This is a genomic window from Haliscomenobacter sp. (assembly GCF_041740695.1).
In the GTDB taxonomy this organism is placed as follows: Bacteria; Bacteroidota; Bacteroidia; order Chitinophagales; family Saprospiraceae; genus Haliscomenobacter.
Map to the genome: position 1 here is coordinate 57,672 of NZ_JBGSLK010000020.1, position 57,671 is coordinate 115,342.

The 57,671-nt window shown below is 47.6% G+C and carries 42 protein-coding genes (1 of these 42 only partly in view); 23 read left to right on the forward strand and 19 right to left on the reverse strand.

The annotated features are described in order from the left end of the window. Positions 1–1,418 carry the 3' portion of a SusC/RagA family TonB-linked outer membrane protein gene (locus ACEW9O_RS03775; RefSeq protein WP_373548792.1) on the forward strand. 1,723 nt of this gene lie to the left of the window's left edge, so 1,418 of the gene's 3,141 nt are visible here — the last part of the coding sequence; its start codon lies beyond the left edge, outside the window; the stop codon is at positions 1,416–1,418. 5 nt (positions 1,419–1,423) lie between these two features. Continuing rightward, the gene (locus tag ACEW9O_RS03780; RefSeq protein WP_373548793.1) at positions 1,424–2,989 is read left to right on the forward strand and encodes a SusD/RagB family nutrient-binding outer membrane lipoprotein; all 1,566 of its coding nucleotides are present in this window, start codon (positions 1,424–1,426) and stop codon (positions 2,987–2,989) included. A gap of 89 nt (positions 2,990–3,078) precedes the next feature. On the opposite strand, the gene ACEW9O_RS03785 is transcribed toward ACEW9O_RS03780, so the two are convergent. Beyond that, positions 3,079–4,368, reverse strand: coding sequence for a mandelate racemase/muconate lactonizing enzyme family protein (locus tag ACEW9O_RS03785; RefSeq protein WP_373548794.1), 1,290 nt, complete (start codon positions 4,366–4,368; stop codon positions 3,079–3,081). A 34-nt stretch (positions 4,369–4,402) separates the two neighbouring features. Further along, a complete protein-coding gene (locus ACEW9O_RS03790; RefSeq protein ID WP_373548795.1) occupies positions 4,403–5,359 on the reverse strand; it encodes an RraA family protein in 957 nt (318 codons plus the stop codon). A 164-nt stretch (positions 5,360–5,523) separates the two neighbouring features. Here ACEW9O_RS03790 and ACEW9O_RS03795 point away from each other — a divergent pair, with 164 nt between their 5' ends. Then, positions 5,524–7,464, forward strand: coding sequence for an SMP-30/gluconolactonase/LRE family protein (locus tag ACEW9O_RS03795; RefSeq protein ID WP_373548796.1), 1,941 nt, complete (start codon positions 5,524–5,526; stop codon positions 7,462–7,464). 20 nt (positions 7,465–7,484) lie between these two features. Then, positions 7,485–8,486: an SMP-30/gluconolactonase/LRE family protein gene (locus ACEW9O_RS03800; protein WP_373548797.1), complete on the forward strand. Its 1,002-nt coding sequence runs from the start codon at positions 7,485–7,487 to the stop codon at positions 8,484–8,486. Positions 8,487–8,704: 218 nt separating this feature from the next. Here ACEW9O_RS03800 and ACEW9O_RS03805 read toward each other — a convergent pair whose 3' ends face one another. The 6 genes from ACEW9O_RS03805 to ACEW9O_RS03830 form a co-directional block, all read right to left on the reverse strand. Then, positions 8,705–9,049 (reverse strand): hypothetical protein, encoded by a 345-nt coding sequence (locus ACEW9O_RS03805; protein WP_373548798.1) that lies wholly within the window; start codon positions 9,047–9,049, stop codon positions 8,705–8,707. Between the two features lie 85 nt (positions 9,050–9,134). Beyond that, the gene (locus tag ACEW9O_RS03810) at positions 9,135–10,061 is read right to left on the reverse strand and encodes an RraA family protein (RefSeq protein WP_373548799.1); all 927 of its coding nucleotides are present in this window, start codon (positions 10,059–10,061) and stop codon (positions 9,135–9,137) included. Next, positions 10,058–11,695: a hypothetical protein gene (locus ACEW9O_RS03815; protein WP_373548800.1), complete on the reverse strand. Its 1,638-nt coding sequence runs from the start codon at positions 11,693–11,695 to the stop codon at positions 10,058–10,060. The genes ACEW9O_RS03810 and ACEW9O_RS03815 overlap by 4 nt, the downstream gene beginning before the upstream one ends. A gap of 36 nt (positions 11,696–11,731) precedes the next feature. Further along, positions 11,732–12,853, reverse strand: a complete 1,122-nt coding sequence (locus ACEW9O_RS03820; protein ID WP_373548801.1) for an alpha/beta hydrolase-fold protein — start codon at positions 12,851–12,853, stop codon at positions 11,732–11,734. A gap of 32 nt (positions 12,854–12,885) precedes the next feature. Beyond that, on the reverse strand, positions 12,886–14,100 hold the full coding sequence (locus ACEW9O_RS03825) for a cupin domain-containing protein (protein WP_373548802.1): 1,215 nt from the start codon (positions 14,098–14,100) through the stop codon (positions 12,886–12,888). Positions 14,101–14,152: 52 nt separating this feature from the next. Then, on the reverse strand, positions 14,153–16,429 hold the full coding sequence (locus tag ACEW9O_RS03830) for a PQQ-binding-like beta-propeller repeat protein (RefSeq protein WP_373548803.1): 2,277 nt from the start codon (positions 16,427–16,429) through the stop codon (positions 14,153–14,155). Positions 16,430–16,686: 257 nt separating this feature from the next. Between ACEW9O_RS03830 and ACEW9O_RS03835 the strand changes: the two genes are divergently transcribed. Next, positions 16,687–16,923 carry a hypothetical protein gene (locus ACEW9O_RS03835; protein WP_373548804.1) on the forward strand — a complete coding sequence of 79 codons (237 nt, stop codon included), beginning with the start codon at positions 16,687–16,689 and terminating at the stop codon, positions 16,921–16,923. Between the two features lie 416 nt (positions 16,924–17,339). Then, positions 17,340–17,489 (forward strand): hypothetical protein, encoded by a 150-nt coding sequence (locus tag ACEW9O_RS03840; protein WP_373548805.1) that lies wholly within the window; start codon positions 17,340–17,342, stop codon positions 17,487–17,489. A gap of 203 nt (positions 17,490–17,692) precedes the next feature. On the opposite strand, the gene ACEW9O_RS03845 is transcribed toward ACEW9O_RS03840, so the two are convergent. The 5 genes from ACEW9O_RS03845 to ACEW9O_RS03865 all read right to left on the reverse strand — a co-directional run bounded on the left by ACEW9O_RS03845 (position 17,693) and on the right by ACEW9O_RS03865 (position 32,978). Continuing rightward, the gene (locus tag ACEW9O_RS03845) at positions 17,693–20,449 is read right to left on the reverse strand and encodes a hypothetical protein (RefSeq protein ID WP_373548806.1); all 2,757 of its coding nucleotides are present in this window, start codon (positions 20,447–20,449) and stop codon (positions 17,693–17,695) included. Between the two features lie 185 nt (positions 20,450–20,634). Further along, on the reverse strand, positions 20,635–24,591 hold the full coding sequence (locus ACEW9O_RS03850) for an ATP-binding protein (RefSeq protein ID WP_373548807.1): 3,957 nt from the start codon (positions 24,589–24,591) through the stop codon (positions 20,635–20,637). 211 nt (positions 24,592–24,802) lie between these two features. Next, positions 24,803–26,365 carry a RagB/SusD family nutrient uptake outer membrane protein gene (locus ACEW9O_RS03855; protein WP_373548808.1) on the reverse strand — a complete coding sequence of 521 codons (1,563 nt, stop codon included), beginning with the start codon at positions 26,363–26,365 and terminating at the stop codon, positions 24,803–24,805. A gap of 68 nt (positions 26,366–26,433) precedes the next feature. Further along, a complete protein-coding gene (locus tag ACEW9O_RS03860) occupies positions 26,434–29,640 on the reverse strand; it encodes a SusC/RagA family TonB-linked outer membrane protein (protein ID WP_373548809.1) in 3,207 nt (1,068 codons plus the stop codon). 242 nt (positions 29,641–29,882) lie between these two features. After that, a complete protein-coding gene (locus tag ACEW9O_RS03865) occupies positions 29,883–32,978 on the reverse strand; it encodes a glycosyl hydrolase (RefSeq protein WP_373548810.1) in 3,096 nt (1,031 codons plus the stop codon). A gap of 412 nt (positions 32,979–33,390) precedes the next feature. Here ACEW9O_RS03865 and ACEW9O_RS03870 point away from each other — a divergent pair, with 412 nt between their 5' ends. Together ACEW9O_RS03870 and ACEW9O_RS03875 are read left to right on the forward strand one after the other, a co-directional pair. After that, positions 33,391–34,062 carry a GldM family protein gene (locus ACEW9O_RS03870; RefSeq protein ID WP_373548811.1) on the forward strand — a complete coding sequence of 224 codons (672 nt, stop codon included), beginning with the start codon at positions 33,391–33,393 and terminating at the stop codon, positions 34,060–34,062. Between the two features lie 104 nt (positions 34,063–34,166). Beyond that, positions 34,167–35,150, forward strand: coding sequence for a bestrophin family protein (locus ACEW9O_RS03875; RefSeq protein WP_373548812.1), 984 nt, complete (start codon positions 34,167–34,169; stop codon positions 35,148–35,150). Between the two features lie 5 nt (positions 35,151–35,155). Here ACEW9O_RS03875 and ACEW9O_RS03880 read toward each other — a convergent pair whose 3' ends face one another. Then, positions 35,156–35,521: a hypothetical protein gene (locus tag ACEW9O_RS03880; RefSeq protein ID WP_373548813.1), complete on the reverse strand. Its 366-nt coding sequence runs from the start codon at positions 35,519–35,521 to the stop codon at positions 35,156–35,158. Between the two features lie 139 nt (positions 35,522–35,660). Between ACEW9O_RS03880 and ACEW9O_RS03885 the strand changes: the two genes are divergently transcribed. Next, positions 35,661–36,923, forward strand: a complete 1,263-nt coding sequence (locus tag ACEW9O_RS03885) for a hypothetical protein (protein WP_373548814.1) — start codon at positions 35,661–35,663, stop codon at positions 36,921–36,923. Positions 36,924–36,939: 16 nt separating this feature from the next. Here ACEW9O_RS03885 and ACEW9O_RS03890 read toward each other — a convergent pair whose 3' ends face one another. Then, entirely contained in the window at positions 36,940–37,881 is a 942-nt protein-coding gene (locus tag ACEW9O_RS03890; protein ID WP_373548815.1) for an alpha/beta hydrolase family protein, read from the reverse strand. A 445-nt stretch (positions 37,882–38,326) separates the two neighbouring features. On the opposite strand from ACEW9O_RS03890, the gene ACEW9O_RS03895 reads away from it, so the two are divergent. The 12 genes from ACEW9O_RS03895 to ACEW9O_RS03950 all read left to right on the forward strand — a co-directional run bounded on the left by ACEW9O_RS03895 (position 38,327) and on the right by ACEW9O_RS03950 (position 49,247). Continuing rightward, positions 38,327–39,742 carry an anthranilate synthase component I family protein gene (locus tag ACEW9O_RS03895; protein ID WP_373548816.1) on the forward strand — a complete coding sequence of 472 codons (1,416 nt, stop codon included), beginning with the start codon at positions 38,327–38,329 and terminating at the stop codon, positions 39,740–39,742. A gap of 46 nt (positions 39,743–39,788) precedes the next feature. Then, the gene (locus ACEW9O_RS03900) at positions 39,789–40,394 is read left to right on the forward strand and encodes an aminodeoxychorismate/anthranilate synthase component II (RefSeq protein ID WP_373548817.1); all 606 of its coding nucleotides are present in this window, start codon (positions 39,789–39,791) and stop codon (positions 40,392–40,394) included. 102 nt (positions 40,395–40,496) lie between these two features. Then, positions 40,497–41,483 carry an anthranilate phosphoribosyltransferase gene (trpD, locus tag ACEW9O_RS03905; protein WP_373548818.1) on the forward strand — a complete coding sequence of 329 codons (987 nt, stop codon included), beginning with the start codon at positions 40,497–40,499 and terminating at the stop codon, positions 41,481–41,483. A gap of 39 nt (positions 41,484–41,522) precedes the next feature. Then, positions 41,523–42,326, forward strand: coding sequence for an indole-3-glycerol phosphate synthase TrpC (gene trpC / locus ACEW9O_RS03910; protein ID WP_373548819.1), 804 nt, complete (start codon positions 41,523–41,525; stop codon positions 42,324–42,326). Then, entirely contained in the window at positions 42,323–42,982 is a 660-nt protein-coding gene (locus tag ACEW9O_RS03915) for a phosphoribosylanthranilate isomerase (RefSeq protein WP_373548820.1), read from the forward strand. Before trpC ends, ACEW9O_RS03915 begins: the two co-directional genes overlap by 4 nt. A 5-nt stretch (positions 42,983–42,987) precedes the next feature. Next, entirely contained in the window at positions 42,988–44,160 is a 1,173-nt protein-coding gene (gene trpB, locus ACEW9O_RS03920; RefSeq protein ID WP_373548821.1) for a tryptophan synthase subunit beta, read from the forward strand. Positions 44,161–44,303: 143 nt separating this feature from the next. Beyond that, a complete protein-coding gene (gene trpA / locus ACEW9O_RS03925; protein ID WP_373548822.1) occupies positions 44,304–45,077 on the forward strand; it encodes a tryptophan synthase subunit alpha in 774 nt (257 codons plus the stop codon). 47 nt (positions 45,078–45,124) lie between these two features. Next, positions 45,125–45,589 carry a hypothetical protein gene (locus ACEW9O_RS03930; RefSeq protein ID WP_373548823.1) on the forward strand — a complete coding sequence of 155 codons (465 nt, stop codon included), beginning with the start codon at positions 45,125–45,127 and terminating at the stop codon, positions 45,587–45,589. A 139-nt stretch (positions 45,590–45,728) separates the two neighbouring features. Then, entirely contained in the window at positions 45,729–46,598 is an 870-nt protein-coding gene (locus tag ACEW9O_RS03935) for a cell division protein FtsX (protein ID WP_373548824.1), read from the forward strand. Between the two features lie 127 nt (positions 46,599–46,725). After that, positions 46,726–47,913, forward strand: a complete 1,188-nt coding sequence (locus tag ACEW9O_RS03940; protein ID WP_373548825.1) for an AAA family ATPase — start codon at positions 46,726–46,728, stop codon at positions 47,911–47,913. A gap of 1 nt (position 47,914) precedes the next feature. Continuing rightward, complete coding sequence (locus ACEW9O_RS03945; protein WP_373548826.1) at positions 47,915–48,493, forward strand: DUF4276 family protein; 579 nt, start codon at positions 47,915–47,917, stop codon at positions 48,491–48,493. 49 nt (positions 48,494–48,542) lie between these two features. Beyond that, positions 48,543–49,247 carry a hypothetical protein gene (locus ACEW9O_RS03950; protein WP_373548827.1) on the forward strand — a complete coding sequence of 235 codons (705 nt, stop codon included), beginning with the start codon at positions 48,543–48,545 and terminating at the stop codon, positions 49,245–49,247. A 3-nt stretch (positions 49,248–49,250) separates the two neighbouring features. On the opposite strand, the gene smc is transcribed toward ACEW9O_RS03950, so the two are convergent. Beyond that, entirely contained in the window at positions 49,251–52,808 is a 3,558-nt protein-coding gene (gene smc, locus ACEW9O_RS03955; protein WP_373548828.1) for a chromosome segregation protein SMC, read from the reverse strand. 624 nt (positions 52,809–53,432) lie between these two features. On the opposite strand from smc, the gene ACEW9O_RS03960 reads away from it, so the two are divergent. Then, positions 53,433–53,678 carry a DNA-binding protein gene (locus tag ACEW9O_RS03960; protein ID WP_373548829.1) on the forward strand — a complete coding sequence of 82 codons (246 nt, stop codon included), beginning with the start codon at positions 53,433–53,435 and terminating at the stop codon, positions 53,676–53,678. Between the two features lie 130 nt (positions 53,679–53,808). On the opposite strand, the gene ACEW9O_RS03965 is transcribed toward ACEW9O_RS03960, so the two are convergent. Beyond that, entirely contained in the window at positions 53,809–54,567 is a 759-nt protein-coding gene (locus ACEW9O_RS03965; protein WP_373548830.1) for a tRNA1(Val) (adenine(37)-N6)-methyltransferase, read from the reverse strand. A gap of 354 nt (positions 54,568–54,921) precedes the next feature. Between ACEW9O_RS03965 and ACEW9O_RS03970 the strand changes: the two genes are divergently transcribed. After that, positions 54,922–55,461 (forward strand): ExbD/TolR family protein, encoded by a 540-nt coding sequence (locus ACEW9O_RS03970; RefSeq protein ID WP_373548831.1) that lies wholly within the window; start codon positions 54,922–54,924, stop codon positions 55,459–55,461. Positions 55,462–55,550: 89 nt separating this feature from the next. Here the strand turns inward: ACEW9O_RS03970 and ACEW9O_RS03975 are convergent, their stop codons facing one another. Together ACEW9O_RS03975 and ACEW9O_RS03980 are read right to left on the reverse strand one after the other, a co-directional pair. After that, positions 55,551–56,426 carry a carbon-nitrogen hydrolase gene (locus ACEW9O_RS03975; RefSeq protein WP_373548832.1) on the reverse strand — a complete coding sequence of 292 codons (876 nt, stop codon included), beginning with the start codon at positions 56,424–56,426 and terminating at the stop codon, positions 55,551–55,553. A gap of 180 nt (positions 56,427–56,606) precedes the next feature. Beyond that, positions 56,607–57,620, reverse strand: a complete 1,014-nt coding sequence (locus ACEW9O_RS03980; protein ID WP_373548833.1) for an acyl transferase — start codon at positions 57,618–57,620, stop codon at positions 56,607–56,609. Positions 57,621–57,671 lie beyond the last annotated feature (51 nt).

The window sequence follows — 57,671 nt, forward strand, 5'->3', positions numbered from 1 at the left end:
ATCTTTATTCAATTGGAAACGGTAGCATTCGCAACCAAGGTTATGGTTTTTCCCAATACAGGGTTAATTCACTGTATGGCTGGGCAGAACTCGGGTACAATAATTTGCTCTATCTAAACTTTACGGGCAGACAAGATTGGTTCTCCGTCTTAAATCCAGAGGACAACAGCGAGCTTTACCAATCTGTTTCGGGTAGTTTTATTTTCTCTGAGTTGATAAAAAACCAGAAATGGTTGTCTTACGGAAAGCTGAGGGCTTCCTGGGCTGAAGTGGGAAGCTCAAACGGGGTAAATCCTTACGATGGGGTGCTTGTATATGGAATCAGTCAAAACCAATTTCAAGGTCAAACGACTGCCAGTATTTCAGGGGGCACTGCACCCAACCGGTTTTTACGGCCTTTTAGTGTAGAAGAAAAAGAAATTGGCATTGAAATGAGGATGTTTGGCAATCGGGTAACGCTAGATGTTTCGGCTTTTGAAAAAATAACCACCGATCAGGTATTGGATGTTCAATTGTCGAATTCCTCTGGATACAACAGCTCGAAGGAGAATCTTGGTTCCTTGAAAAACAGTGGTTTGGAATTTTTGCTTGAAGTTAAACCAATCCAAACCCAGAATTTTAGTTGGTCAAGTTCCTGGAATCATGCTTTCCTGGCTACAAAAGTACTTTCAGTTGGGGCACCGAGTGACATCATTGTAGTCAACTGGGGGGCTACCGGGAATGAGTTCATTGGACAACTTCGCTATGTAGAAGGACTCCCCATGAACCAAGTTTATGCCAGAACCTATTTAAAAAATGAAGAAGGCCAGATTCTCCTTACTGACCAGGGGCGTCTGATTCCCTCATCGGACTACGTTAGTTTTGGTAGCTCGATTCCGAAGCATACAGGTGGTTGGAATAATACATTTACCTACAAAAATCTGAGTCTTGCCGTTCATTTTGATTACAAGCTGGGAGGCGTTGTAATTTCTTCGACTGCGTTGAACGCAACCCGGCAAGGGCATTCCAAACAGTCCTTAGTTGGTCGTGGGCCCGGAGAAACGGGTGTTGTGTTTCCTGGTGTCTACCGATCAAACGAACAGCCAAATACTAAGGCTGTAGATCCTGCCCAATTCTACGCAGATTATCGGAACAATCAAATGGGGGATATCTTTACCTTCAAGTCAGATTTTGTTAAGCTGAGAAACATCTCATTATCCTATAATCTCACGGATATGCTACACAAATCAAATGCCTTGAGGTTCATTAAAGGCTTATCCCTGACGGCCTCCTGCCGCAATTTGGCATTGCTGTACAAGGATATTCCTGACCTTGATCCAGAGGCCATTCAATCTTCGGGAGACTTCCGGTCTGGTTATGAGAATACCTCGCTGCCAACCACCCGCAATTTCAATTTTAGTCTTAATGCCAAATTCTAATGACTATGAAAAAGTTTAAAGGACTTTTGCTGATAAGTGCCATCTTCTTCTTGTTGGGAGGATGCGACAAGGATTTTATCGAATTAAACACAAATCCTTACGCGGTAACCGATCTTGATCCAGCCCTTTTGTTTGCTGGTGCTCAACGTACACACCTGGGTGGTTGGGAAACAGAACATACAATTGTTCAACACTTTGTGAACCCCTTCAACTCAGGAGCTACCCAGGGCCCCAATTTTAATGCCGACATAGATGGGTTCAACAATGGGAAGTGGGACGGAAGCTATCCTGGCTCAATTAAAAACATGGTCCAAGCACTTTCACTTTTAGAAGGGAGCGATCGGGTAAACTTACGGAGCATGTTGCGCATCTGGAAAGCCCAGGTCTTTATGGGTTTGGTAGACACCCATGCGGATATTCCCTACTTCAACGCAGGACAAGCTTTTCTCAAAGGAAGTGAGTACTTCTACCCAGCTTATGACGATGATACCGCCATTTACGCTGATCTGGAAAAAGAACTCAAGGAGGCGATTGCTGCGTTGAATCCGGGTGGCGACTTTGTTTCCTCAGATCTCTTTTTTGGGGCGAATGGATCAGCTAAAACCACTACAGCCACAGCACAGGTGGACAAGTGGAAAAAATTGGGTAATTCTCTGTTGTTGAGATTGGGCATGCGGTATTCAAAGTTGGATGCAGCCAAAGCCAAAACAATTGTTACAGAGGCATTTAATGGCGGAGTCATGAAATCCAACGATGACAATGCCTGGGTTAAGTACGATGGTACCCTCTTTACAAATGGGGCTAACGGTGGCCTGGTCAACAACAACCCTTATTTTTACTACGCTGCCGAGCCTTTAGTAGAACAATTGAAAACAACAGCTGATCCCCGGGGGCAATTTATAGTGGCTACTTATGCCAACCCTTCCAATCCATTGGCTGATCCTGCTCCCAACACCAAATTGGCTGATCAGTTTGGCGTGCCTGTAGGCGTGATCAATACCGATCTGACCAAGCCAGCCTACCGTGGTGCCAAAGGTGGCGGTTACAACTATTCACAAATGAACGTGAATGTGGTAGCTTCCTTAACAGCTCCCGATTTCTGGGTGACTTTTTCGGAAGTTTCCTTACTCCTAGCCGAAGCGGCACAAAGAGGTTGGATTGCTGGAGGCGAAGCAGCAGCCAAACAATATTACGAAGATGGCATCAAAGCAGACATCAAGCGTTATGCGCTGTATCCCAAATCTTCAACCATTTCTGACGCAGATATCGCTACTTTTCTGGCCAGTCCGGGGGTAGCTTACAATGCGGCGGATGCGCTCAAGTTGATCAACACCCAACTTTGGATTGCCTACATTAGGAATGGAACTCAGGCATGGGCCAATTTCAGAAGAAGTGGCTTTCCGGCTTTGAGTCCTAATAAGTTCAACAATCTGCTCAACGGTGGGTTTATCCGACGATTGTCATATCCAGATTATGAATTGGCTCAAAACCGGACGAATTACCAGAGTGCCGTAACAGCCATTGGTGGAACGGATAATTTGACAACAAGGGTATTCTGGGATAAAGAATAGGTTTTTATTTAAGTGTGTAAAAATTTAGGGGGGCAACTGCGTAGTTGCCCCCCTTTCTTTTAACATTACACTAAAATCAAGCTCATTTTTTATTCAAAAAACGGTATTCCCTGAGCGGCATATTTTTTCAAACCTTCTTCGTTGATGCTCACTCCAATACCTGGCTTGTCCGACACTTTGATAAAGCCTTTATCTACAAATTCCGGACCATCAAAATTGACAATTTCTTTCCACATTGGCTCTTTGTGGAAATAAATCTGCCATTCCAAAATCATAAAATTGGGCACAGAGGCACACACATGGGCAGCGGCCATGGCGCCTAGGTAAGAAGCAACCATGTGGGGGGCAAAAGGAACATAGTACAAGTTAGCCAGGTTCGCAATGCGTTGACCTTCACCTAGTCCACCAGCTTTTTGTAGATCCGGCATGACGATGTCTACTGCGCCTTTTTCCAACAAAGGGCGAAATCCATAAGCCAAATAATGATTCTCCCCTGCACAAATAGGCGTGCTGGTTGATTTGGCGATTTCCGCGTAAGCATCTACGTTTTCGGCAGGAATGGGCTCCTCCAACCACATCAGGTTCAATGGCTCCAATATTTTAGCCACGCGTTGGCCAGTTGGGAAGTCATAACGGCCGTGCATGTCGGCACAAATGTCAATATTTGGCCCCACCGCTTGCCGGGCAGCAGCCATTTGGTCATACATTCTCTGGATTTCAGCGGGACCGGCAGTCCAGTTGTAGCGGTCGTATTTGTTGGGGTCATTGCCTTGATCGAGGTCAAACTTTACAGCAGTGAACCCCATTGCAACGGCCTCTTTTGCAGCGGTGGCAAAGTCCTCTGGCTTGGGCAATTGGTTCTGATACAGTGCAGTATCCATGTAAACCCGCACCCTGTCGCGAAACTTACCACCCAATAGCTGATAGACTGGAACGTTCAGCGCTTTCCCTGCCAAGTCCCATAAGGCTGTTTCAATTGCGGATAAAACTGCGATGTACATCCCTGCCTGAGCGCCTCCAAAAACTCCACCTTTTCTAATCTGATCGAATATTCGGTGGACGTTAAGTGGGCTCTGGTCTCTCAACATCATCCCAAAGCGTTTGGCCAAATGATAGGCGCCTGATACCGCATCTACACCTTCACCATAGCCGACGATATCCTGATTGGTGGTTATTTTGATGAACATTCTTCCCCCGCCTCTCAGGTACGCAACTTTTACATCCTTGATTTTTAAATCAGTAGGAGCAGATAACTTAGGATTAACGTCTACTGCATTGGTAAATCCCTTGCCAAAAGTTTGGGTGAGCCCCGTAAACCCCATGGCACCAACCAAGGCGCTTTTGCTCAAAAACGAACGTCTTGAAGCTGTTTTTTTCATGTTTATAGTTTAATAAATGATGATGAACTTGAACTTACCAAGTTCTAGTTTTAAGCAGTTCCTCCACCCGCTCGGGGGATACCGGAAGTTTCATTTTGTTGTCTTTCAGCCACAGAGAAAAATCTTTCTCAATCTCATCGGTCCAACGGCTGTCGATTTGGCCAGCGGTGTATTTTTTCTCCCGCAATCTTGCGTGGCCAAACATGTCTCTTAGCCGAACGATTTCTGAAGATTCAACCACTTGTTGGGCCAGGTGTGCCGGAATAAAAATGATGCCTCCATCTCTGGCCAGTACCACGTCGCCTGGTATTACGGTAGCTGCCCCAATCCGAGTGGGTGTGTTGATGCCAATCAAAGTGGTATTCAATCGGGGCACCCGGTCATTGGGGCCGATGCTGCCAAAGTGATGCGAGGGATGGTAAGTTTTGAAATAGGCGGTAAAGCCTTCTATTTCTTTCATTCCGTTTACATCTCTAACCGGGCCGTCATAGACCATTCCATTTCCAGATCTGGCAAAAATGGAGTTGGCCAGGTTGTCACCCACGGTTGGGCCATCAATTTCAGCACCGTGGTGGTCTACCACATACACGTCACCGGGTTGGAGCATGTCGATAGGCCAGGCATTGGGGGAGAGTATCCGTCCATCCTTTTTACCTTTTTCCTGAATGGCCTTGTGGATGTCAGGTCTGCCAGGAATAAAGGTGGCCGTTAAAGCTCTGCCGACCAATACTCCTTCGGGGTGGACTTGCAACCAGTTTCCTTCGTATTGGTAGTTGAAACCAGCGCCTCGACAGGTCGCCCAGGCTTCCTCAAGGGTGACCGATTTCATTCTTTTTAAAATGTCGTCGGAAACTTTGGGCCTCCCGTCAGCCAATCGTTCTCCTTTCCATTCCGGGGTGAGAAAGGCCATTTCTTCTTTGGAGCTTTGCTGCGCCTGAAGCATCAGCGGGAGCATTGCTAAAAGGCCCCAAAACTTGATCAAGGTTTTCATGTTGAAAAATATTTTAATGTTTGTTTGTTTGTTCAAAATAGGTTAAAGCAAGGTTAAGGAATTGAACTCAATTAAGCAAAATAATAACTGTTTTTTTTACAATTATTGAATTTAGAATGAAATAAAATTGCTAGATTCATCCCATAAACAAAACATTATAAATCATGAGTGGCCAAAGATTCAACAAAATTTTTTTTCAGCCCATTTTGTTAGCTGTGATTGTCACAGCAATGACGGGGTGTACCTCTTCTCCTGAACCAGCGTGGCAGAAGCTTAACCAGGAGCTAATCAGTGAACACAATTTGAAAGTGCGCAATCTTACTGGATTGCCAGCAAACGATATTGAGTCAAACCTGAAACACGGACAAGTTACCAATCTTAATCAGGTAGATAGTATTGATTTAGCCCCAGGGGTTAAGGCAAAAATCTTCTGGGGAACAGGCACAATGGTGAGCGTCATTGAACTGGCACCTAACGCAAAAATCCCCGAAGAGAACTTGTCAGCTGAAAGGTTTGCCTTTGTGCTTGAAGGTTCCATCGACCAATTGATCAATGGAAAATCCCTTACCCTTGTTTCCAAAGAAAGAGAAGCTCCTGATGGCACTCATAGCGGTACGCCCCGTGTCGATTTTGTCTATTTGGAAAAAGGAAGCAAAAGCGCTGTGACCGCGGGTAGTGCAGGAGCCAAATTATTGGAGATTTACAGCCCCTTCCGGCTGGATTATCTTGAAAAAGCGGGCGTTACGAATCTACCGACAAAAATGGCAGAGCTTACCAATACGGCGAAACCAAATGTAAAACCGAATCAGGTTTACGATTTGTACGATTTTCAACTTACCGAACTTGCTCCTGGCGCTTATTCCAGACTCATTGCGGGCAAGAACACCCAGTTTAGTTTTGTTTCGATGGAACCGGGATCAGTTTTTGGACATCACATCCACCCTGAGGAACAAATGATGATGGCATTAAGAGGGGAATGTGATGAAATTTTGCTGGATACCGAACAACGCATGACACCTGGTGACGTGGTGGTCATCCCGGGCAATATGGTCCATGGGGCAAAAATGAGCGCAGTAGGTTGTGATGCGCTGGACATTTTCTGGCCAGTCCGCCCAGACTATATGGAAAAGGAGCAAGCCAGAATGGCAGCTTACCGGGCAATTATTCCGGAGAATTCAAAACCTCAATTATTGGTGGACGGAACGAAAACCAAGCCAAGTCTGACTTTCAGCGAAGGGCCAAAATGGATGAACGGCAAAATCTATTTCTCCAACATGTATTTTGATCAAAGCTGGACCGCCGATCCTTCAAAAAGTTCAACAGTCGAATTAAGCCCTGATGGCACTTATAAAAATATTACTCAAGGCAAAATGCAAACGAACGGGCTCTATCCATATAAAAATGGCAACCTGCTGGTCTGTGATATGATCGGGCACCAGGTGGTGGAGATGACCCCAGCCGGTAAAGTTGTAAAAGTGATTGTAGATCAATATGATGGCAAACCCATCGACGGCCCGAATGACATCATTACCGATGCCAAAGGCGGGATTTACTTCACCGATCCTCAGTTTACGATGGAGCCAAAGAAGTCCCAACCTGGGCGGGCGGTGTATTACGTTTCACCTGAAGGTAAAATTACCAGACTTACCGAGCCCAACGAATTCGCGATGCCCAATGGGATTGTGTTGTCACCGGATGGTAAAACATTGTACATCAACAATTGCTACGATGACGAATCCTGGTTTCCAGTAAACAGTGAGAAAGACAATTACATCTGGGCTTACGATGTGAAGGAAGATGGGACCATCAGCAATGGCAGGCAATTCGCCAAATTATTCCTAACCGGTAATGTGCTGGACAGAAAAGGCAAGTCATCAAGTGCCGATGGAATGGCCATTGACAAAAAGGGCAATCTTTATGTAGCGACCTACTATGGTGTGCAAATTTTCAATGCCGAAGGAAAATACGTTGGAATGATCAATTTACCGAGCTTCCCGGTGAGCCTTTGCTTTGGAGACAAGGACATGAAAACCTTGTACATCGTCAGCTACAGCAAGGTGTATACCATTCGCACCAACATGGAGGGCTTTATTAATTATTTATAAATCGTCACAACTACCAAATAATGAATAAAATTAAGCTAAGGGTGTGCTTGCTTGCACTTTCGATCTGCTTTTGTGGGTTTACACCGGTATCCGGTCAAGAAATCGGCACCATTGAGTTCATTTCGCCAGAGCTTTCCAGCCTCATCAAAAAGGAAGCGAAGGTAGAAGTGATTGCCGAGGGTTTTCAATTTACGGAAGGACCTTTATGGCTGGAAAAGGAGAAAATGCTTTTGTTTTCCGACATTCCTGCCAATACCATTTACAAATGGACTGAAGCCAAGGGCAAAGAAGTGTATGTGAAGCCAGGTGGGTACACGGGCAGCGAACCCAGGGGTGGATTTATGGGCCCCAATGGATTGTACAAAACCAAAGACGGTAAGTTGTGGGTTTGCCAACACGGTGACCGCAGAATTGCCGCTATGGATGCTCCCCTCAATGCGCCAAAGTCCAATTTTGTCACCGTCGCAGGAGCCTATGATGGCAAAAAATTAAATAGTCCGAACGACTTTTTTATGTCTTCCAAAGGTGAGCTTTACTTCACCGACCCAGCCTATGGTTTTGAAGGCGGAATGAGAGATCCCAAAAAAGAGCTCCCATTTCAAGGGGTGTACAAAATGGACAAAGCCGGGAAAATCAGCCTTTTGATTGATTCCATGCAAGCACCCAATGGTATCGGCATTCTTCCAGATGGAAAAACCCTATTGGTATCGAATACCCAGGGAAGGGGTAGAGGCTGGTATGCTTACGATATTGCCTCGAGTGGTGCCTTGGAAAATGCACGTGTGTTTTACAATCCAGGAACGACCCGGGAACCGGGAGGCTGCGATGGATTTAAAATCGATAAAAAAGGCAATGTGTTTGCGGCGGGGCCGGGTGGCATTTGGATTTTCACAAAAGAGGGCAAATTGATTGGAAAAATCAAAATGAACAACCTGACTGCGGCCAATTGTGCGTTGACAGCGAATGGCAAAACGCTTTACATTACGGCTACGCAGTATTTGTTAAGGGTTAAAATGCGTTGATCCTAAGCAGACCTTTCTTAGGTGATGCTAAGGTTTCTCAGGTTTCTTAGGTGGTAAAAAGAAAAAACTGCGTAGCAGGGTATTCTTTCACCACCTAAGAAACCTAAGACACTCAAGAACCACCTAAGGAAATTTGCTCCTAGGTGCCTGCAAGCACCACAATGATATTTTGGTCAAAAATTACCAAAATTCGGGATGATTCATAATTAAAAGTGACCCTAGTTTTCTTTCTTCACTCTGGCCAATTTCATTTCCCCTCTTTCGTTTTTGGTTACAATTTCGTCGTCACTCACCAATTCTCCTGTGTTGTTGATGGTCATCTCGTTAAAAGAGACCGTGTAGGAAAACTTCTTTCCCTCCACTTTTCCGTTCTCGATTTTCCGTTCTCCAAATTGAGTTTTCCAAATACCCGTTAAAGTTGTTCCTTCAACTTTAAATGTGTAATTGATTTCCATTGTGCCGTTTGGCGTTTCACGGGTGCCTTTCCAGTCACCGTCAATGCCAGTTTGAGCGTAGGTGCTGAGGCATCCAAATAGGAGCAATACTGCGATAAGATGTTTCATGTTGAATGAATTGTAGGTTAATGAATTTTTAGAGTTACGTTTACTAAACTTTGAAAGTTTAGTAAACGTCGAGCCATTCGCATGGCTACCAAGTTCTTTTGCTCATCACTTTGTCGAGTTCTGCACGGGTCATCTTGCCCAGTTCGGGATGTTTTTCCAGCCATTTTAAAAACTCCGTTTTGATTTCATCCGTCCACTCGCTGTCGATTTCTCCGGTGCTGTATTTGTTGGTTCTGACCATTTCAAAGCCAAATTGGTCTTTTCGGATGACAAATTCCGACGTACTGACCACTTGTTCAGCCATGTGTGCGGGTACAAAAAGTACACCTTCCATGGTAGCAATCACCAAGTCACCCGGAAGAACGATGGCATTGCCGATCCGAATTGGGCTGTTCAGCCCCATCAGCACCATTTGCTCGGTGAAGGAAGGGTGAAAATCCCGTACAAAAGCATTAAAACCTTTGAGGTTGGTGATTTCCTGCAAATCTCTGCAAGCGCCATCAAAGACGACCCCGTTTCCAGATTTGCTAAAGATGGAATTGGCCAGAGTAGCACCCATGATCGGGCCGCCGCCGATTTTCCCAAAAGCATCGGCAACGTACAAGTCACCTTTGGTGAGTACATCGATCGGCCAGGCATTGGTATTGCCTTTCCGGCCTTGTTTTGCCCCTCTTTCCTTGATGTTTTTTTCAACATCAGGTCGGCTGGGCAGGTACATGGCAGTGACTGCCCGGCCGGTCATGCTTTGGTTATTGACCGTTTTCCAGCCACCTTCGTATTGGTTGAGGTAGCCTTCATTTTTCAGCACCGTCCAGGCGTCATCAATCATAATGAGCTTCGCCCTTTCCAATAGGGCATCAGCAATTTTTGGTCTGCCATCCCCAAACCTTTCTCCTTTCCATTCCGAGGTAAGAAAGATCATTTCTTCTTTGGAAATGGTTTGTCCGTTCAAAGAAAAATGCACTGCACAGCAAAAAAGCAGTAGTGAAAAAATGACGAAAAAAGATCTCATGGTACTTGGTTTGTGATGTTTTTAACCGCTTCCGATCCCAGTCGCTCTTCCAACTGGGTTAGAAATAAACTTTTGGGGCTTACATGCCTGTCCATAACCTCGACGTGGCCATTGCGTTTGGTCAAATCTTGCAACGCAGCATTGAAAATGACCGCATTGAGCCCAATATGCCCAAAAGAATAATTTTGTGCAGTGGGTGGTTGTTGAATCAAATAGTCTCCCTCACAATTCCAAAATACAATATTGGCACCAGCCCAACCAATGATGAAGTCCCAGAAGCGAGCCGTAAGGGGTGCTTTCACATTGTCGTACAAGACGCCATTGGCCCAACGGTTGTGTGGCTCGCTGGAAGAATAAGGCTGAATAGCCGTACATTCCAGAAAGACATTTCCACTTGCTTCCGAGCCTTGTAATACGAAGGAATGCCGTCCTTTTTCGGAAACACATCTTTGAACCAGGCAGAACTGACCGTTCATCTGGAAGGTAAATCTTCTTCCGCCCCAGCGCTGCGAAACAGGTTCTCTGGACTCACAATCCTGCACGGTAATCCATTTCGTCCCAGCGTTGGCTTGTACCACACTGCTTCCAAAGTGTAGCGCGGTCATGTTCCTCACCCATGCATTTTTGACATTGGTCAAGTCGATGAAATTAGAATAATGATTTTCATCGGAGAAATATTCCTCGCCCTGATACCTATGTGTGGCACCCAAGTCGTCTCGATCCATGTTCCCATATTCGTTGGTACGTATGGAAGGGTCATACTCTGAGATTCCACGCAAGTTTTCAATGCCAACCTGTTCGATCCGCTCGTCATTGTACTTGTAAAGGACTCCCCCACCCCAGCGCTTATCGATCGCCGTAAAAATCGGGGCATCCACAGTAACGGTATTTCCATTGATGTCAACAATTGTCCGGTCGAAGTTGATGTCAAAAGGTTTCCAGCGGTTCCTTCCAACTGTAGCGGTATCCAGGCCAATTTTTTTGATCCAATCTTCATTTCCAATGCGGCGTACCAGCACCCTATCTCCCTTTTTAAATGCTTTGGCGGATGTTATTTTGAAACGCAGAGCACCAACTGGTACGTATTCATCGATAATGTTTTGTTTGGACTCTTCAAGCAGTTTTATACCAGACGCACCGCTAATGTTGATCAGCGCAGGACGTCTAAATCTAGGTCCGCTTCCTTCCGCAGGCTTTGTTATTTTACCGTAAAGAATCGTACCGACATCGCTTCGACCCTCTCCACGAAGTACCACCCCTGATGCCTTGATGTAAAGGGGTTTGGTCAACTGGTACATGCCCATTTTTAGGAGTACAGCCCCTCTAAACCCTGAAGCATCAGGTGGTAGTGCAGAGACCCGATCAATAGCGGCCTGTATACTGTCCGAATTATCTCCCAGCACGGGCCAAATGGTTGCCTTTACGGCCACAAAAGGAATCGGTACCCCTCCAGCCTTATAGCCAGCATTTGAAAAATCAGGGATCGTATTGCCAAGGCTGTCAGCGATATATACCAGTTTTCCATCAGTCCCGGGAAAGACCAAAGAGGTAGTTGGCAGCATGTCCTGTGCCTCACACACAAAAGTGTTGATACAGCATGCTACAATTGCGATCAAGGAGATTTTAATTCTCATTGAAAATGGTTTAGTGCTTGTCTACATTTGGCGATTTTAATCTTTAAAAAGTAGCGGTGCTACTTGGTACAAGCTGCGCCGCCAGGTCTGGAATTCATGGCCAGTAGCTTCTGAAACGTAAGAAACAGCATTAAAACCTGCTTCTTTAAGGGCAGTTGTTGCATTTTTAACGCCGTCAGGTCTTTCTTTGCTCCCACAGCTCAAGAAAATGAGCTTCACTTTGGATTTGTCTTTGATGTCCACCGGAGCGTAGATGCCACCACTCAAGAGCGCATAGTGTGAAAAAACTTCAGGCAGGTTCGTGGTAATGGTCTTGGTTTCCATACCGCCCATGGAGAGCCCACCCATTGCACGCTTTTCCTGCTTGGCAATGGTGCGGAAAGTTTTGTCAACAAAAGGAATCAGCTCATCGACCAGAACCGTCTGAAATGGCTTGATGTCGAAATTTCTGAGTCCACCCATTTTAACGTCATTGGTCATGCCATAAGTCATTACAATGATAAATGGTTTTATTTTTCCTTCCGCAATGAGGTTGTCCATGATCAAATTGGCGCGACCCTGGTTGCTCCAGGCGGTTTCATCTTCGCCCCAACCATGCTGTAGGTACAATACGGGATAACGGGTTGAGGTTTTTTCATCATACCCTGGCGGAGTGTACACAAAAGCGCGGCGCGAGGTATTGGTGCTTTTCGATGGAAACAGAATCAGTTGCACATTTCCGTGAGGGACATCCTTTAATGCGTAGAAATCCTGGTCGTGTGCAGGGATTTCAATGCCACTTTCCCAGCGGGTAGACCCATAAAAATTGAGCGCGCCGGGGTCGTTGAATTTTCCCCCGTCGATGTTGACGTTGTAATAATGGAAACCTTCGTCCATGGGGCCAGCGGTAGTAGCCATCCAGGAGCCATCTTCTGCTTTAGCCAATTTAGTGCCGCCTCTGCCGCCTAGCCCAAGGCTCACCCTGACACTATCAGCCGCAGGTGCAATGACCCGGAAGCGGGCATAACCCTGCGAATTGACCTGTGGATACTCTTGCCCTGGTTGATTTAGGGTAGAGGGTTTGAAGTCTTCTAAGATTGCCGTTGATCCGGTTTGGGCCACGCAAAAGGAAGCAGATATGGCAAACAGCAATGCTGATGCAAATAAATTAAGTCTCATAATGTTTTTTGTTTATAGTTTTTACTCACTCCTTAGTGCTGATCATCTTCCCCCATTACGTCATAACCCCGCCATTTGTATGATGTGGCAAGTCCCGATGCGGCGGGCCAGGCAATTTGATGCTCCTTACTTTTTACCCAATTTCGGCGGTCTTGTTCGGTAGCAAAAGAAATCTGAACCTGGTAGTTGTGGGTAGTTGGCTCCGCTTGAATCTCTTTGGCAAGGGGCTCTGGAAAAAGGCGCAAAAGTTTGGAACTGCGGTAGCCTTTCTGAACCGTCATAGCTGGTACATAGATGGCGTAATACACTTTTTCAAAAGCTTCGGCATTCTCTTTTGGCACCACAAAGTCCATTTGTAAAGCTACAGCCTTGGGCGTAACCAATGGTTTGCTGATGCTCAGGTTCTTTTGTTTGGAAGCAGAAATGCCAATGACGAGAAGTTCAAGGCCCTTTTCACCATTATTAGTGATGCTCAGTTTTTCACCCAAAACTCCAGAGAAGGCATCATCGGCTTTAATGTTTGCTGTTTCACCATTGATGGTAACCGTGCCAGATCCATTCACCACATAATAGACTGCTTCGGCACCTTCAAGTGCAGTCCGCCCGGCAGATTTCCCCGCTGGAATAAGCAAGTGATCAACGTGATCCCAATCGGTACGAAAAACTTCCGACCCGATCAAACGACGGTAAAGGACGCCTTCACCTGCATAAATCTGGCTATTTGCCTTCAGTTTATCTTGCTCCAGGCGCGCCGATACAAATGCGGGAATGGGATCCAGACTTGCGCCAACCCGCGCATCGCCCAGATCAAAAGCATCTCCTACCCCTTTCTTTTGGCTTACCGCAAAATTGAGCCAACGAATAGGTTCGTTGGAGGCGTTGTAAATGGCATGGGAATCACCCAACTTGCAGGGCACAATTGCGGGTGCTTTTATTTTGGCAGTACGCCCATTGACCGTAAATTCTGCTTCCCCGCTGAGGATCACATACATTTCCTCGATGCTGTGGTGAAAATGATGGCCAATGCCCGATTTGGCATTGATCACACCCGTGTGTAGATAAAGAAAGTTGGTGGACAGGTCATTGCGGCCGATCAATTGGGTAAATCCCATTTTTCCAGCACCTGCATGTACCGCCGAAAGTTCTCGGTATTTGGATGGATCATTGGGTATGATGCGATCCTTTAAGGGTTGGGCAGTGGCCTGCACTACGAAGCTGGCCACTAGTAGGATGAACAATTGTTTCATCTGCGATCTTGTTTGTTTATAGTTTCAAAAAAACGTATTGCTTGCACTCGTGTTACTTGCTGTTTGGCAGCGCATACACTACATAACCTCGTTGTACTGCCCCAGGCTTTTTGGAGTAATCATAACTGTCGCGTGTAAAGTTGGAAGTAGCGTTGATGACCAGGTACTGTTTTCCATTCAGGGTGTACATACTGGGCTGGGCATTGGCCTCATAACTCAGGGTAGTTTCCCATAAAATGTTCCCATTGTCGGCATCAAATGCATACAACTTACCTCCTTTGGCGGTGGCAAAAACTACCCCGGTTGAGGTAACTACCATTCCTTTTCTGAGGGTGCCGCCAGGAGCACCTTTGCTGGGGTCGCCCTTGGCGTATAAGGAATCCAGGCCGACGGGTTTTCTCCACTTGATGGTTCCTTTGTTCAAATCGTAAGCCACAATCGAAGACCAGGGTGGTGCCGCTAAACCTGACCATTCGGTTCCATAATCGGTGATGTAACGGTCTTTGGGGTGTTTTACGCCAGCGGGATACTCCGTCATGGGCGCACTTCTTTGTGCATCTGGCTTGATGGTAGCGCCACCAGAAGCGACCACAGGTCCTTTAGGAGGGGCAGCGTTGGGCCGACGGGGAAAATTAAAGCTCCGCGGAGTACCTCCCAGATAGCGGTAAAGCGCTTCAATGGTTTCCTCACTGACATGCGTAAAGCCTGGCATTGACCCCTTGCCACCCAGAACAATGTCTTTAAATTCGGTGTAGATGATGTACTGCCCGGCATTGACTAACGCTGGGCCAGTCACGCCCTCCATGTTTTTCCCGTGGCAAGGCTGACAGGTAGAAGCATAAAAAGTTTTTACCTGAGCGATTTGATCCACCGACAGGTCCATTTTCGGAGACTCTACTTTTTTCAAACGATAGGTAGAGGCGTGTTCCTGCGTCAGAATGTACATCAATCCATTTTTAGGATCAGAGGCAGTATTGCCATAATTGGCACCTCCCAAGGCCCCGGGCATCATGATGGTTTCGTATTTGTCGGAGGGAGGAATGTACAAGCCAGACTTGGCCGAGGCCAGCCTTTTTTGCCATTGTTGTTTGATGCTGTCCGGGAAAAAAGGGTTCAGGGTTTCTAAAGTCACTTCATGCCTAGTGAAATTAGGGAGTGAAGAAATGGGCTGGGTGGGCCAGGCTTTTTCTCCCGGCATTTTGCTGGCAGGGAAGGGTTTTTCTTCGATGGGGAACAAAGGTTTTCCGGTTTCCCGATCGAATACAAACAAGAATCCATGTTTGGTAGCCACTGCTACGGCATCAATGTTTTTTCCACCATGATTCACCGTTAACAATTGTGGAGCACTTGCGAGATCGACGTCCCAAAGGTCGTGGTGTACAATTTGATAGTGCCACAAGCGTTTCCCCGTGCGTGCGTCCACTGCCACGAGACAATTGCCGAAAAGGTTGCTGCCCAGACGGTCGGCACCATAAAAATCATAGGTTGGTGAACCAATGGGCAAAAAGGCGATTCCTCTGGTTTGATCTACCGAGATTTCGCTCCATACATTCACTCCACCAACGTACTTGTAAGCATTTTTTGGCCAGGTTTTGTAGCCAAACTCTCCTGGTTGGGGGATGGTGTGGAAAGTCCATTCCAATTTTCCGCTGACTACATTGTAAGCCCGCACAAAGCCAGGTGCCGAGAAAAACCCTTCGCCAGGAGCGGAGCCTACGATCACCAGGTCATCATAAATCACGCCGGGCATCATGGCCTGCATTCTGCGGATGGAAGAGGGATTCCGGCCTAGCCCTTCACGCATGTCCGTGTATCCATCATTGCCAAAACTCGTGATGGTTTTTCCGGTCACTGCATCGATGGCCTGGAGGGAGTTGTTGAGGGTGAAGATCAGGCGCTTGTCCTTTTTGTCTTTGCTCTCCCAATAATTGAGGCCCCTTCTACTCAAACCAGTGAGATTGGCGTGGATCCAGATTTCCTTGCCACTCAGCACACTCACCGCAATCAATGAATTGTTTTTGCCCATCACATACATCGTAGTGTCTACGATAATTGGGCTAAAGAAGTAGGGTTGCTGATCGCCCGAAGGATACATCCAGGCGACTTGCATCTTACCAACGTTTTCTTTGGTGATGTCCGCTGCTGCAAAATACCTGGATTGGTCGGGGCTGCCGCCGTAATGTGCCCAAGTGGTATGGGCGGGGTCGGTATTGTTGTCGCTATAATCAGCTAAGGACAACAATGCAATGACTACCAGTAACAGTAGTACAATAGAAGTGGGTGTAAAAAGGCTAGACACCTTTTTGTTTTTGTTGCGATCTTTAAACATGTAGGCTCCATTTAACATTACCAATGCGACATCCAATGCTTTGATTAGCAAATCGCATTGGTAATGCGATGAAAAACGCTAAAATAATTGTCTAAATTACAATTATTTTGAAATGCAGAGAAAAATTTGGGGAAAAAATTTCCTGCTTGTACTGTGCATTACAAAGTGAAAATTCCAGTTGGATGGATGCCAGCAATTAATGCTTGACTAAACAGCCTACTTTCTGTATCTTGCCGCCATAGTAAATCATTTTCCACATGGAATTAAAATTGGATTTGAACTATCCGCAAATTCTCAACTTGGTTCGGCAACTTCCCGTCAATCAAATAGCGAAGCTGCTTGTTGATGCACAAAGTATTTTGGAAGAGGAGAAGACAAGTGAAAACGTAGCTTCTTTTCAAGCATTCCTGCTTTCTGCGCCTGTAATGAGCGATGAACAATATGATTCGTTCCTTGAAAACCGAAAAATGTTTGCGCAGTGGAGAATGGGATGATTTGTTTGGACACCTCTATTTTGATTGATTTTTTCAGAAAAGAAAAAAAGGAAAACTCGCTTTTTTTCCGACTGACTCAGTAGTATCGAATTTTTACGGTGTCTGTAATTACGATCAGGAAAACTGCGGTCAGGAATAGGGTAATTCTTTTATAATAGTTGGTCATGGCTGTTGTTTGTTTGGAAATCTTCCAAGCCTAAGCCGGAGAAAGCAGCGTCAGTACTTGTTTTTTGATTACATGACACGGTGATTTTAAGCAATAAAAAATAAACCATTGGGCCTCCGTTTTTATAACCCATAAGGACGGTAATGCCCAATGGCCTCAAAGTCTAACTGGGGTCTGTTTTTCTAAAGTTGGTGCATCATTATTGTAAATATCCCTGATGCAAGGGTATTTGCCATTCCGCTTTTCAAAAATGGAAACATACTTACCAGTGGTTACTTTGCCAGTGGCATCGGTGGAGGTGGTTTTCCCGGCTTTGATGACCAAATCATCTGCTACTTTAATGTCCTCTTGCAGCTTTGCCAATGAGGAAAGGGAAGAAAAATGGTGCGCCTGTGATTAATTTTGACTCACTCTAATCTTCCCTTTCCCATCCGAATGTTTAGTATGAACAATCTATTTCTCCGATCCGGGTGTCAAAAATGGTTCCCCATATTTTGTAGCAGGCGTTGATCTTGGAGCCACTAAAGTTTTTAACAAAACCCAGTGGGTCGGTGACCCCGTAACCGTCCACTTTCAGCTGTACATCGGTAGCACCTTCGGGAATTATTTGCCCTCAGGTACCCGATGATAACTGGATTTGTTTTTACCTCCCAGGGGTTCTATCAGGAGTTCATCCTTGGTCGAGAATGTAAGGTACTCTCCGTCTTCGGAATTCCTGTAGGTGTTGGGGTTTCGTGAATCTCGTGTATACATTCGGGCTTCACCAATCACTTGGCCTTCTTTGCTCGAAATCGTTTCCGATTTTAATCCATTGACCGTATGGGTGATTCGCAGGAATCCTTTTGAATCGTTTCTTTGCCAGGTGCCGGCAAAATCGTGAACCCGATTGAATGTCTTGACCCGATTACTGCCCTTGGGCTTTAGTTCAAAGGAGTCATCACTTAGGAACTTATAGACGTCACCTGACAGGTTAAATTGGTTCGGGATGGTGGAATCCGAAGAAAATGCATACGGCCCCTTGACGGGACTGCCCCCTGGAGTTTGAATTTCCCTGAGCTGCAAGGAGTTCCCGGTTTTCTTGATTTCAACTAGGTTCTTCTGGTATTCTTCACTCCAAAGTCCTTCCGGCTCAAAATCGGTAAATACGAACACAGCCTTTCCTCCGCTGTAGAACATCTTGTCCAATTTCATCTGTGAAACCGTTTCCTCCAGGTACCATTCGCTCATAAGATTTTCAAATGGCGATCCCTTGACGGCAAAGGAGTACTTGCCCAATTCGGCCTGAATAAGTTTCTGAGTCAGCGTATCCTCAACTCCAAAGCTCAACAGGATCTGCCCGGCCTCGTCCAAAACGGCTTCCTTACGATCCGTAATACCCTGGATATCGTCCTTTACTTCTATGGCCGTGCTGGCCAGATCAAATCCGAACAAGGCCATATCAGCTACCGTAGCCGTCACTTTGGCGACATTGGCCAGGGTGCTCGCGGTTCCTGCTACAGCGGCTGTAGCGGTGGCCGCTACTCCTGCCGTTGCTCCTCCCGTTGCTACAGTTGCCACCACCGAAACAAACGCTACCGTGGCCGTGGTGATAAGCGACCAGATGGCCTTTGAGTTTTGCAGATAACCATCCACCAACATACTGTCCTTTGCTCCGGGTTGCAGGTCTCTAGACCAGCACTGCGCCAGTCCATTTCTCCAGGGGGCTCCTGCGCAGCCGTATTTGTGGATGGCCGGGGTAATCTTCTTGCTGCTTCCATTGATGAATACTAGTTCCTTTATGGCAAGGGCCTGTGGACCTGGCAGGAGCTTGCATTTGTTAATTATATAATCCCGGATGGTTTCATTTTTGAAATTCCAGAACAAATATGACAACAGGGCGTCATCTCGCGAAATAGGTTCCGCTTCCACCAATCGCAGTTGTTGCTGTTGGTCACCTGGGGTGTCGCCCCAAGTAAAAGCCGGCATATCCCAGCGGGTAGACAGCACTTCGTTGTTAGACACATTGTATAGCTTGACGAAATCTCCTTCCGAAACCAATCGGAACCGCTGGCGCTTGTCGTCGTCTTTAAAATCCCATTGCCCGAAGTTCTTCTTCGATTCTGGTAAGGCCAAAGCCTGTCCGAAACCGTTCCTGGCGGCCTTATTGAAGATCCAGTATTCGTCGGGCTTGCCGGTGGGTATGAAGAGCCATTTGTCGTACCCTTCATCATAGGTGTCTTTTTTACCTCCACCCGCTTCGCCATTCCCCCAGATACATAAGTTCTGATTGGCTGAGGTTCGGAACTGCAGCTTGTAGTACACGCCGGATTTAATGCTAACTCGAGATACACAGTTGGGATCTTTAACATCCCATTCGCCCCACATGCCACCGACGCCCTGGTTACTGGTGCGTTTTGGTGGGCCTTGATTGACGCCATTGATCACGATGGAAGTACTTTTGGCAGCAGCTTCCCAGCCCATTCCACCGTCAGAAGCCAGGCGGGCGGAGTACTGAACGATACCCACTCCTTTGCATCCATCATTTTTAGGGGTGTTCCACTTCGGTAAGCAGGTGTTATCCTTAAGATCCCATTCGCCCCACATCCCTCCAGCGCCCTGATTACTGGTGCGTTTTGGTGGGCCTTGATTGACGCCATTGATCACGATGGAAGTGCTTTTGGCAGCAGCTTCCCAGCCCATTCCACCGTCGGTAGAAAGGCGGGCGGAGTATTGAACAATGCCGGGACTGATGCAATTGTCTTTTTTGGGCGTTCCCCACTTTGGGAGGCAAGAGTCGTCTTTGATGTCCCATTCGCCCCACATTCCGCCGACGCCCTGGTTGCTGGTGCGTTTTGGCCGGCCTTGATTGACGCCATTGATCACAATGGTAGTCGATTTAGCGGCGATGTCCCAACCCAGCCCAGCATCTGAAGCCAATCGGGCAGAGTACGTGGCAATGCCATTGCCGATACAACGATCCTTTTTGGGAGCGCCCCAAATTGGCAGGCAGGATTTGTCGTCGATGTCCCATTCACCCCACATGCCCCCCAAACCCTGGTTGCTGGTGCGTTTTGGCGTTCCCTGGTTAACACCGTTGATGACAATGGAGGTGGTTTTGGCTGCATTTTCCCAGCCCTTGCCCGCATCATTTGCCAATCGGGCAGAGTAGGTGGCTCTACCGCTACCGATACAGCGATCCTTTTTAGGTGCCCCCCAAGACTGGGCAGATAGGGAGAAGCTGAAGAGAATTGCACATAATAAGTAAACGGTTTTGAGAAAGAAGCGCCTTTCTCCAGCTAACCGTAAACGGCGGGGTAAATCAGGCAGAAATCGATCGTTTTTGCTTGCCGTTTTTTGGTAAATGCTACTAAAGTGAACCATGACGAAATGTTTTAATTCAACTCCCCGAAAAGAATTTTCAGGAACCCTACAAAGATGCAAGAAGCCCCGCCACACCACCCGCACACGTTTCGCAAAAAACTGGACAGGATTCGCATTAGGCAAAAAAATGACAGGACAGCTTTTGCAAACTGCCCAAAATTCAATCGTAACCAACAGAATATTAGTTATTTGCGATATTCGATCGGCGCTTTTCCAAATTCCTTGTGGTAAGCCCGCGAAAAATAGTTCGGGTCGTTGAAACCGACGGCGAAGGCAATTTCGGAGATGTTCAGGTGGGTGGTTTTCAGCATTTCCATCGCCCGGTGGAGGCGGATTTTTCGGATGAAAGCGTTGGGCGGTTCGCCGGTGAGGGCGTTCAGTTTTCGGTAGAGTTGTGATGGGCTGAGGTGGACGGCACGGCTGAGTTGCACGGCGCCGAGTTCGGCGTCATCGAGGTTTTCAAGGACTATTTTTTGGAGTTTTTGCAGGAAGATATCTTCGAGGGTGGGTTCGGCTTCCGATGTGCTTGCAGTCACACCCTCACTTGTGGCTGCATACCGCTTTTGCAATGCCCGCCGCAGCTCCAGCAGTTTTTCCAGCCGAATATACAATTCCTCCTTGTTGAAAGGCTTCATCAAATAGGCATCCGCCCCTTTGCGCAGGCCGGTAATGCGGTCCGACATCTCTGCTTTCGCCGTCAACAAAATGATGGGGATATGACTGGTGCGTTGATCGTTTTTGAGGATTTCGCAAACTTCATAGCCGTCCTTTTCCGGCATCATCACATCGCTGATGATGATGTCGGGGATGGTGTCGAAAGCCGTTTCGATGCCCACCAACCCATTGGGTGCGGTGTGGACTTCATAATCCTTTTCCAGCAGGCCGACGATGTAGGCGGTCACGTCGGCATTGTCTTCGATGAGCAGCAGGACAGGCTTTTCACCCGCCAGGGATGTTGTTCCTTCGTTTGCCCGCGGGGTGCTAACATCGGGCATATCGGGTACCAATTCCGGTGCAATGGAACGGAAAGTCAGAACCTCAGACAGCGACAAGGCGGCGCTGGCTTCCAACCTGACGGGCAACAGCAGGGTAAACGTGGTTCCTTTTTCAAACGCACTTTTAACGGAAATACTGCCGCCCATCAGCTCGACCAATTCTTTGGTGAGCGCCAGGCCGATGCCCGTGCCTTCGCCCGTGCGGGTACTCGAATTGTCTGCCTGGTAAAAGCGGTCGAAAATATGCGCCAACTGCTCTTCGGGAATACCTGTGCCCGTGTCTTGTATTTTCAGCTTCAACAATAGCTGTCCGTTATGCTCGGTTTGGTTGACGTGCAGCACGACTTTGCCGCCCTCTTTCGTGAATTTGAGCGCATTGGACAGCAGGTTATAAACGACATGCTGAATTTTCACCTCGTCAAAGTCCATGACCAATTCCGGGGTTTCGGCGTAAAAAGTCAGTTGTATTTTTTTCTCGTGCGCCATCGAGTGAAACGATTCCGTCAGGTATTGCAGGTAATTGATGATGTCGCGTTGCACTAGATCCATTTTCATGGCGCCGGAATCGAGTTTGGAGAGGTTGAGCATTTGGCTGATGAGGCGGAGCAGGTTTTTGCTGTTGCGCCGGATAAGTTTCCGCTCGTTTTCATGACCCTTGATATTTTCTATCAAGCCCATGATGACGGTGAGCGGGGTGCGAAACTCGTGGGTGATGTTGGTGTAGAGGCGGGTTTTGAGGGTGTCGAGTTCCTGCAAGCGCAATGCCTCAGCTTTTATGGATTGGCGACGCATCTCAAAGCGGCGAATACCGAAAAGCAAACCTCCGGCAGCAATCAGGTAGAACAAATAAGCCCACCAGGTGCAGTAGAAAGGAGGAAAGATATGAATAGTAATATTTGCCTCGTTCGGGCTCCAGAACCCATCCGCCGTTTTGGCTTTTACCCGGAAGGTGTATTTACCGGGGTCCATGTTCGTGTAATGAATCTCATTGCTCGTCCCGGCGCTTTTCAAGTCTGCATCGTAAGGCGCTAATTGATAGAAATATTGCAGTTCTCCGGCTTTGTAAAAGACCGGCATGACGAAACTGAAACCAAAATCCGCCTGGTTGTGGCGCAATTGGATTTTCTGGCTGAAACGAAGTTGTTTTTTCAACAAAGCATCCTGACCGCCGGGCTGCACTTTTTTATGGTTCAGGTAAAAATCGAGCAGCTGCACGGGCGCTACGTATGCTTTGGGTTTCAGGCTATCTGGATGGAAGCGAACCAATTTCCCAGCCATGGAAAAATACAAATGTCCGGTATCGTCCCGGTAAGCCCACTGATAATTAAAATGGATGATCGGCAGGCCGTCGTTGATGTTGTAATTGGTAAAAGTTCTGGTTGCCCTGTCGAGCCTGTGCAAACCTTTCGGTGTACATATCCAGGGATTGCCATGTCCATCTTCCACCACTCCGGTCGTCTGGTTGTGCAGCAGTCCGTTGCTTTCGTTGTAACTCACGAAAGCATCGGCAGCCGGGTCGTACATGCTCATGCCATTGGAGGTGGAGAGATAAAACCGGCCCGCTTCGCCGGGGTAAATCTTGTGGACAACATTGACCGAATGGCCGTCGCCCGGGTGCATTTCGTATTTTCTGCTTTGCCGTGTTCCCAAATTGTATCGAAAAACACCAAAGTTGGTGGCCAACCAGACGACGCCGGCTTCCCCAAAATGAATGTCCACAATGGCGGCGCCAACTTTGGAGGAATCGGGAAGGCCGGGGATTTTTGGGTAAATATTCACCCATTCATTTTGCGCATCGTCAAAATATTTGAAGCCCGACCATATCCTGCCGTCCGGGCTGGTCTTTAGCCAGGGAACCCTGCCCGGCACGAGCTGAATCTTCCCGGTTTCAAAACTGAAAACTTTCACATGGAAGACATCTGGCTGCTGTACCCACAGTTCATTTTTGCCCGACAGGGCGATGCTAAGGGTGGGAGCATTGAGCAAACTGACGGGGATTTCCGAGGCCACTAACTTATTCTGCCGCACATCGAATTGTCCCAAATTATCCCAACCATTGATCAATAGCTGGTTTTCATCCAGCCGAAGGATTTGAGCGTTGTCAATGTTTCCCACGATTTCAAACGGATGCTGCGGCGAATGCGAAACGATGACACCGCCTCCGGACGTGGCAAACCACAAGCTCCCCGCCGCATCCTGATAAGTGGCAGCAACCTTGAACATCGGCACACTGGCGGGGTCTTCGTCCTCGTGCCGCAATATCCTGAACTGGCCAGTGACAGGGTCGTAACGATGTATTGCGCCGATGTCGCCCATCCAGATTATCCCAGACCTGTCAGCCAGTAGGCAAGCTGGTGCTTTTAAAAATTTCGACCGGAAAGAAGTGGATATATCTTTGAATTCCTTTGACTTAGGATGATAGGTCCAAAGCCCTTGGGTGCCCGAACTGACCATCAGGCTGCCATCCGGCAATTCAACAATGTCAGAACCATAGCGGATGTTCTTTTTCAGAAATTCAGGCGGCAATTCGACCCGGCGGAACTCGTCCTTTTCGGGATTTTTTTGGTGCAGGCCATCAGAATTCCCCACCCAGGAAGTCCCGTTTTTTTGTTGAAAAAAAACCAACCCATCCCTGAAATAAGCTCCGAAGTTGTCAAAATCGCCAGTCGCTTTCGACCACCGGCACACCCCATCCACCGCGGTGCCGATCCACATATCCCCGTCCTGGTCTTTGTTGATGAAATTGATGTCGTTGCCGCAAAGGCTCCGTGGGTTGGCGGGGTCATGTCTGAGCTGTTCAAACGTCTCGGTGCCCGGGTCGAAAATGTAAACGCCCGAACTTGTTCCGACCCAAATCCGGCCGTCTGCTGCTTCGCAGATGGCAGTAGTCAGGTTGTTGCCCAAACCTTTTGGGTTGTTTTGGCTGTATTGATATTTTTTGAAATTTTTCCCGTCGAAGCGGTTCAGCCCGTTGAAGGTAGTGAACCACATGAACCCTTCGCTGTCCTGGATGATGCTTTTGAGCCAATAAGTCCCAGCATTGGACAGACCGTCTTCCATTGTGAATTGCTGGAACCTAAGCTCCTGACCAATGGACAGTCCTGGAATTGCCAGCAGGATGATGAGGTAGATAAGCCGTTTGTTCAAGCTGAAAATGGATGGTCAATTCCAAATGTAGTATTTTTTTTAATTACAACCTTTTTTTAATAAACTCACAATACGTACTCATATCGGATTCACTATTATTGTGGACATTGGTTTCTTTTTTTCCATAGCCTTAGAGCTCAAAATGTTGCATAAAAAAACCTGTGAGACATAAAATCTCACAGGCTTTTTCCACAAAAAAACAAACTATCTACTATTGCGGATACCCCGGATTCTGAGTTTTCAAATTGGGGTTATTGAGCAATTCCTGCTTTGGAATAGGCAGCAACAAATGCTTCTCTTGCAAAGGTTGATTGGAACTCAAATTAACATGCCCAACAAATTCATCAAACCTTTTGGTGTTTTCGTTGAAAGCTTTGCGCAAACGCACCATGTCAAACCAGGTGATTTGTTCGTAGCACAACTCATGCCAGCGCTCTTTCCAAACGGCCTCGCGGAATGAGTTTTGATTGTAAGTTTCTATACCTGGCGTAGTGAGTTTGGCCCGGTCTCTGATGCGTTTGAAGGCATCGTAAGCCGCTTGGGTAGGTGCACCCAATTCGTTCTGCGCTTCTGCAAACATCAATAGCACTTCAGCATAACGGATCTGCGGCACGTTCAGGTTGTTTTGGCGGGTACCCGCCACTCCAGAAGTGCCGCTCGAAGTACGATTGAAGTGTTTGAAGATATAAGGAGCGCCCAATTCAAACCGTGCGCCATTACCATTGGTAAAATAAGTAGTGTAGAAATACCCTTCCTGGTCTTTTGCCCGTAAATCACCGTCCTCATACGATTTGTAAAAAGCGGGGGTAGGTACCGTACTTCCTGTACCACCAGGGCCGTTGAAGGTTACAGGTTTAAAGTTCGGATACATGTTCTCCATCGGATTCCCAGCCACTAAAGTGTTGTATTGCAGCATAAAGAGATGCTCAACGCGGTTTTCAGTACTTTCTTTATGCACATCTTCGTAGCTCGTAAAAAGATTAATTGAACCAGGGTTGGCATTGGCATAGGTGATCACCTCGGCTGCCTTATCCGCCGCTAGCTTGTAATGCGAAGCTCCCTTTTTCAACGGGAATCCGGCCATGGTCAAATAGACCCGCGCCAACTGCGCTTTTACCGCGGCCGAATTTACACGACCACGTACATCCATCCAGTCCAAACCCGCTGCCTCGGCAGCAATTAAATCATCTACAATCAGTTTGTACACTTCTTCTTGTGGCGTACGTACAGGTAAAAAATCTTCAGAAGCTGCCGTCTGTGGCGCAGTGATGAGCGGAATATCGCCCCACAATCTAACCGCTGTAAAGTAAGCCGAAGCACGCAAGAAGCGTGCTTCACCCAAGATTTTTTTCTTTTGGGCTTCTGGCATGGGCGTAATCGGCGGCACTTTTTCAATTACTTGGTTGGCCTGCGCGATCACTCGGTACAGTCCGTTCCAATAATTGACCACGTGGGCGGTATTGCCGTCGTGTACCAGTCCATACAGGTTATTCAAATCAGAGTTTTGCGCTGTTTCGGTAGTTGATGTACCCGTGAGGGCTTCTAACAATTGCCAGTTGCTCGAAAAAATACCAGCACCACCGCCCATAAAGCGCAAGTCTGCATACACAGCAGCAATCGCAGCTTCAGCATGGTCAGGAATGGTATAAAAACTATCAGGTGTAAGGTTGGAAGGCGCCTCTTCCGTCAAAAAATCGGAACAACCCGAGGTCCCCAGCAAAATCGCCCCAACGAGCGTAGCTTTGCCGATATATTTGATGATATTCAATTTCATGACAAATGATGTTGTGTTTAATGAAGAACTAGATTTAGAGTGTGTTTGGAATTGTACTTCCAGACAGTCTAAAGGCCAATTTGCAAACCAATCATGTAAGTGGTAGGCTTGGGATAGTTGTGCCAAATCATCCCCTGAGAAAACGCACTGTTGTTGTTTCCTTGATTGGTAGGGGTAACTTCGGGGTCGCCAACAATCTTGTCTTTTACGGCCAAGAAGAAATTTTGAGCTGAGGCATATACCCGCAGACGGCCCATTTTGAGCTTATTGAGGACTTGTCCTGGGAAAGTATACCCAAACAATAAATTCCGACCACGGAGGAAAGAACCATCCTTGATCCACCACGAATCTACGTTGGTCACATAACCCGCGCGAGTATCGCGAATTTCAGCAATCATCGTATTTTGGTTCTGTGGCGTCCAAGCATCTAATACCGAAGTGTAGCTGTTGGCCAGGGCTTGGCGGTCTTCGCTGGCGTGTAAGTTCATCATCATCACCTTGTTTCCATAAGAAAACTGTAGTTCTAAGGTCAAGTCAAAGTTGTTGTAACGGAAAGTATTGGTCAGTGCGCCCCAGCCTTTTGGGCTACCATTTCCGATGATGCTGCGGTCAGCATCGGTGATGGCCTTATCCCCATTGACGTCCAAATACTTGATGTCGCCTGGCAAAACCGTTAAACCGTTGCGATAGCTCGTAAATTTAGCAGCTTCCTCACGCTCAGATTCGCTCCAGATTCCCAAGCGGGTAAGGCCCCAAAATGAACCCACTGCTTCCCCAATGCGGATGATGTTGGTAGGGTTGGTAAAGTTAGGTCCCCCTACGTTGAATATGTCGGAGGGTGTGGCCAATGAAAGTACTTTATTCTGGTTGAACGAAATATTAAAAGACGTGTTCCATTGAAAACCACCAGCGTCAATGTTTCGAGTGTTCAAGCCAATCTCAACGCCTTTGTTGTACATTGAGCCTACGTTTCTGCGAATGGTACCATAACCACTCGTTGTTGGTACGGGTGCGTCCAAAAGCATATCGGTTGTTTTGCGGTAGTAATAATCTGCTTCTACCGAAACCCGGCCTTTGAACAAAGCGAATTCAATCCCTACATCCGTCTGCGCCGTTTTTTCCCAACGCAAATCGGGGTTGGCCAAACGATTAATACCTGTTCCGGCTACACGTGCATCATTATAAATGGTAGCGAAGTTGGAGCTCAACAAGGACAATGACGAATAAGCGGGGATTTCAGAGTTTCCGGTTAGACCATAACTTGCGCGAAGTTTCAAATTTGAAATAAGCCTATTCCCTTTCAAAAAACCTTCTTCAGACACCCGCCAAGCCACGGCGCCCGATGGGAAAAACGCAAATTTGTGGTTTTCTCCAAACTTGGAAGAACCATCTGAGCGGCCGGTAAGCGTGAATAAGTATTTGTTGGACAAAGTATAATTGATCCGTCCAAAATAGGAATTAAAAGCAAAGCTCGATGCACCAGAGCTAACCGCAGGGTTGGTGGCGCCTGCTCCCAGGTTGTTGAATCCGAAATAGTCAGTGGCAAAGTTGTTCACACTGGCACCGATACCAAAGGTGTTGGTTTCTTGCCAGGAGACGCCCAATAAGCCATTCAGCGAATGTTTGTCGCCCAATTGCTTGTTGTAAGTCAAGTAGTTTTCCAGTGACCAAAAACTTTCCTTATTGTTATTGGTAGAGGCGTTACCATTGCCACCGATGTTGAGGGTGCGGGTTTGAGATTGGTTGATTTCTTGCGTCAGAACATTGATACCAAGCACGGTGCGCATCTCCAAACCTTTGGCTATAGTGATGTTTGAATACAAACTTCCCAGGGTTGTCTGGGTGTTCAAGATGTACTTACGCCCCATCAAACGGTGAACAGAACTGAAGGTACCTTCTGCAAACGGGAAATCGCGGTTGTTGGCATACGTTCCGTCTTCATACTTCACGGGCAAAAACGGAAAGTCTTCTACAATCTGCCGAGCGATGGCATCATTTTGATCGACAATATTCTCGGTTTGGTTGTTGTAGCTCAAGGTACCGCCTACTCTCAACCATCTTTTCACCTGATCGTCAATCGTAAACCGGCCAGAGTATCTTTTCATGTAAGAAGTCTTCATAAGCCCCTGATCGTCGCGGTAACCCAGCGAAATCGAATGCTGGGTGCGCTCGTTGCCACCACTAAAACCCAATTGGTGGTTTTGTGAAAGCCTACTTTGAGATGTTTCTTCAAACCAATCCGTATCGAATTTAGGCGTACCATCACTATTGAACACCCGTGGGTCGGTGCGGCGCAATTTGGGGTTCAAGTACGCCCATTTGCCTGCTGCCCAGCCTGCGGGGTCGTATTTGGCCATGTTCGCCCAAGCCAAATCTTCCACGGCCATGTATTGTTTAGCGTTCAATACTTCTGGCCGGTTTGGTCCAATGGTATTGACACTGAAATCGCCATTGTACGTTACCGAACCTTCGCCGGCTTTTCCTTTTTTGGTGGTTACCAAAATTACCCCGTTGGCACCTCTGGCACCATAAATGGCGGTGGAAGATGCATCTTTCAGTACCTCTACCGACACGATGTCGTTGGGGTTGATGTAGTCAATGGCCGAGCTGAACTGGTTTTGGTTACCCTGGGGAAGCATCACCCCATCTACCACATAAAGCGGGTTGTTCGAAGAGTTGATGGAACTAAATCCACGTACACGAATGGTCGTTCTACCACCCGGACGGCCCGAGTTGGTGTTTACTTGCACCCCGGCAATTCTTCCAGACAATGCTTGGGTAAGTGATGCGGAGGGGCGTTCCATCAGTTGGTCGACCTTGACGGAACCAACCGAACCAGTTAAATCCGATTTCTTCGCTGTTCCGTAACCAATTACCACAACGCCCTCTAATAGCTTTGCGTCCGTTTTTAGGGTAATGGTAATCGTAGTTTGTGCACCTACCGCAATTTCTTGTGAAAGATAACCAGTGTAGGAGAAAACCAATGTTGCATCATCTGGTACTTCTAAATTGAACTGTCCGTTTACGTCAGTTACGGTACCATTCGTCGTGCCTTTTACTAAAATGCTCACGCCAGGTAGTGCTGAATTGGTCTCGTCCAGAACAGTACCATTAATGGCCTTGACTAAAGTTGCTTCAGTTTCCACTTTTTCGAGTGGTTCTCGGTTGGGTGCGGCATGCAAAATGCCAGTACAGCAAATCACCAAAGCGATTTGGGAGAGCAGTAAGCGGCCAAAATGAGGCCAGGTTACGCTTGAGTGTAATTTTTTCTTCATTTTGTTAAACCCGAAATGGGAAATTAGGGAGGTGAAAGAATTTTATTTCACAAACTTAGCCAAACTAAAAAAAAAAATTTAAATACAGTAGTAAAGATTGTATTAAATTTTTGATTTCAGGAGTGAGAAAAATTTACAAACCTGGAGATACGGCTAAAGTATTGACAGTAGTCGAATAAAACATTTTACACACGCATATTTCAACCGTTGTCCCGAAATGCACCCACCCTTCACATTTTACATTAATTCACAAACATCACCCCTTTTTCCTTCGCCATTTGGTTGATTTTGTAAAGATTGCCATCGATGGTGTTTTTCAGTTTGCCCAACTCCTCATCCACCATTTTACTCAACTTGGTTCGCACTTCTTCCCCTTGTTGGGTCGGGCGGAAATCCCCCTGGGCCTGTTCCACCATCAAGTGCGCCAAACGGTTGTTCAACTTGATGCCATAATTGAGTGGATCCTGCACACTTTGGTTTTTGGTTTGGTGGATGGTATTTTCGATGGTATTCAGTTCATCCTCAAATTTCTTGATGGCGTCCATCATGTCCTTGTTTTTTTCGTCGCTGCCCAGTTTGTTTTTCAGGTACCCCAGGTCTTCTTTGATTTTGCGCAGGTTGATGATGCCTTCGTTGGCTTCCGTGACCTTGTTGCGCACCTTCATCAGGAATTCAAATTGCGCTTGAAAATCTTCGGGGCTGGTATTCAAACGTGGGTCTTTGAGGATTTCAAATTCCTGAGTTTGGCTTTGGCCGTTTACAGTCAGGCGCACCTGGTATTTGCCGGGTATGGCTTTCGGCCCTTGGTTGGGCGAGCCATAAAAGACCATGCCCGGAAAGGTTTTGTAGCCCGAATAACGCATGTCCCACACAAAACGGCCGCCTCCGGCTTTGAGGGTGATCAGGTTTAACTTGTCCTTGGCCTTGTTGCTGAATGTACGGATGGTATCGCCGTCACTTTCCAGAATATCGATTTTTACTTCCGCCCCAGGCTCCAGTTTTTTGATGAAATAATGGATCATTACCCCGTTGGGATGGTTTTCGCCTTCCAGTTTAGGGTCGCGGCGATTGCTACCCGCCATGCGGTAAGTCGGCATGGGTTGGTACAAAATCACCTCTTTGGCGGCTACTTCAGCCCTCAGTTGCTGCAAAGGAGTCAGGTCGTCGATGATCCAAAAGCTGCGCCCGTGGGTAGCAGCAATGAGGTTGTCGTTTTTGACCGCCAAATCGGCAATCGGTACAGGAGGCAGGTTGAGTTGTAACTTTTGCCAGTTGTCTCCATCATCAAAGGAGACCCACACGCCTTTTTCGGTGCCCGCATACAGTAGTCCTTTGCGTTTTTGGTCAGCTCGTACAACCCGGACGAATTCATCTTTGGGGATTCCTTTGGTCGTAACCGCCCAAGTTTTGCCATAATCCAGAGTCCGGTAAATGTAGGGCGTATAGTCGCCAAACTTATAGGAAGTGGCGGCAATGTAAGCCTCACCTTTCACAAAAGGGCTAACTTCCACTGCGTTGACCATGTTGAGTTTGGGTGACATTGGCGGGGTTACGTTTTTCCAGTTTTTGCCGCCATCCTGGCTCAGTTGCACCAGGCCATCGTCGGAACCCGTCCAGATTTCGCCCTCGGTGTAAGGCGACTCTGCTGCCGCAAAAATATTGGCGTAATACTCCGCTCCGGTATTGTCCTGGGTAATTGGGCCACCGGAGGATTTGATCGTTCCTGGTTCGGCACGGGTCAGATCAGGACTGATCACTTCCCAACTTTCGCCACCATTCATACTCATGTGCAGGTGGTTGGAACAAGCGTAGAGTTTTTTGGGATTGTGCGGGCTAAAAAAGACCGGATAGTTCCAGTTGAACCTGTACTTCATCACTTCCGCACCCGAGCCTGCGGGCAGATCGGGATAGACGTTGGTAGAGCGCTCTTGACCCGTTTCCAGGTTTTGCATGGTCATGTAACCTTTGTAGTCACCGCCGTAAACCACTTCACTATTGAGCGGATCGGGTGCCAAGTGGGCGCTTTCCCCAATGGCCAGGGCTGTCCAGTCTTTTTCCGTCACGGCACCACTATTCGTACGGTGAGGGATACGTACACTGGAATTGTCTTGCTGTGCTCCGTAGATGCGATAGGGAAAATGATTGTCGGTCGATACGCGGTAAAATTGGGCGGTAGGTTGGTTGTGGTAGGTTGTCCAGTTGTTGCCGCCATCGTTGGACACTTGCGCGCCGCCGTCGTCGGCCATGATCATCCGGCGGTTGTTGTCGGGGTCAATCCAAAGGTCGTGGTGGTCACCATGCGGGGCATTTTTGAGGGTAAAAGTGCGGCCTCCGTCTTTGGAAATGCCGTAACTCACGTTCAGCACGTACACGATGTCTTCATTTTGAGAGTCGGCAGTAATGCGGCAGTAGTACCAGGCGCGTTGGAGCAGGGCGCGATCCTGATTGATGCGGGCCCAGGTTTTGCCGCCATCCTCGGAGCGGTACACCCCACCTTCCTTGTTTTCGATGATGGCCCAAACCCGATTGGAATTTTGGGGCGAAACCGTCACCCCGATGATGCCGTTGACGCCGCTGGGCATGCCGGGTTTGTCGGAAAGGTTTTCCCAGCTGTCACCGCCGTCGGTGCTTTTCCAGAGTTTGGAATCCGGGCCTCCGCTGTCCATGCGGTACCCATTGCGGGTCATGTTCCAGGTGCTGGCGTAGATGATGCGCGGGTTGTTGGGGTCGAGGATGAGGTCAGCTGCGCCCGCTTTATCGTTGATGTAGAGGATTTTTTTCCAGCTCAGGCCACCATCCATGCTGCGGAATACGCCGCGCATTTCGTTGGGTTTCCAGAGGTTGCCCAGGGCGGCTACGTACAGCACATCGGCGTTTTTGGGGTGGACCCGAATGCGGGCAATGTGCCGGGAGTCTTGGAGGCCAATGCTTTTCCAGGTCGCGCCCGCGTCGGTGGACCGCCAGAGTCCGGCGCCAGAAGCGACGTTGTTGCGCAGGGTTTGTTCACCTTCACCTACGTAAATGACGTTGGGGTCACTCTCCGCCACGGCAACTGCGCCAATTGAGCCTCCGAAGTATTTGTCGCTGATGTTGTCCCAGGTTTGGCCCGCATCCTGGGTGCGCCAGACTCCCCCACCGACGGTGCCGAAGTAGTACAAATTGGGATTGCCGCGTACACCCGTGGCGGTACTGGAGCGGCCGCCACGAAAGGGGCCGAGTTCACGCCAGCGGAGGCCTTCGTAAAGGGTGGGGTCAAAAGTGAGGGACTTATTGGTTTGGGCCAGGCTCAGGATGCTGAATAAGAGCAGCGTGCCAAGGGAGAGAATGGATTTTTGCATTTGGTTCGGCTTGTGTTTGTTTCTGGGGATTAAAATAGGGAAAAATGAGGAGGGTTGTTTCTCGGAGGGTGATTTTTTCCAGCAAAAATGGGAGTCGTGGGTGAGCCCGGATTACTGAAAACACTACCAAAGCGACATTTTTATTAGCACAAAGGGAAAAAAAGAGGACTCAGAGGACACAGAGTTAGATGTTGACAGGGTTTTAGCCAAAAATGAGGATTAATAGGAAATACTAATCGGGTGCATCGCTTTGTCAACGTCTAACTCTGTGTCCTCTTTTTTTTCCTTTGTGATAAAAAATTGTGTCGCTCTATGTTTTTCTGAAAAATCAAGAATGACGAACCGTTGATCATTTTAGAATGTAACCTTTTCCCCTCCCCGCATTCTTCCCTTAAACAAAACCCACCCAACCATGAACCAATTATTGATCGCCGCTCTAGCCTTCCTCTTCTTACACAGCATTTATTTTCCCAAGCCAGTTGAAAAACCTGAAATCGCCATCAGCACCGCAGGTTATCCGCGCATCCTGGTTGGCGTCAACAACCCCATTGACATTGTGGCTCAGCAGGCAAAACCGGTCTATCGGAATCAAATCAGTCTTCGGTTTGAGCATCCAAATCCTGACTCCAGTTCCCGTGCTGTTTTGACTGGTGATAAAGGGCATTTTAGGCTACTGGTCGACACAACGGGTATACTTATTTTAAGCATCAAAACAGAGCAAGGAATCGTTGAGAAAAAACTCCGTTGTGTTCCGCTGGATGCAGTAACAAATTTTGGAGGTCTGAAAAAAAGTGGCAAAATGAGCAGTGCGATGTTTAAAGCCCAAGGAGGAATAATCGCTTTGATTGAATGCTGTGACATTGATGCCCGTTGCCAGGTCATCGACTACGAAATCCTAAAATTTAATACCCGTAGTATGGCCTTTCGGGGCAGCAACACTGGAGGTTCCTTTGATGCGACCGTTCGCCCCATCATCAACCGCGCACTACCTGGTGACATTTATTGGTTTCGCAATATTCGTTATCGTTGTCCTGGGAGTGCACAGCCTAGTTTTGCTCAAGATATTGCTGTGGAGATTGAATGATTGGAATAATGGAATCAAGAATTTGTACTTGCCCCGTATTTTTTCCTCCCATCCAATTTACTATTTTGCAAGATCAATAATCACCAACGGCCTAAACCATTTCCATGTACACCGGAAAAGAATTTACATTCAATCTACTCTGGCATTTCGCCCGCAAAAATCTGTTCAGAACCATGATTGTCAGTATTGTGGCTGTGATCTTGTATCAGGTTTTGGGTTACACTTTTGTCGCCATTCCTTTTCTGCCCGTTGGTACCATTGGTACGGCAGTAGCGTTTTATGTCGGTTTCAAAAACAACCAGGCTTACGACCGGCTGTGGGAAGCCCGCAAACTCTGGGGCGGATTCACCAATACCAGCCGCAATTTTTCAGCGCAGTTGATTGCTTTAGTTGAAGATAAAACCGTGGTCAGAGAACTGCTTTACCGACACATCGCCTACCTTAATGTACTGCGGCTTCAACTGCGCAAAACCATCCCCTGGGCCACGAGTAAGGATGATTTGCACCAAACCTTCCGCGGGGAGCGCGCTGAATTGGAAGAGTTTGACCAAGGTTTAAAAAAGATCCTGGAGGAAAACAACAAGGGGGAGTATTATGAAACTTTGCGGGTCAAAAACAACGTGGCATCGGGCATTCTCAAGTTGCAAATCCTGGATTTAACCCGTCTCAAACGGGAGAAAAAGCTTGACGAATACGAGCACAGCGATCTGGTGCGCCACGTCAACGAATTATTCAATTTACAAGGAGGCTGCGAACGCCTCAAAAGCACACCCTTGTTTCGGCAATACAGCATCTTTAGTCGGGTATTCGTGGTGCTGTTCATCTACCTTTTGCCCTTTGGTTTGTTGAAGGATTTGGGCAATCTGGCCAACTGGGGAGTTTGGCTCACCATTCCCTTTTCGATGCTGATTTCCTGGGTGTTTTTTACAATGGAACAAATTGGAGAGTTTTCCGAAAACCCATTTGACAACTCAGTCAACGATACGCCTATTTCCGCGATTTGCCGCAACATTGAAATTGACATCAAGGAGTTTTTGGGTGAGGCGCTGCCAGCGAAGATGAATCCTGTGGATGATGTGCTGCTTTAGCAGTTTTAATCACCTGCGTTTTTATCATCTTCTAGTTGTAAAATGTGTAGCACTCGGTGGATGATGGGCGCAAAAAAGACCGCCGTGGTGCTCAAAAAAACCACCCCGCTGTACAGTGCGTAAAAGGACGAAAAGAGTTTGGCAGCAGTCGTATGCATTGGCATCTCAGCCACCGGGCCCATCCCCGTTAAAATCATCGAGGACATGTAAAAACTGTCCAGCCAACTGATGTGCCCAACGGCATGGTAGCCAACCATCCCAATGGCCAAGGAAACAAAAATAAGCAGGCCACAAAAGAATCCATATCGCCCAACGCGGATTAAAAAATGAGAAAAGGGTACAAGTTTTTGAGTGCGGTGTTCGAGTTTCATGTGGTTTGGATTTGTTGATTCATGCTAAAGCTGAGGGATTAAAAATAGTACCAAGCATTTAAACAACCTTATTTTCAACCCAAAAAAACCTATCTTTATCCGCACACCCATTTACTGTGAGGGTAAAACGACTACAGCTATGCCTTTGGCCCAACCCATTGCCGCTCTGCGCCAGGAACTGAATAAACTGCTGGCTGATGATGACCTGCCAGCGGGCCTTAAACTGTGTAAAGGACTGTTGCCCGAAACTGGCGAAAAATTCCAACTCATCCTGGCCATGCAGGCCCAGCTCCAGCAGTTGAACAAGGACAACATCAAAGGCAAAATCACCCAGGAGGAATACGCCCGTCGCCTGGCCATTATCGTGGATGCCTTCATCACCTTTGTATCGGAGCTGGAAACGGTTGACTTTGATCCACCCGCCGTCGATTCTGATGCTGACACCCAAAATGGCTTCCAAACCGGCCATGTGCTCTACCGCGTACCCCACAATATGGCCCTCGGCAAAGCCAGTATTTGCACCATCCGCGTAGCTGTTGATGAAGACGCAATTCTAGAAGACATCATCATCGACAAAGACACTCGCCTGAAGGAAAAAATCGAAGTTTCCGAACGCATGAGCGCCGAAATAGTGGGCACTGAAAGTCAGACCTTTGACATCCTCTCACTCAATGCCAAAGACCAGCGAGTACACCCCACGGGTTATACGCAATGGTTGTTTCGGGTGACGCCCCTGCTGGAAGGTGAACACCAATTGCTGGTGAAAGTCTCCTTGCTGGAGTTTGACCCAAACACCAAAGAATACGTGCCCCGCGATGTGTCGGTGCTGGAAACGGTGGTGGTCACAAGTGTCAGCCAGCACAGCGACGAGGAGGAAGCACCGCTAAAACTGATCGAAAAGTCCATTGTAGTGGGCAAAAAGCCGGATAAAAAAATAAACATCAACATTGAAAAGGGCAATTTTGACCCTGCCCTTGAAATCACTGGGACAACGGAGCTCAACCTTGATGATTTAAGCGACATTTTGATTCCCATCGTGAAGAACAGTGGAAAAAAAGGAGCTAAAACGGGGGCAAAACCTAGCCCAAACAGTCCCACCCGTTCTGGGCACGCTGACCCATTTTACAAACAAATGGTCTTGGTTAAAGGCGGCGATTTTTACCTCAGCCAATCCGCAGTGACCTATGCGCAATGGCGGGCGGTGATGGGTAGCAACGCCTCCAGTTTTGATGGTTGTGACGAATGCTCAGTAGAAGAAGTAAGTCGGGAGGACATTCAGGCGTTCCTCAAAACGCTGAATGGGCAGACGGGGAGGCAGTATCGTTTGGCGACTGAGGGGGAATGGGAATTTGCGGTGAGGGCTGGGTATCGGAAGGGTTTGGGGGTTTCGCTTGTGCTGTAAGAGAAGCATACACGTTTTATTTCTGAACAGCCATCCGCCCCAAAACCTGATCATACAGGATGTCATGTGATCCTTCAAATACCGTCAAACGAATATTCCTGGATGCATTCTGGTAAAGAATCGCCCGATCTCCTAATTTTTCGGATGGATTTTGAGCAGGAAACGACCGCGTTTTTAACATCAGCTCCTTGTCTTCTACGGCAACATACCGTGTCTGGTCTTTTTCCTTGTAGTCCTTCAATAGTTTATTGTAAAAATTGATGGATTGAGAAATGGGCACTGAGCCCGTATACCCATCGTGAACCCCCACATAAATTTGCAGCAGGCTATTCTTACGCTTGCTCAGCGGTGTTTCCCAAAACAAGGGTGAACGTGCCCTTGCTTTCCCCGCATCAAAAGCCCCATTGGCACCAATGCATTGCACAATTTCAGCGGCATATTTGTTCTTGCGTTCTACTGATTCTGCGTACCAGGCCTCCAAATCCGAAATAGAAGCCCAGGCCGAAAAGCCACGAATGGCGTGCCGCGAGCGCATGTAAGTCGCCAGGGTAGCATAGCCGCCGCCACTGTAACCCACCACATAAATTTGTTTGCGGTCAACTTTCAGGTTTTTTAGCGCCCAATCAATCGCTTCGTCGATATCCGAAAGCACAAATTCGCTGCAACAAGCTTTAGGATGGTTGTTCACTCCCCTAAAATTCGGAAAGAGGTAATTCCAGTTTTTGGCATGCACCTGAGTCGCCATCATGCCCTTTTGTGAATCAGCAGAATTGCTCCAGGAATGCAATTCTACGACCAGTGGTTGAAGTGTAGCAGCCGTTGATTTATCGTAATAAAAAACCTGGATATTGCCATCCAATACTGAGCGAATGCTGTCTTTTCGAAGGTAATCGGGTCGTTGGGCAAAGGCTGAAAATCCGAGCGCGCAGAGACAAATGATCAAAAGGGACTGTTTCATAAGGAGGTCACTGAGTTAACAATAAACCAAGATACGACGCAGGTGACTATTACGGTTAAAATTTGAAAAATTTGAAAAAAATGCCTTCCCCACTTGCACATTTCTCAAAAGCCTATATCTTTGCAAGCGAATTGAAAAACTTTCAATCATGACTGTATCTGTTCAAAACAACAATTGGTGGTGGCGTCTGAATCATTCCGTTCTCGGGTGAAGTAGCTAGCCATTGATGTTGTTAAAGGAACATACAGCGCAAAAACGGCTTGTCGGATCACTCGGCAAGCCGTTTTTGTTTTTGGTCCATTTTTGAAAAAAGTTGAGGGAGGTTGAGGGAAGTTGAGGGAGGTTGAGGCTCCGCGAGCGTCTTTGACAAGGACGCGTCTAAGTTACTCGCGGTAGCCTCAACTTTCCTCAACCTTCTCAACCTCCTCAACCCCAAACAACAACCATGATCGACACGACCCAACAAATTCACCTGCGCACCCAGATCAAAAAACAACTGGCGGATATGGTCACGCCCGTTTCGGTTTTTTTGAAAGTGCGCGATCACTACACCCAGCCCGTGATGCTGGAAAGCAACGATTTCAGCAGCGCCGAAGACTGCTTCTCGTACATTGGGCTACAGGCGATTGCCGAAATCCAAGTCAAAAATGGCCTCATCAGTACCCTGTTGCCCGATGGCGAAACCAGCAACACTCCGGTCATCGATGTCAATACGGTTCCCGATGCCTTGCAGCACTTTGCACAGCAGTTCAGCGTGGATCAAGATACCCCTTATCCCGTCTACAATGGCCTCTTTGGGCATGTCGGTTTTGACGGAGTGCAATATTTTGACACCCTGAAATTCGACCCTTCTAAACGCAAATTCGACATTCCCGATATCCGATTTACCCTGCATCGCTTCATCATTGCGATCAACCATTACAAAAACGAGTTGTACCTGCTGGAAAACCTCATGCCGGATCAACCCTCGGAAATGGACAAACTGGAAGCCCTTTTGCGCAGCCAAAAAGTATCCACCCACGAGTTTCACCTGGAAGGCAAAGAAGAAAGCAACCTTAGCGACGAAGAATTTAAGGAACTGGTGCGCGTAGGCAAGCGCCATTGTCAAATTGGCGATGTGTTCCAGATCGTTTTTTCCCGCCAGTTTTCCCGCCAGTTCAAAGGAGACGAATTCAATGTTTACCGCGTCCTGCGCTCCATTAACCCCTCTCCTTACCTTTTCTATTTCGATTACGGCAATTACAAAATTTTTGGTTCTTCTCCCGAGGCTCAAATGGTGATCCGCAATGGTGTTGCGCGATTGAACCCCATTGCCGGCACCTACCGCCGCTCGGGCGACAACGCCGAAGATGCCCGCCGTGCAGTAGCCCTGGCCGAAGACCCCAAAGAAAACGCCGAGCACATCATGCTTGTGGATCTGGCACGCAATGACCTGGGCCGCCACGCTCGAAATGTACAGGTGCGCAAATTGAAGGAAATTCAATTCTTCAGCCACGTCATTCACCTGGTTTCGACCGTAACGGGAGATTTGCCCGATCACGCCAATCCTGTACAGATTTTTGGGGATACTTTCCCGGCAGGAACCCTTTCCGGTGCCCCCAAATACAAGGCCATCGAACTCATCAACCAATACGAAAACCAAAATCGCTCGTTCTACGGTGGAGCTTTGGGCATGATTGGTTTTGACGGCTCGATCAATCAAGCCATCGTGATCCGTTCCTTCCTGAGTATGGACAATCACTTGTACTATCAGGCGGGTGCCGGGATTGTAGTCGACAGCAAAGAAGAAAGTGAATTGCAGGAAGTCCACCATAAACTCGGAGCTTTGACTCGCGCTTTGATTGAAGCTGAAAAAATTTAATCCATTCCTAAAGCTTAATAAAAAGGCTTAATAAAAAATATACAGCATGAAACTGCTCGTTCTCGATAACTACGACTCGTTCACGTACAATCTCGTGCAATACTTCCAGGAAATCCTGGGACAAAACGTAGATGTGTACCGCAACGACGCCATTTCCCTCGATGATGTTGGGCGCTACGATGTCATCGTGCTTTCTCCTGGTCCGGGTTTGCCCAGTGAGGCGGGCATTATGCCCGAACTGATCAAAAAATATGCTTCAAGCAAGTGTATTTTGGGGGTATGTTTGGGGCATCAGGCGATTGGTGAAGCCTTTGGTGGTAACTTGGACAACCTCTCCAGAGTTTACCACGGCGTGTCTACTTTGATGAAACAATTGGGCAATGACGCCAATTTTTTCCAGGATGTACCCATGGTGTTTGAGGCAGGTCGGTACCACAGTTGGGTGGTGAACAAAAATACCCTGCCGCATGAGTTGATCGTCACAGCGGTGGATCACCAAAACGAGGTGATGGCGATGCGCCACCGCGATTATGCGGTTTTTGGGGTGCAATTCCACCCCGAGTCGGTGATGACGCCAGATGGCAAAAAAATGTTGCGCAATTTTCTCGATTATTGTGCTGAAAAACTGGGCACTAAAGCTGCTGTCGCTTAGGTGTCTCAGGTTCCTTAGGTGGTGAAGATTTTTACCCCCTAAGAAACCTAAGACACTCAAGGAAACACCTAAGTAAGTACTTATCCGAACAAGTCCTTTGCAATGAAACAATATTTGAATCGGCTTTACGAGCACGATAAATTCAGTCGGGATGAAGCCCGGCAAATCCTGCTCAACATCGCCGCTGAGCAATACAACGAAGTCCAGATCACGGCCTTCGCCACTGCCTTCAACATGCGGTCGATCACCTTGTCGGAGTTGCAGGGCTTCCGCGATGCACTTTTGGACCTTTGTGTGCCCCTCGATTTGGATGGTCGCGAAACCATCGACATCGTGGGAACAGGCGGGGATGGCAAAAACACTTTCAACATCTCGACCTTATCCTGTGTGGTAGTCGCTGGTGCCGGTTATCCGGTGAGCAAACACGGCAGTTATGGGGTTTCCTCATCGGTCGGTTCTTCGGATGTGTTGATCCAAATGGGTTATCAATTCACCAACGAACAAGACACCCTACGCCGCCATTTGGATGAAGCAGGCATGTGCTTTTTGCACGCACCCCTTTTTCATCCAGCTTTAAAAGTAGTTGGGCCCATCCGCCGACAATTGGCTACCCGAACTTTTTTCAACATGCTGGGGCCATTGGTGAATCCGATTCAGCCCAAATACCAGATGTTCGGTACCTTCAGCATGGAGTTGCTGCGCATGTACCAGTACATCATGCAGCATTCCGGGCGGCGTTTTGCCATCGTATACGGACTGGACGGCTACGACGAAATCTCCTTGACCAGCGATTTTAAAATGGTCACGAACGACAGTGAACGCATCTGGTCGCCAGTAGAATTGGGTTTAAAAAAGCTCAAACAGCAGGATTTGGACGGTGGTGAAAACTCCGAAGATGCCGCGAAAATTTTCATGGCCGTACTTGAAGACAAAGCGACCGAGGCCCAAAAAATGGCGGTGATCGCCAACGCAGGTATGGCCATCAAAGTCATCAAACCTGAACAATCGGCGGAAGACTGTGTTGGGGAAGCACGGGAGAGCATTGTAAGTGGGAAGGCACTGGCGGGTTGGAGGAAATTGGTTTCATAAATTGATTGTCTAAAGCGACATGAATAAGCAAAGCTAAAAATGAACATTCTTGACAAAATTGTCGCCCACAAATACACGGAAATTGCGGAACGCACCGCGATTGCGCCGATTAGCGTTCTGGAGCAAAGTCCTTACTTCACCCGTTCGACCTACTCCTTGCGCGAATCGCTGTTGAACCCCGAGCGAACTGGCATCATCGCCGAGTTCAAACGCCGCTCACCCTCCAAAGGGGACATCAACACCAATGCTGATGTGGCCACAGTGACGACAGGATATGCCGGAGCAGGCGCTTCCGGTTTGTCTATCCTTACCGATGAACAATTCTTCGGAGGCAGCAGTGCCGACCTGATCGCGGGTCGGGAAGTCAACCAGATTCCGGTTTTGCGCAAGGACTTCATCGTGCACGATTACCAAGTGTATGAAGCCCGAGCGATTGGTGCCGATGTCATTTTGTTGATTGCGGAGTGTTTGGAGGCCGATCAATTGCGGAGTTTGGCAAAAACGGCGAAATCTTTGGGCTTGGAGGTTTTAATGGAAGTCCATTCGGGTGATCAGTTGGAAAAACTCTGCCCGGAAGTAGATGTAGTAGGTGTCAACAACCGCAACCTCAAAAATTTCCACGTCAGTGTCCAAACCTCCATCGACTTGTTTGACCAAATTCCGGCGGAATTCCTCAAAATTTCAGAAAGTGGCATCAATGATCCCCAAACCATTCTGGAACTCAAACAAGTAGGCTTTCAGGGTTTTTTGATTGGGGAATACTTTATGAGTGATGCCCAACCAGAACTGCGCTTCTCGGAGTTTGTAAAACGTCTACAAAAACTAGAAACCCAATCGGTATGAGAGTGAAAGTATGTGGCATGCGCGAGCCGGACAACATCAGTGCCTTGAGCCAGTTGCCCATCGATTTTATGGGCTTCATTTTTTATCCAGCCTCGCCTCGCTTTGCGGGAGCCAATAAGAAGTTGGAAAAATGGCTGGCCAAGGAGTCGCCTACGGAGCTGAAAAGCATTGCCAGAGTTGGCGTTTTTGTCAACGCAGAACTGGAAGACCTGCTCAATCGCATCCACGATTATGAGTTGGATTATATTCAGTTGCACGGCACTGAAAGTTCGGAATACTGCAAGGAGCTCTTTAGTCTGTGGGATTTCAGCAGCATTCGCCGCGCTTCCATCATCAAGGCGTTCAGCATCGACGAAAAGTTCAATTTTGACAGCGTCAAAGCTTACGAGCCTTATTGCAAATACTTCCTATTCGATACCAAAGGAGCTTCTTTTGGTGGCAATGGGGTACAATTCGACTGGTCTTTACTCGAACAATACAAGGGTGAAACGCCCTTCTTGCTCAGTGGTGGCATTGCCGAAGAGTCGGCTGAAGCCATCAAAAAACTGAAACATCCACAATTGGCCGGGGTCGACATCAACAGCAAGTTTGAAACTTCACCCGGGCTAAAAGACATTGCAGCGATTGAACGTTTTATTCAAAACCTAAACAATTAAACAGCATGATAGCGGTTGACGAAAGAGGATATTACGGCGAATTTGGTGGCGCTTACATCCCGGAGATGCTCTGGCCCAACGTGCAGGAGCTACGCGAGAACTACCTGAAATTTATGGCTGAGCCCGATTTTCAGCGCGAATTTCAGTCCTTGCTCCGCGATTTTGTAGGCCGCCCTACCCCACTCTATCTGGCCAAACGTTTGTCGGAGCATTTCGGGGTAACCATTTACCTCAAGCGGGAAGACCTTTGCCACACTGGTGCCCACAAAATCAACAATACCATTGGCCAAATCCTAATTGCCAAACGCCTAGGCAAAACCCGCATCATTGCTGAAACGGGTGCCGGACAACACGGAGTGGCCACTGCCACTGTTTGTGCGCTCATGGGCCTCGAGTGCATCGTGTACATGGGCGAGGTAGACATCGAACGCCAGGCACCCAACGTAGCGCGCATGAAAATGCTCGGTGCCGAGGTACGCCCAGCTACGAGCGGAAGTAAAACCCTCAAAGACGCCACCAACGAAGCCATTCGCGACTGGATCAACAACCCCGTGGATACGCACTACATCATCGGTTCCGTGGTTGGGCCACACCCTTACCCGGACATGGTTGCGCGCTTCCAATCGGTGATCAGTGAAGAAATCAAATGGCAATTGGAAGAACATACGGGCAAGGATTACCCGGATGCGGTCATCGCCTGTGTGGGTGGCGGCAGCAACGCCGCCGGAGCATTCTACCATTTCCTCAACGATACCCGGGTGCGCCTGATTGCCGTGGAAGCAGCTGGTGAGGGCATCCACAGTGGTAAAAGTGCCGCCACAAGTGTGCTGGGCACCAAGGGCGTGATTCACGGCAGTCGTACGCTGTTGATGCAAACGGCGGATGGGCAAATTGTGGAGCCACACTCCATTTCTGCGGGTCTGGATTATCCGGGCATTGGCCCCCTGCACGCGCATTTGATCAGCTCGGGCCGCGCTGAAGCCATCAGCATCACCGATGAGGAGTCCCTGGAAGCAGCCTTGTTCCTATCGCGTCGGGAGGGTATCATTCCAGCCTTGGAAACGGCGCATGCACTTTCTGCGTTACGGGTGATGAAATACAATCCAACGGATGTGTTGGTCTTGTGTTTGTCGGGCCGTGGCGACAAGGATTTGAACACGTATATGAAACATTTGTAAAATGGGTTGAGAAAGTTGAGGGAGGTTGAGAAGGTTGAGGCTACCGCAAGCGACTTAGACGCGTCCTTGTCAAAGCTACTCGCGGTAGCCTCAACCTCCTCAACCTCCCTCAACCCTCTCAACCTCCCTCAACCTCTTTTCCAATGAATCGCATCGAACAACTCTTTCAACGTAAAGATAAAAACGTACTCAACATCTACTTTACCGCTGGTTATCCAGGTTTGAACGATACCGAAGACATCATTCTATCCTTGGAAAAAGCAGGTGTAGATCTGGTGGAAGTGGGCATGCCCTACTCCGACCCCTTGGCCGATGGTCCGACCATTCAGGAAAGTGGTACGGCTGCCCTAGAAAATGGCATGACTTTACAGCTACTCTTTGAACAATTGGCGGCGGTGCGCAAAAAAACCGAAATGCCGCTGATCATGATGGGCTACTTTAACCAGGTCATGCAATACGGCGAAAAAGCATTTTTTGAAAAAGTGGCCGAAGTGGGGGTAGATGGCCTGATTTTGCCCGATCTGCCGCTGTTTGAATACGAAAACCATTACAAAGACCTCGTAGAATCGCTGGGCTTGGCGGTCAGTTTTTTGATCACTCCCCAGACCGAGCCGGAGCGCATCCGTAAGATCGACGACTTGACACACGGGTTCATTTACATCGTGTCGAGTTCTTCGATTACGGGTGCCAAAAGTGGAATTACCGATACCCAAATCGCCTACTTCAACCGCATCAACGACATGCAGTTGAAAAACAAACGGTTGATCGGTTTTGGGATTTCCAACCACGAGACCTTTGAAACAGCTTGCCAATATGCCAATGGAGCGATTATTGGCAGTGCATACATCAAGGCGTTGAAAAACAATCCGAATGTGGCGGAGTGTACGACGGAGTTTGTAAAAATGGTAAAGGGTTGATTTCGGCTAATTTGCCTATCTTTGTATGAATTAAAACTACAGCAGACATGAGATCTCTCATCAAATTGGGTTTAATCCTGGTTGTCGCCATCCTGGGGTACAATTATTTCTTTGGTGATCCGCAAGAAAAAGCCCAGTCAAAGGAAATATTCAAAAAAGTGGGCGAACTGGGTAAAGCCTCCTGGTCCTTACTCAAATCGGAAAAAGCAAAGCTGGACGACGGCAAATACGATACGGCTATTGATAAAATTGGCAACGTGTATGACGATCTGCGCAGCCGCGCCCGCTCCTCCAACGACCGGGAATCCCTGCAACGTTTGTCTGAACTGGAACAAGAACGCCTTGACCTTGAGCAACGCATAGCCGAGATCGATGCCGAAAAGGACCGCCAGGCTGGCAGCAAACGCCCCCTGACCACCACCCTGGTTGCCGATGAAAAAGAACTCAAAATTGACCTGCGCCGCCTGTTGAGCGATACGGAAACGTTGATGCGGCAGATGGAAAAAGAATAAAGGTTCCTGGGTTCCAAAGTTCCCTAGTTACAGAGTTCAACCGGTCACTGAGCGAAGTCGAAGTGCCGGTTAAACCCAGGAACTTTGGAACCCGAACCCTGGAACTTTGGAACCTAGAAACTCTGGAACCCTTAAACGTATGTCGAACCTCGCTACCCGCCGCACCCGCCCTAACTACCTCTACTCCATGATCAGCGTGGCCCTGGTGCTTTTTGTACTGGGCTTTTTTGGCGTCATCTTGTTGCACGCCCAGCAGTTTGTGCGCTTGTACAAGGAGCGGGTCAACCTCATCGTGGAACTGGATGAAACCGCTACCACCAGCGACATGATGAACCTGGAAAGTTACCTCGCCAACGCGACTTACGTGCGCCGAGGTACCATCCAAAAAGTGTCCAAAGAAAAAGCAGCGGAAATGATGCGCGACGAATTTGGGGAAGCTTTCCTCAAACTTGACCTGCCCAACCCCTTTCTCGACGTAGTCTTTTTTAACCTGAAAGCCGAATACCTCGACCCACAAAAGCTGCAACAAATCCGCGAAGAAATCAAAGGCTTAAACGCCATCAACGACGTGTACTACCAGGAAAGCCTGATCGACAACATCGCGAACAATTTGAAAAAAGCGGGCTATTTCGCCCTGGGCTTTGGGCTGTTTTTTATCCTGGTGAGTGCTACGCTGATCCACAACACCATTCGGCTTGCCCTCTATTCCAATCGTTTTTTGATCAAAAACATGGAATTGGTGGGGGCTTCCTGGAGTTTCATCAGTCGGCCTTATTTGCTGCGGGCGATTTTGCACGGGATGCTGAGCAGTTTGATTGCCATTTTGGCTTTGGTGGGGCTGTTGTACTGGCTCAATCACAGCTTCCCGGAGGTGTACCTATTTCAGGATGTGCGTTTGTTGTTGTTGGTGATCTTTGGGATCGTGTTTTTGGGGGTATTGATTTATGCGCTGTCGACGTTTTATGTGGTGAATAAGTATTTGAAGATGCGGGTGGATGATTTGTATTGAGGGGGGTAGAGGATTACAATCCAAAACTTAATTTGTCGGCTAATCCTGTTAATTTAAGGTTACATTTGACTTAATTTTGAACTCTCTACACCAAGTGTAAGATGATCAATGCCAAAATGGTAGTGCCATGAGAATTGAAAGTATCAAACTTAAAAACTACAAAGTTTTCCAAGATATTGAATTAAATGATTTACCAGATCTTGCAATATTCGTTGGGGCAAATGGAGTTGGAAAGACTACCCTTTTTGATGCATTTGGCTTTTTAAGTGATTGTCTAAAAAATAATGTTCGTCAAGCTTTATCGAAGCGCGGTGGGTTCAAAGAAGTAATTAGCCGGGGCCACCAGAAAGAGATGATTGAGATTGAATTGCAATTCAAATTAATAATTGCAGGAAAAAATCGATTGGTCACATATCGGCTTGAAATAGGGGAAGAAAACGGTCGTCCATTTATTCAAAGGGAGATTTTACGCTATAAGCGAGGGGCTTATGGCTCGCCATACCATTTTTTAGATTTTTCTTTGGGAACAGGATATGCAATTACTAACGAAGAAGATTTCGATCAACCAGATGAAAAACTAGCGCGCGAAGAACAAAAATTAGGTTCACCTGACATTCTTGCTATAAAAGGCCTAGGTCAATTCGAGAAATTTAAGGCTGCAAGTGCTTTTAGGAGTTTTATTGAAAATTGGCATGTTTCTGATTTTCATATCTCAGATGCTCGCCCTAGTCGAGAAGCAGGATATGCAGAACACCTTAATCAAACTGGTGAAAATCTTTCTTTGGTTGCACAATATATTTTTGAAAACCATAGGCAGTTATTTGAGGAAATTTTAAAAAAAATGAAGCAGCGAGTTCCTGGCATAAAGAATGTTGTGGCTGAATCTACAGTAGATGGTCGAATTGTGCTCCGCTTTCAAGATGGGTCTTTTAAAGATCCATTCATTGCAAATTACGTATCAGATGGTACTATAAAAATGTTTGCATATTTAATCTTACTGAATGATCCTTCTCCCCATCCATTACTTTGTATAGAAGAACCTGAAAATCAATTGTATCCTAGTATATTAATTGAATTATTAGAAGAGTTTCGCCTTTATGCAAAAAAAGGAGGGCAGGTTTTTGTGTCGTCGCATTCACCAGATCTTTTAAATGGTGCAAGGCCAGAAGAAGTTTATTGGTTAGTCAAAAAAGAGGGCTATTCTAAAATAGAAAGGGCTTCAGATCATCCTGGTATTAGAGAACTCTATGCCGAAGGGGATAAATTGGGCTATTTATGGAAAGAAAATTATTTTATAGGAAGTAATCCCCAATAAAATGAATCAGACTGTAATTGAAATTTTGACCGAAGAGCCTTCAATGGAGCACTTTTTGAAGGTGATACTGCCTAAAGTTTTACCCGATGACTACCAGTTGGATGTAAATTGTTTCATCAGGCCACATGAAGGAAAAAGTGATTTAAAAAAATCAATACCCAGAAAAATCAAGGCATTTCCTCGATTTGGTCATCCAGTGAAGGTGATGATCTTGCATGATCAAGACAGTAATGATTGTCGGAAATTAAAAAATGATCTCCAGAATCTATGTTCTCCTAGTAATATTCCGATCCTCATCAGAATTGCATGTAGAGAACTAGAAAACTGGTATTTGGGGGACTTTAAAGCAATTGAAGCCGTATATCCAAAAGTCAAGGCTGATAAATTTGAAAATAAAGCCAAGTATAGAAATCCAGATGACCTGCATGGCTCTTATGAAATGGAAAGATTAACTGGAGAATTTAGCAAATCATACGCTTCACGTGAAATTCCAAAACATATGGATCTCAGTAATAATAACTCCCCTAGTTTCAACCAACTGCTTATTGGGATACAAAAATTGCTCAACATGCCTATTTGAGTGTAACCTTTTTGTACGCATTCCGTTAAAGCTATGCAAATTCGAGACTATGAATGATAAGCTCTTGATTTGCGCTAAAATAACTAGAAAATATATCCTAGGAGATAAAGATTTTTTCATTCAAAGCTTTCCAAACCTTCCTAAGAAAGATTTAGAACAAACCTGGCATTTAGGGTTTAATGCAATACGTCATTCCGAGGTGATTAAAAATGTCCAACAGATCAACATTTTCCAAAGTAAGATAATTGGTGATGAAATATCTAAATTCAGTAACAACAAGTATAAAATCCATGGTTATTTATTCAGCCGTTTTGATCCATCAATTTTGGATTTGGAAGAGGAAATCCTGGAAAGGAGGTTAAGACATGAATTAGCGAAAATATATTTTCAATTACTACGTGTTGAAATTGTCCAAGAGAATGCTTCGACCCCGCATGATGATCTGAAACAGAAAAGAGCATCATTCAGTTTTTTCCCTTTAATCTATTTTGCAGGCTTTCTTCTATTGCTTTTTTCGCAAAACATCATTAACGGGTTTACATCAGCAGAAAAACTGGCACAAAAATATTATGAAAGATCTAGTTATGAAGTACGAATAGGGGCCATCTGCCAGGACGGTTGGAAAAGCAGTGCAACTGGACGAGGAGCATGCTCTCACCATGGAGGTGTACAAAATTGGAAATACAAAAAAATATACAGACGAAGTTTAACAGATTGTAAAGAAGAAGCTTTGAAAAAGTCTTGGATTGATTAACCCCTACCCCACCGCCACCTCAAACTGCCCGCCCACATTCTCATAATCCCTAAAATCCACCGGCATTACCCCCGACACCCCTTGCTCCGCCATGTACACCCCATAAATCGTATCCACTGCCGCCATGGTCAACTTGTTGTGGGTCACGATGATGAACTGCGAGTCCTTGGAGAACTTCTTGATGATGCGGTTGAACTTGGTGATGTTGCCATCGTCCAGGGGTGCGTCCACCTCGTCGAAGATACAGAAGGGGGCGGGTTTGAGCAGGTAGAGGGCGAAGAGCAGCGCGGTAGCCGTCAGGGTTTTTTCTCCGCCCGACAATTGACTGATCGTTTGGGGGCGTTTGCCTTTGGGTTTGGCCACAATTTCGATGCGGGAATCCAGAGGATTGTCTGGATCGAGCAAGATCAGGTCGCAGTTGTCGTCTTCGGTGAAGAGGCTGCGGAATACGTCGATGAAGTACAGGCGGGCTTTTTCGAAAGCCTCCAGGAACTGTCGGGTGGCAGTCTCCTCAATTTCGAGGATGGTTTGTTCCAGCGATTTTTTGGCCGCCACGATGTCGTCGCGTTGTTGGGCGATGTTGTCGTAGCGCTCCTTGATTTCGGTATAAGCTTCGACCGCCATGGGGTTGATTTCCCCGTAGTTGTCGAGGCGTTTTTTGAGTTTGTCTACTTCTTCCTGCAGCTCGGCTTCAGGGCGTTTGATCGAGGGCTCTTCGTTCAGGATGTCGTTGATGCCGATTTCAAACTCGATGCGCAGGCGCTGAGAGATAGAGCTGATTTCAAACTTGACGTCGTTGAACTTGTCCTTCAAAGTGTTGATCAATACCTGCAGATCGGTTTGCTGGCGGCTCAGTTTGCGCAGGCGGTCTTCCATTTCCACCATACCCGTGCGGGCCTTGAAGTACACCTGCTCGGCCTCGGTGAGCGAGGATTCGTGTGTGCCACGCTCGGCGTACGCTGCTTGTAAGTTGCTGGCCAGGCGGACTAACTCATCGGCCACCACGGTAGTATCCCGATCGGCGGTGAGGATGCCTTGCTGGTTTTGTTGCAGGGTATTTTTGGTGTCCGTGATCTGTTTTTCGCGGAAAGTCAACTCCTGCTGGAAAGTATTGACCTTGTTTTGCTGGCGAATGAACTGAATGTTCTTGTCGTTAAAAGCCGCCGAAGCCTGGCTCAATTGATCAGCCATTTGGCGGAAACTGCCATCGGTTTGGGAGATTTTTTCCTTCACCCCATCTAATTCAGCGTAACGCAAGGTCAATTGCGCCTCGGTCTCCCCTACTGTCACCTGCAATTCCTGAATCCGTTTTTCGGTCAGTTCCCGGCGATTGCTCACCTCCTGAATCAGGGATTCAAAGTTGGACAAACTGGTAGCCAGGGACACTTTTTCCTGCGCCAATTTATTCAGGATGCTGCGCTGTTGCTGCATTTCCAGGTCGGGGCGTTTGGCCTTGAGGGCATCCACGCGTTCTTTGAGGTTGAAAGACGTGGTTGACAGGCGGTTGTCCTCCTGTTCGGCCTTTTTGATGGCTTCCTCCAGCACTTCAAGGTTTTTCTTCCGGCCAATTTTTTTTCCCTCAAACAAGCCAATCGAACCACCCGATACACTGAAGCGGCGCTTGATGATGCGGCCGCTGCGGGAAAGTACCACCACATCCTGATCGGGCAAGGCACCACTGATGTCTTCTTTTTCAGTCAATAGCACATTTTCCAACAAATAACCAACCAGATTGCGATAAGCCGGATCGGTTTGTACCAGTTCCATGGCCATTTTGGTTTCGGGCAAAAGGGTCATCGGCATCTGGTAGTCGCGGAAGGCGTCCAAAACAAAGAAGTTGGCCTTGCCTTTTTGGGTTTTGCCCAGCAATTCAATGGCGAAATAGGCTTCTTCCAGATTGTTGACGACGAAGTAATTGAGGTAAGGCTCCAGGTAGTTTTCGATGGCCACGCGGTATTCCTCACGCACGTAAATGAGGTCGGAAAGCAGGGGCGCACCCTTGTCCCAATCCTTACTTTTAACCAGGTATTGAATCGATTCGGGGAAACCTTCGAGGTTTTCCACCATACTTTTGGTCAGTTTGAATTCGTTGCGCTTGGAGTCTAGATCGCGGCGTACGCGGGCGATTTTCTGGGTGATTTCGCTCAGTTCTGCTTCCCCTTTTTGCAGGTCTTGCTGGCGTTTTTCCTCGGCTTCCTCCAGGAGCGTCACGGCGTCTTGTTGCACGCGTTCCTGGGTTTCGAGTTCTTGCACTTTGCCGCGCAAGCCACTCACCGATTCCTGGCGTTGGCGGATTTCGGCGTCGTTGCGGTTGAGGTCGTTGTGGTGGTTATCTATCTGGTTGAGGCTGATGGCCTTCTGTTTTTCCAGTTCGTTGATGGCACGTTCCAGTTTTTGTTGCTCCTGGACCACTACATCGAGGTCGGCTTTCATGGCTCCATGACCACCGCGGATTTTGTCAAGTTGTTGTTCAGCGCTTTCGAGTTCCTGTTCCAGCCGCGCTTCCACCCGTTTTTCTACGTTCAGTTCGGAGCGGTAGTGCTCGATGTCGTCCTCCAGTTGCACAATGCGGCCTTGGGCTTGTTGGATGTCTTGCTCCAGTTTTTGGCGGTTTTGTTGCACAAACTGTTGCTTTTGTTCCAACATGCGGCGGTCGTTTTCCATGCCCCGGATACGCCCAACCAGGCTATTGAGTTCGCGCTGGCGTTCGGACAGGGCTTTTTCCTTGTCGAGGTGGGTGAGGCGTTCCTTTTCCAGGTTGGCCTCCAGGTTGCGGCTTTCTACGTCGATCTGGCGGTAGTTGTCCTGCTCCAGGTCGATCTGGCTTTGTAGGGTTTTGTGTTTTTCCTTGAGCGAACCAACCTTGATCAGGGCCAGGGACACACTGAGTTGCTTGTATTCTTCCTTGAGTTCGAAGTATTTTTGGGTGCGTTTGGCCTGCTTTTCGAGTGACTTGAGGTTGCTTTCAATCTCGGCCAGGAGGTCTTCAATCCGCTCCAGGTCTTCGCTGGTGCTTTTGAGTTTGCTGAGGGTTTCTTTTTTGCGCAGCTTGTACTTGGACACTCCGGCGGCTTGTTCGAACATTTTGCGGCGGGAGTCTTCCTTGTCTTCCAGGATGTCGTCCACCATACCCAGGGCGATGATGGCATATGAGTTGGAGCCGATTCCCGTGTCCAGGAACAAACCGGTGATGTCCTTCAGGCGGCAGGTGACCCCATTGAGGCGGTACTCACTTTCTCCGCTGCGGTAGAGCATACGGGTGATGGTAACGGTATTGTATTCGGTGGGTAGGAGGTTTTTGGTGTTCTCAAAAGTCAGGGAAACCTGGGCAATCCCGGCGGGTTTGCGCTTTTTAGTGCCGTTAAAAATCACGCTGGACATTTGATCCAAACGCAATTCCCGGCTGCTTTGCTCTCCCAATACCCAACGGATGGCATCCACCACATTGGACTTGCCCGAGCCATTGGGGCCCACAATACCGATGACATCCGCAGCGAAGTTGATGACGGTGGGATTGGCAAAACTTTTAAAACCTTTAATTTCTAGACTTTTGAGCCGCATGGGTGTGGGTTAGTTGAGGGGTTGAGGAAACATGAGTCATCCTGATTTTAATCGTTTTTGGTCAAAAAACTAATCGCGGAGCGATTGAATTTAGAATAGCCCCGGTCGTCCGGGGAAAAAATGCGAGGACAATGTCAGCAACCGCGGCAGCGGTTGAATTTCCCGGTGAATTGTTCAACCGCTGCCGCGGTTGTGGAACCCACCTAAAATCCTACAAATCCCCGGACGACCGGGGCTATTCTAAATTTAACCGCTCCGCGGTTTGTCTTTAAAATTCGGGACAACTCTTGTTTCTGCATCCTTCTCAACGAGAACAAGCCTGCAAAGATACAGTATCCCTCTCCAATCGCATCTTGATAAATAAGCGAGTTTTCCACATTCACTGTTGGTAAAGGGTGAAGTTATACACGAATGATTCAAGGAAAAAAATTAACTGCACAAAAATCACCCCACCCTACTGACTTCCCTCATTGCCCAATTTTCTTTTATCATCAAAAATTAGACATTTCTTTTATGAAAGCATTTTTCGACAAAATTAAAACGCTTGCTATTGGAAGATTATAAAATTTTTACTACATTTCTGGTGAACAAGTAGATCTCCTTTTTTCACTAAATTTACTGTCTATGAACATCACATTCAATGATCTGAGGGACATTAAGCACAAGCTCCCTACTGGCAGCATTACGCGCATTGCGAAAAAGCTGAATCTTTCCGAACAGACCGTACGGAATTACTTTGGAGCATCGAAGCTGGATGACGGTGAGACGATAGGGGTACACATCGAACCGGGTCCCGGAGGAGGAGTTGTTCATTTAGATGATGATGCTATTTTGGAGGCGGCCCGGGCAATCCTGGCCGAACAGCAGTAGCGCTGCCCATTCACGCCACGGCAAACCGATTTTCAGAACCGGCTACTAAGGCATGTAGGCACCTATTCAAGTCCATTACACAGCGTGCCTTCTTGCCTTAGTGGCCAAACACTCCTCCTTAGTTTACGCATTACATCTTCAAATAAAAGGCTCTGGTTAAATTTTGATACGCTTCCGTCCATTCCACTGGCCCTTCTTGTCGAACAATCAATTGATCCCGCTGCGGAGTACAACTTTCCAATTCAAACTGCATCAACAATCGTTCTACGGGCTTATTGGCATTGGTCAATACCTCAGTGACCCGGGTGCAATAAAAATGGTAACTCGTGGCGAGCTCCTGAAAACGTAGGCCCTCTACAAAAGGTAAAACCACACAGAATTTTCCGGTTTTGGCGAGTAGTTTTTGTACAGCGCGCAACATGTCACCGTGGGGCAATTTGACAGTATGGCGTACACTATTGCGGTCTTGATTGAAAGAAAATGTCCCTCCAGTGAAAAAAGGTGGGTTGCTCACAATCAGGTCGTATTCTTGTTGGGGTGTTTCCGCGAACTCCTGAATGGATTGGTGATATACCGTCAAACGATCCGCCCAGGGTGCATTTTGCATGTTCTCGACAGCTTGCGCATAAGCCTGGTCATCTATTTCTACAGCGTGGATTTCCGCCGTCGGGTTGCGTTGTCCTAACATGATGGCAATCAGCCCGGAACCGGTTCCAATGTCCAGGATACGTGCGGCCCCGTCTCCATCCGCCCAGGCGCCCAACAGTACCCCATCGGTGCCCACTTTCATGGAACATTGATCTTGATGAATCGTGAATTGTTTGAATTGAAAGGTTTGCTCCACTTTTTCAATTTTGTCCACTGTATCTGCTATGGCTTTCCCACTCATGCTTGCTTTCGTTTTGAACTTAGGGCATGTCTAAAAATTTTTGTTTTACTGCGAATGGCCCAATTTGGGGTAAATTTCGTTCCGAAAATGCTCATGTAGCGCTGCTACACTCCGCTTTTCGCGCCTCATTCACCCCAAATTGGCCTCATTCTCGCTTAAAACAAAAATATTTAGACATGCTCTTGCAAATCTACAACATCCAAAAATAGGATTGGTTTTTTTTCGGCACACACCAAAAAGGATTTTTTGTGAATCTACACTTTTAGATGCGATTTTTAAAGCATACTCTCAATCGTTGGTCACGGGGCAGTTGCGCCCTGACCTTTTTTAAAAACTCTTAATCAATAAACGAACATGGCAGAAATGAACACTCAGGAGCGTAGCTCCAAAGGGCCTCGGCGTGCCCCTAAATCATCTACCCGGGTAGATTTGACTGCAATGGTCGATCTGGGCTTTTTGTTGATCACCTTTTTTATGCTGGCTTCGGCTTTTCAAAAGCCGAAGGCGATGGAGGTGAATAAGCCGGTGCCGGAAAACCACGGCTGTCAAACCGAAGTTAGAGTGAGCAAAACATTTACTTTGGTTGCGGGCAAAGGCGATAAGGTGTATTGCTATACAGGTGCAGACAATGAAACCAGCTTTGAGGTTGATTCACTGACCTTTTCAAGGCAAGAATTGCGTGAACGAATCATTCAACGCCAACAGGAGGTGAAAGCACAATGGGGACACCAGGATGAATTGTACGTATCCATCAAATTTTTCCCAAAATCCAAATACCGCAACATGGTGGACCTGCTGGATGAAATGAAAATTTGTGGGGTAAAACGGTACGCGATCGTGGATAAATTGAATGAAATGGATGGGATGATCGCGGCGCGTTCCGGCAACCTGTAGGGGCGACCCTCTGTGGTCGCCCGTCCGTGCGTGGTCGCCCGCGCAGGTGGGCGGCCACCAAGGGCTGCCACGTAGGGCCGCCCATACCGTTAATCCAAATACCGTTTCGTCAACCCATCATACGCATCAATGCGCCGATCGCGGAAAAACGGCCACATCCGGCGCACCGCTTCGGTGCGTTGTTTGTCAATTTCGATCACCTGGGTTACCTCCTGATCAATGGGGGCACTATAGAGGATTTCCCCTTGCGCACCAGCAATGAAACTTTGTCCCCAAAAACGAATCCCCCCCGTCACTCCAGAAAAATCTTCTTCCCAACCCGTGCGGTTGACAGCAATAACCGGGAGTCCATTGGCTACGGCATGGCCCCTTTGAATGGTTTGCCAGGCACCAAACTGGCGGTCTTGTTCATCTTGAGGGTCTGTATCCGCCCAGCCAATTGCGGTGGGGTAAATCAGCACTTCTGCGCCACGCATGGCCATCAGGCGGGCACCTTCGGGGTACCATTGGTCCCAACAGACCAGAACGCCTAGTTTACCCACCGAAGTTGAAATGGGGTTGAAACCCAGGTCACCAGGGGTGAAGTAGAATTTTTCGTAGTAGGCAGGATCATCAGGGATGTGCATTTTGCGGTAACGCCCGGCTTCAGTGCCATCTTTTTCAAACACTACTGCCGTGTTGTGGTAAATGCCGGGTGCCCGCTTTTCAAAAAGGGAGGTCACCAGGACCACTTTATTTTCTTTGGCCGCCTGGGCAAAGGTATGGTAGGCTGGTCCGGGAATGGGTTCGGCCAGGTCAAACATATCGGCAGATTCCGCTTGGCAAAAGTAGATGCCGCAGTGGAGTTCCTGGAGTACGACCAGTTCGGCGCCTTGCTCGGCGCAGGCTTTGATGGCGGCGAGGCTTTTGGCGATGTTTTCGCTTTGGTTGGGGGAGCAGGTTTGTTGGATGATGCCTGTTTTCATGTATTTGGTTTATCCTATGGCTAAAGCCATGTGTTATATCCCATGGCTTCAGCCATAGTTTATCCCACGGCTAAAGCCATGGGGTGGTACTGTTTTGTGGCCTCCCACGGATAAATCCATGGGTTGGCGGTTTATGCGCAAGTAATGGAAGGTCAATTCCTCCATATTTTTAGCTCCTTTTTACATTTCGATCAGGAGGTTGCAGCCGCGGATGTCTCCGGCGTCGAGGCGACCCAGTACTTCGAAAGAACCATTGGCGTATACTTTGCCCAAGTCTTCGGTGGCGATGAAGGCTATGGTATCCAGGTTCGCCAGGTCGATCACGTTAATGACACCAGTGCGGCCTGGAAGCGTTGCGGTCAAGGGATCGTTGGGTTCACGGGTCCAGACACGGAGCGTTGGACTGGGGTGAAACAATCCCTGCCCTTGCGAGTAGGCTTGAGACAACAATTCCGTCATCCCATATTCTGAGTGGATATTTGAAACGCCTAACCCCTGAGTCAAAATTTCGTGCAATTCCGTCCGGGTCAATTCACGCCGCCGCCCCTTCATGCCGCCTGTTTCCATCACGATCAGCTCAGGGAAATCCAAATCGCCTTCCTCCGCCAAATCCCAGAGGGCAAAACTAACTCCAATCAGCACTGTCGGGATTTTTTTAGTAGTACATTCTGCCAATGTTTTGCGCAGCGCCGCATGATCGTACAGGTAAAATCCACTTTGGCGGTATTTCGACCATTGTACAAATTGCTCAGCCATATAAACCAAAGAAGAACCTTCACGTTCTAAGTAGGCGGGCAACAGTGCCACAAAACAATAGTCGGACAAAGGCCCGTAAAATGCCTCAAAACCGCGCAGGGTATTGTGGGTATAATCTTGTAAACTGCGCACTGCGTGGCGGCTCGTTTGTGCCCCCGTAGTGCCACTGCTGGAAAAAATCGCCTCGTTTGGCCATTCTCCCGTTTTTATCTCGTATTGTTTAAACAATTGAATGGGTAAACAAGGAATGGCTTCCAAACGTTGAACACTAGAGGGATTGATGTGCAACAAATCCAAAAATTGTGCGTACAGGGGATTAAACCTTGCCTGGAAGCGAAACACTTGAAGTGCAAGCGCTTCGAATCCATCAGGCTGCACATTTTGGATGAGATCATACAGATGACTCCTGGCCGACTGAAATATCATTTCTTGTTTCAATAAAAAGTCTTATTTTTTGATCAAATTGAGGCGGGATTTGAGTTTGCCCCA

Coding starts and splice junctions, on each gene's coding strand:
- ACEW9O_RS03945 (WP_373548826.1), top strand. CDS start 47,915: ATGAATCAGACTGTAATTGAAATTTTGACCGAAGAGCCTTCAATGGAG.
- ACEW9O_RS03810 (WP_373548799.1), bottom strand. CDS start 10,061: ATGAGATCTTTTTTCGTCATTTTTTCACTACTGCTTTTTTGCTGTGCA.
- ACEW9O_RS03940 (WP_373548825.1), top strand. CDS start 46,726: ATGAGAATTGAAAGTATCAAACTTAAAAACTACAAAGTTTTCCAAGAT.
- ACEW9O_RS03915 (WP_373548820.1), top strand. CDS start 42,323: ATGAGAGTGAAAGTATGTGGCATGCGCGAGCCGGACAACATCAGTGCC.
- ACEW9O_RS03830 (WP_373548803.1), bottom strand. CDS start 16,429: ATGTTTAAAGATCGCAACAAAAACAAAAAGGTGTCTAGCCTTTTTACA.
- ACEW9O_RS03815 (WP_373548800.1), bottom strand. CDS start 11,695: ATGAGAATTAAAATCTCCTTGATCGCAATTGTAGCATGCTGTATCAAC.
- ACEW9O_RS03780 (WP_373548793.1), top strand. CDS start 1,424: ATGAAAAAGTTTAAAGGACTTTTGCTGATAAGTGCCATCTTCTTCTTG.
- ACEW9O_RS03855 (WP_373548808.1), bottom strand. CDS start 26,365: ATGAAATTGAATATCATCAAATATATCGGCAAAGCTACGCTCGTTGGG.
- ACEW9O_RS03885 (WP_373548814.1), top strand. CDS start 35,661: ATGCCTTTGGCCCAACCCATTGCCGCTCTGCGCCAGGAACTGAATAAA.
- trpD (WP_373548818.1), top strand. CDS start 40,497: ATGAAACAATATTTGAATCGGCTTTACGAGCACGATAAATTCAGTCGG.
- ACEW9O_RS03805 (WP_373548798.1), bottom strand. CDS start 9,049: ATGAAACATCTTATCGCAGTATTGCTCCTATTTGGATGCCTCAGCACC.
- smc (WP_373548828.1), bottom strand. CDS start 52,808: ATGCGGCTCAAAAGTCTAGAAATTAAAGGTTTTAAAAGTTTTGCCAAT.
- ACEW9O_RS03880 (WP_373548813.1), bottom strand. CDS start 35,521: ATGAAACTCGAACACCGCACTCAAAAACTTGTACCCTTTTCTCATTTT.
- ACEW9O_RS03795 (WP_373548796.1), top strand. CDS start 5,524: ATGAGTGGCCAAAGATTCAACAAAATTTTTTTTCAGCCCATTTTGTTA.
- ACEW9O_RS03800 (WP_373548797.1), top strand. CDS start 7,485: ATGAATAAAATTAAGCTAAGGGTGTGCTTGCTTGCACTTTCGATCTGC.
- ACEW9O_RS03860 (WP_373548809.1), bottom strand. CDS start 29,640: ATGAAGAAAAAATTACACTCAAGCGTAACCTGGCCTCATTTTGGCCGC.
- ACEW9O_RS03790 (WP_373548795.1), bottom strand. CDS start 5,359: ATGAAAACCTTGATCAAGTTTTGGGGCCTTTTAGCAATGCTCCCGCTG.
- ACEW9O_RS03935 (WP_373548824.1), top strand. CDS start 45,729: ATGTCGAACCTCGCTACCCGCCGCACCCGCCCTAACTACCTCTACTCC.
- ACEW9O_RS03820 (WP_373548801.1), bottom strand. CDS start 12,853: ATGAGACTTAATTTATTTGCATCAGCATTGCTGTTTGCCATATCTGCT.
- ACEW9O_RS03890 (WP_373548815.1), bottom strand. CDS start 37,881: ATGAAACAGTCCCTTTTGATCATTTGTCTCTGCGCGCTCGGATTTTCA.
- ACEW9O_RS03975 (WP_373548832.1), bottom strand. CDS start 56,426: ATGAAAACAGGCATCATCCAACAAACCTGCTCCCCCAACCAAAGCGAA.
- ACEW9O_RS03960 (WP_373548829.1), top strand. CDS start 53,433: ATGAACATCACATTCAATGATCTGAGGGACATTAAGCACAAGCTCCCT.
- ACEW9O_RS03865 (WP_373548810.1), bottom strand. CDS start 32,978: ATGCAAAAATCCATTCTCTCCCTTGGCACGCTGCTCTTATTCAGCATC.
- ACEW9O_RS03870 (WP_373548811.1), top strand. CDS start 33,391: ATGAACCAATTATTGATCGCCGCTCTAGCCTTCCTCTTCTTACACAGC.
- ACEW9O_RS03950 (WP_373548827.1), top strand. CDS start 48,543: ATGAATGATAAGCTCTTGATTTGCGCTAAAATAACTAGAAAATATATC.
- trpA (WP_373548822.1), top strand. CDS start 44,304: ATGAATCGCATCGAACAACTCTTTCAACGTAAAGATAAAAACGTACTC.
- ACEW9O_RS03875 (WP_373548812.1), top strand. CDS start 34,167: ATGTACACCGGAAAAGAATTTACATTCAATCTACTCTGGCATTTCGCC.
- ACEW9O_RS03895 (WP_373548816.1), top strand. CDS start 38,327: ATGATCGACACGACCCAACAAATTCACCTGCGCACCCAGATCAAAAAA.
- trpB (WP_373548821.1), top strand. CDS start 42,988: ATGATAGCGGTTGACGAAAGAGGATATTACGGCGAATTTGGTGGCGCT.
- ACEW9O_RS03785 (WP_373548794.1), bottom strand. CDS start 4,368: ATGAAAAAAACAGCTTCAAGACGTTCGTTTTTGAGCAAAAGCGCCTTG.
- ACEW9O_RS03825 (WP_373548802.1), bottom strand. CDS start 14,100: ATGAAACAATTGTTCATCCTACTAGTGGCCAGCTTCGTAGTGCAGGCC.
- ACEW9O_RS03965 (WP_373548830.1), bottom strand. CDS start 54,567: ATGAGTGGGAAAGCCATAGCAGATACAGTGGACAAAATTGAAAAAGTG.
- ACEW9O_RS03840 (WP_373548805.1), top strand. CDS start 17,340: ATGGAAACATACTTACCAGTGGTTACTTTGCCAGTGGCATCGGTGGAG.
- ACEW9O_RS03930 (WP_373548823.1), top strand. CDS start 45,125: ATGAGATCTCTCATCAAATTGGGTTTAATCCTGGTTGTCGCCATCCTG.
- ACEW9O_RS03835 (WP_373548804.1), top strand. CDS start 16,687: ATGGAATTAAAATTGGATTTGAACTATCCGCAAATTCTCAACTTGGTT.
- trpC (WP_373548819.1), top strand. CDS start 41,523: ATGAACATTCTTGACAAAATTGTCGCCCACAAATACACGGAAATTGCG.
- ACEW9O_RS03970 (WP_373548831.1), top strand. CDS start 54,922: ATGGCAGAAATGAACACTCAGGAGCGTAGCTCCAAAGGGCCTCGGCGT.
- ACEW9O_RS03900 (WP_373548817.1), top strand. CDS start 39,789: ATGAAACTGCTCGTTCTCGATAACTACGACTCGTTCACGTACAATCTC.
- ACEW9O_RS03845 (WP_373548806.1), bottom strand. CDS start 20,449: ATGGTTCACTTTAGTAGCATTTACCAAAAAACGGCAAGCAAAAACGAT.